Genomic DNA, 57671 nt, shown 5'->3' with positions numbered 1-57671 from the left:
CCACCGGGGAAATGAGAGCCGTATTGCAAAAGCTGCATCAGAAATAACCCTGCACCACTACTACAAAAGATCGTAGTTTTGACCTGCAAGTATATAGAATGTCCTTAAGGTCTGCCGGCAACATACGGAATATCGTCATTTATGGCATATCGCTCGCAGCATTGCTATTGCTGCTTAGCTGGCTGCAGTGGCGACTGCTGATAATAGACCATGCCACCGATATATACATAGGGGCTATCGCACTGCTCTTTACCGGGCTGGGCATATGGCTGGCATTGAAAATAATGCGCCCCAAGAAAGAAACAGTAATAATAGAAAAGGAAATATACATAACCCAGCCTGCAGCCGACCCGTCTCCCACTACCCCTTCTACTGACATTACGAATTTCACCATCAATGAGCAACAACTGCAAAAGCTAGGCATCAGTGCGCGGGAAATGGATGTATTGCAACTGATGGCCAAGGGCCTGAGCAACCAGGAAATAGCTGAACGATTGTATGTATCGCTGAATACGATAAAGACACATTCATCGAACCTCTTCCTGAAGCTGGATGTAAAGCGCCGCACCCAGGCAGTGGACCAGGCTCGCAAACTGGGGCTTATACCCTGAAAGAACTCGCCCATAAGTATGAAAACGCACAAAAGTGAGGCAAAATCACCCTTTGGTATGAACGGATGACCGGTATGGCGCCACATTTTTGTGCCATGAAACCAAAAAACCAACAAATGAAAAAGATCGTAATTACGGCCGGGCTTATTTCCGGTGTCATTGCTTCCACCATTATGGGTATCAGCATGTCTATGTGCGCATCCGACCCCGGCTATGAGGGAAGCATGCTGATAGGCTATGCATCTATGGTGCTGGCCTTCTCCCTCATTTTTGTGGCTGTAAAGAACTACCGCGACAAACAGAACGGAGGTGTGGTGTCGTTCGGGAAGGCATTATCTATAGGGTTGCTCATAGCCTTTATAGCGTCTACCATGTATGTGCTCACATGGGCCATAATGTACAATTACTTCCTGCCCGACTTTATGGATAAATACACCCACCATATGGTAGAGCGGGCACAGCAAAGCGGCGACCAGAAGAAGATAGCCGAGACCATGGCGCAGATACAGGAATGGAAGGACGGCTATAAGAACCCGGTCTATTTTACGCTGATAACGTATGCCGAGATATTTCCCGTAGGGCTGATAGTATCGCTGATAGCGGCTGCCATACTGAGGAAGAACGATAAGAGCGGGAAACTAAGAACTGCCTGATAGCTATACATACGAAAGATGGCTGCACTCTTGCGGGTGCAGCCATCTTTCATGTTATGTTGTTCATTACAGTTGCTTCAGTGCTTCTTCTATTTTGGTCTGCATTTCGGCATAGTTCAGGTCATGTTTCTGGAAGGTCTTGCCGGTAACCACTTCGTACAGCTCTATGTACCTTTCCGATATGCGGCCTACCACTTCTTCGGTCATTTCGGGTACCTGCTGGCCTTCTTTGCCCTGGAAGCCATTCTCCATAAGCCACTCACGAACGAATTCCTTTGAAAGCTGCTTCTGGGCTTCGCCTTTGCGCTGACGCTCATCGTAACCTTCCAGGTAGAAGTAACGTGAGGAGTCAGGCGTATGTATCTCGTCTATGAGGTATATGGTATCGCCTATTTTACCAAATTCGTACTTGGTATCCACCAGCATCAGTCCGCGCTCGCGGGCTATTTCCTTACCCCGCTCAAAAAGGGCAAGGGTGTATTTTTCCAGTTGCTCGTATTCTTCTTTCGATACCAGGCCGCTGCTTATTATCTCCTCTCGGGATATGTCTTCATCGTGTCCTACATGAGCCTTGGTGGTAGGGGTTATGATGGGTTTTTCAAAAAGGTCATTCTCCTTCATGCCCTCTGGCAGGGGAACACCGCACAGCTCGCGCTTGCCGCTCTTATAGGTGCGCCATGCATGGCCGGTAAGGTTGCCGCGCACTACCATCTCTACAGGGTACGTTTCGCATTTATAACCTATGGTAGTGTTGGGAAGCGGGGTATTTATCATCCAGTTGGGCACTATATCGCGGGTAGCATCCAGGAATTGTGCCGCTATCTGGTTGAGTACCTGGCCCTTGTAGGGTATAGGGCGGGGAAGCACCACATCGAAAGCCGATATGCGGTCGCTCACCACCATTACCATGTACTTGTCATCGATAGTGTATACGTCCCTTACTTTTCCTTTGTAAAAATTGGTCTGACCAGGTAACTGCATAATGATGTGTTTTTATCGTTTCTGATTAAAAAGGAGTGCAAAGATAGGAGAAACAGGTCGCAAAAAAGTAACAGGTCGGGAATGGGGTAATTAATATATATAAGACAATAAGATCAAACGAACGTATGTAAAATGCTCTTGCCTGAGGAGATCCCTTAGCGCATTAAGATGAATATATTATCTGACCTGTATATGTACATGGTCATCGTGCCGTACTGCACGGCAGCTATGAAATCTGACCTTACTGCTGGAAAGACCAAGACGGCTCTTTAAATGAGGCTCAATGAATATCTTATCTATAGCCTTGTGCAACACTAATAATGATACAAGCCCCTTTGTTCTTTGTGCGTTGAAAGCGAAGTTCGCCTTTGCACCCTGTGGCACTATATATCTGAGTATGCTATATTGTCTATATCCTTTTGCATAGCACCCTTCCGCAGTATTCACCTCGCCCGGTAAGGGTTCTTCGCATATACCATACCCTATAAAAGATGGTACATCATTGGTGGGCGTACCTGTACTACCATGGTCATAGCAAAAGGAAAGGTCCAGCTTTTTGCCATCATTATGGCTGAGATGCGGCAATAGCGGAAAACCATTGAAGAAAGGGAAATTCGCATCGAGGTAATTAATATTGGTACCGGGATATTTTGCCGCCATCTTATCGCCCACCTCATATACCGCACTACGAAGCTGCGGGCGTACATAATTGCGATTCAGCAGGCAGGTCCAGATGGTGACCGGCCTTATATGGTGAGACGTGAACATAGGCATCCGGACCCGTCCATACAATGCTGCCAAGGCAGGTACTACAGTGCATATGGCGATACAATAAAGTGCTATAAATGATACTACCTTCACTACCCAGTGCGGCACTTCCCAAGATACTGACCGTACGAAACGACCCGATACGAAAATACTGAGCAGGTACACTACCCCACCCACCTGTGTAAGTATGGTAAGAACAATGAACAGCAACGATCGTCCTAACAGGCGTACCATCTATGCAAAACTATTCAATAAACATGCAATGATACATGCAGAACAATTATTCACAATTCTTTTTGCATGCATACGCATATCAAAATGTTGTGGTTCGAGTAAGTTGATATAATTTCGCGGTATGGGAAAAAAGAGGTCGGGATCATCCAAATTGCTGCTGGGGCTGGTCATAGCTATCATTGGCGCAGGGGCATTCTTTTTCTTCGAGGTCTTTGGGCCCAATACCGGCTCTTTTACCAAGGACGAATACCTGTACGTACGCACCGGCGCCACCTATGAGCAAGTGGTGGGATCGCTACAGGGTAGCGGCATGATACGCGATATGAACGGTTTTCGCTTTGTGGCCACGGCACTAAAACTGCCGGAACATATACATCCCGGCCGCTACCGCATAAAAAAGGGCATGAGCAACTATAATATAGTGCGCATGCTGCGGGCAGGCAAGCAGGAACCTGTGCGACTGGTGGTGAACAAGCTGCGCACCAAGAACGACCTGATAAGGCTGATAGCGACCAACCTGGAGGCGGACTCCTTTCGCCTGCGTGAGCTGCTGCGTGACCCCGCCTTTGCGGCCGAACTGGGCGCTGATACCGGTACAGTGATGGGCGTGATAATGCAGGACACCTACGAATTCTACTGGAACACGCAGGCCGAGAACGTGATACGCAAGATACACAAGAACCATACCCGCTACTGGACGCCCACCCGTAAGCAGAAGGCCAAGACACAAGGCATAACACCTATGCAGGCGATAGTGATAGCATCGATAGTGGAGGAAGAGACCAACCTGAGCACCGACAAACCGAACATAGCCAGCGTATACCTGAACAGGATAAGGAAGGGCATGAAACTACAGGCCGACCCTACAGTGAAATTCGCGATAGGCGATTTTGCGATAAAGCGGGTGAACAGCGCTATGCTGCTGTACGATTCGCCCTATAACACCTATATGTATGAGGGCCTGCCGCCTGGACCGATATGTACACCATCTACAGCCAGCATAAATGCAGTGCTGGATGCGCCGCATGGCACCTATCTATACTTCTGCGCCAAGGACGACCTGCGTGGCGGAACGGCATTTGCCAGCACCTTTGAAGAGCAGATACGCAATGCCAATGCCTACCGCAGGGCGCTGGACAACAGGGGCATTCACTAGAACGGATAGGCGGGCAAAGACGTGAGCCATTGTATATCGGCCACATCGGCGGCATCGGCACAAAAAGCCTGAGGGCCATTGGTAAGCAGCCAATACCTGCTCCTTACTACATTCTGATAGGCCAGCAACTGGTGCAGTGTGGCCTGGGTAATGGGCACATCGGGCCGCTTGCATTCTACCAGCATCCAGGGCGTATGGTCGCGGCCATATACTATTATATCGAACCGGCGGTCCATCCCTGCCACATCTATCATTTTCTCTACCGATACCAGAGATGCAGGGTAACCCATTTTATCGATAAGTACCCGCAGCACATATTGTCGCAAATGCTCCTCGGGCGTAAGGACGAACCAGCTTTTGCGCACAGGGTCGAAGACCATGGGCCTGCCACCATCGTGCCGCAGCTTTAGCTCTATACCAGTGATATCGAGGATGATCATTGCGGGTCAAATGTACGCTGAAAACACAATGGCGCATTTCAAATTGTCGCATATTGGCCTCTCCCCTCCCTCTCCTTCGGAGAGGGAGGGCGATGTCCGCGCGGTCGCGCGGGTATTGTTGCAACGAATGTTATACAACAATTTAAGATCCACCCACTATTCCTCCGCTTCCTGCGGAGGGAAGTATTTGGCGGCCTTGGTGGTGTATTCCTCTGCACGACCCATATCGCGGGTCTGCTGGGCTATCTGTATGCCCAGCTTATATGCCTGGTCGTTGTATGGGTCGGCAGCTATGGCATTGTCTATCTCGGTGAATGCTGCATTGGCATTGCCGGTGACAGCATAGGTATATGCCAGGAAGAAATGGCTATAGCTTTTGCTATACGGCTGCAGGCGCTTGTAGAGCGCGATAGCGCTGTCCACCTTCTGCTGCTTCAGGAAGATGCCGCCCATTTCCTGGTTCACATTGATATCGGCCGGGTTCTTTGCCAGTACCTTGTAACCGGCATAGAGTGCGGAGTCGGTCTTGCCCTCGGCCTCGTACAGGCGCAGCAGTTCTGCCCATGCCATATCGTTGCCGGGATATTCTTTTACCGCCTGCAGGAACATCTCCTTGGCCTCGGTATATTTTTTCTCCTTCATCAGGTTGAACCCTGCAAGATCTTTTTTGGTCTTGCGCTTCAGCACCGCAGCTATAGGCACACCATCTACCCTTACTATGTGTATGGTCTCTTCGGGGGGCCAGTTGCCACTGTTGAGTACGGCAGCATCTATGAAGCGGGAGAAACCTATGTAGTAATCCCAGTCCTTGGTATAGCGTACATTGTAACCGGCATATATGACAAGGGGGTTGAAAGCGTCCTTGAAATCAGGGTGGCTTTTGGCGAACTCCATGTATGCCTCATTACGCTCGAAGTGAGCATAACGCTCGTATACATCCTGGTACTTCGAGGGCAGGTTCTTCCTGTTCTCCTGGTAAAGGGCCGCCAGCATAGGGTAAGTGGTGCTGGTACCTATGATGACCTTCTTGTCGCCTATATGCTCGTTCTTTACCAGCCATTCGGTGGCCTCTTTTATACCCAGCATATAGTAATCGGTCTCGTAGCGGCCGTACATGCCCTTGAGGCCACCTGCTATCTCGTTGTAGTAGAGGGACTCGTAAGTATGGTTCGCAGCCATGAACCTGGCAGGCAGCGCTATACCACCTGCCAGCAGGGCTATACCTGCATATTTCAGGCCTTTATTGGCCGATGAGGTGAGGGCGTTCCAGCCCATAGCAGCTATGACCACAATGGGTGGATACACGAACAGGAAGTGACGCCAGCCATCGTAGAGCGACGACTTTTTGTATATGGCATAGGCCACAGGGAAAACTATGGTGAAGAGCAGGAAGAGCGAGAACACGAACTTCTGCCTATCGGTCTTGTAGAGCTTTGCCATTACTACTATACCTATACCGCTACCTATGAGGGCCACCAGCGGTGCGGTATATAGTATATAGCGGGGTATATAGTACCATGGCACCTGGTTGCTGAGGATCTTGCTGCCATCATAGAGCATGCCTATGTTCACAAAGAAATTGGACATGATCTTCAGGGCCTCAAGTGGCTTTTCTATGATACCGAGGTGAGAATAGGGCCAGAACAGCACCGCTATCAGGTAACCGGCAGCGGCCACTATGGCGAACTGCTTGATGACCTTGCCGGAGAACACGGTCTTCAATTGTTTGGAGTAAACACCATAGCACAGCAGGAACAGCAACAGGTAGGCGATAAGCAGGAAACCACCTATACGCACACCCATGGCCCAGCCTATGCCGGCTATGAGGCCCAGTGTGTGCCTGGCCATAGGCCGGGGCAACGAGCGCAGGTAGGATAGTATGAAATAGATACCTGCGGTATAACCTACGGAAAAAGGTATATCCTTGGGGTTGGCGAAGTTGTGGCCGAACCAGCTAGGAGAGAACACCAGCAGCAGCATGGCCAGTATACCTGCATTCCAGCCGGCAAAGAAGCGGGCCAGCTTGCCGGCGTATATGATACCGATAGAACCTACCACAGCATTGATGAAGTGCATGGTGGTGTAGTGGTCCCATGGGTGAAAGACATTGAATACAAAGGCGGTGATGAAGTCGAAGATACCACCGTAGTACTGTATGCCCGTGGTGGCGGTCTGCGCCTCGGTATCGCCGTGAAAGAAGTAATTGTAGATGGCGTTGCCGTAGTCGAAATGCCAGTGCTCATCGCCCGTTACCGCATACTGAAAGCTCATGAGCGGCATGAGTATGACCAGCAGCAGGGCCAGGATATTGAACACTGCCCTACCCCTGATGCGTGCCTTTTGTTCGGCCGTGGCCTCGGAAGGCATACGAAGCGGGAGGCGGAAAGTATTATACAACCATGTGCGCAGCGATATGGTGAGCACACCGAAGAACATCTTTATGGAATCCTTTACAACATTCACCTTGCTGTCGGGCATGTTCACCCAGGTGACAGGCATTTCCACTATGCGTATATCATTCAGATCGGCCTGGTAAAGGAGCTCTACATCGTGCGCCCAGCCGGTGCTCTGCATATTGCCGAAAAGGAATTTGGCTACATCGCGCGGGTAGAGCTTGAAGCCACACTGGGTATCGGACAGGCGGAGGCTGGTGAACATCTGTACCACACCATTGAAAATGCCACCTATGAAACGGCGGCTCTGCAGCGCCTGCACATTGCCCTCCTCGTGCTTACGCGAACCTATGTATACTACCCTGCTACCATCGAAGAGGCCTCTTTCGCGTTTTTCCCATGCCAGCAGGTCGGTGGGCCTGGTAGACATATCGGCATCCAGCGTCAGTATGTATTCGCCCTTTGCCAGGGCTACACCATGCTTCAGCGCAGCGCCCTTGCCACCGTTGGCAGGCATGCGCTCTATAGTGATCCTGCTTTTCAGGGCAGCATGCTCGCCATCCAGCGCAGTGGTTATCTTCTGCACGGTATCGTCCTTGCTGCCATCGTCCACCACTATCACCTCGTAGTCGCCCTGCCATTTCTCGTTCAGCTCGGCAAGGCCCTGCAGCATGATGCCCACCCGGGCAGACTCGTTGTAGCATGGTATCACAAGCGACAGCAGGAAGTCCCTCTTACCGGGACCGGCATTGTTCGTTCGCTGCATTGGCTGATCTTTCTTCATCGCTTATGTATCATTTTTCGAGGTTCCCGACATATACCCAGTCGCCCTGAATGTTCTCGCATGTATTATCGGCAATATCTATCTCCTTCTGCAGGTAAGCTGCTATGGGGTAGAAATTGAGGTGGAGGTCCATAGTAAAATAATAATACCGCTGGCATGGGGTCACTATTATGAGCTGCTTCTTTGCCACACGTTTCAGCTCGTTGATGGCATCGGGGAGCTGGCGCAGGTGCTCTATGGTATGCGAGCAGGTGACCACATCGAATTCCTTATCGACAAAGGGCAGCTTGTATATGGTGCCTTTCTTATATGCTGCCTTTTTCAGTGTAGGTACACTATCGTAAAGGTCGCAGCCGGTAGTGGCCAGTTGGGTATGCTCGCCTATATAATTGAGCAGGAAACCACGGCCACAGCCTACATCCAGCAGGTTACGGGCATCTTTATCTATTAGCTCTACCAGCCGCTTTATGCTGGGCATGTTCATATCGGTAGGGCGGTCGTATGCCAGGCAGTCCAGGTTGCGATATATCTCTGAGAACTGCTCCTCGGTAAGTGTATATGCTATATCTTTGAAATCCATATACAGGCGCACGTTCTTGCCCTTGAACCATATATGAAAGAAGGGATACATGAACCACCTGCTATCTCTTATGGCAGGCGGCAGCCAGTTGTCCATCACATACCGGATGGCATTGGTTATAGAACGGTTCATTGGGTGCGCTGTATGATAAAAGCCTACCGCAACTGCAAGAGCAGGCGGACAGGCAGGTTTCAAAAGTAATTAAAGTTGCTAAATTTACAGCCGCATATAAAACAGATAGTAATTAATGGACCTGAGAGAACTAGAGAACGGCGTGAACCCTGACAACCACTGGTATTACCAGAGCAAGATACAGCCGCTGATAGCCTATACGCGCAAAGTACTGCAAAAGGTCCCCTCCCTTACTATAATAGATGTAGGCTCGGGCTCGGGCTTCTTTGCCATAAACCTGGAAAAGGCATTTGGCGACAAGATAAAGAAGGTATGCCTGGTAGATATAAACTATACCCCCGAGGAGATAGCCGCAACCAAGGGCAAGAAAATAGAGAAAATGCTATATATACCCGAGCGCATAGAGAATAGCCTGGTGGTGATGATGGATGTGCTGGAACACCTGGAGGACGACCTGAAGATGCTACAGGATATAAAAGCCAATAGTGTACCGGCATCGAACCATTTCTTCATCACGGTACCTGCCTTCTACTCGCTGTGGAGCAATCATGACGTATCGCTGGGGCACTACCGCCGCTACAAGATAGATACCCTGAACAAGGTACTGAACGAGGCGAAGTACAACATAAAGAATACCTACTACCTATACGGCAGCCTGTTCCCTATGATATGGACCTTCCGCAAGCTGGATAACCTGCGCAAGAACAAGGATACCAGCAAGTCCAACATGCAGAGCTTCAGCCCGGTGGTGAACAAGATACTTTACAGCATATCATCTCTGGACATGAAGGTGGCATCGATGAACAAGATGTTCGGGGTGACGTGCCTGGCAGAGGGCATGATATAGCATAAATGCATATCACAACAAACACATATATCCATCTTATAAAAACATACCCCAATGCTAAAAAGCCTTATTACTGCCGCCTGTTGCTTCATTATGGTGCAGGCCAGCGCACAGATAGACACAGTGGCTACAAAGGCGGCCCACCCTGATGTATTTCAGTATGTAGAGAAAATGCCCAAAGCCCCATTCAACATAGGCGAATACCTGGGAGAGAACATAAAATACCCGAAAAAGGCACGGAAGGAGAACATAGCAGGGCGGGTGATAGTACGCTTCATAGTGACCGAAACGGGCGAGATAGACAGTGCGCGTATAATAAAAGGCATAGGTGGTGGCTGCGATGAGGAAGCCCTGCGCGTAGTAGAAGAAATGCCCAAATGGTCGCCGGGGACCCAGAATGGTGTAGCGGTAAAGGTATACTTCAACCTTCCTATCATGTTCATACTGGAGGACTAGGGCGCATAGCTATGTGCTATGACGGCCTCCGGTCGTGCTTCTTGAAGGCCTGGTTCTTCTCGGCTTCGTCTATAGAGTGCGTGGCACCTATATCAGAGCTCTCCTCGGCAAGATCGCTCAGCTTTATGTAGAACTTCTTCAGAACCCTTAGCTCCTCTTCCGTCAGGTCCTCTATATCTATTACACGGTTGCTGGCGCCTTTTGTGGCGGCTATCAGCTCGTTCAGCTTCAGCTGCATGGCCATAGAATCTTTGTTCTGGGCCTGCTGTATGACGAACACCATAAGGAAAGTGACGATAGTGGTGCCGGTATTGATGACAAGCTGCCAGGTATCGGAGAAATGAAATATAGGCCCGGTGATGGCCCATACCGCTATGACCAATAATGCTATGATAAATGCAGCGGGTGTGCCGGTAAGGCGGGTAATATGACCTGAGAACCTGTCGAACTTCTCCCTGATCTGCGATCTTCTTTTCCTCTTCATAATAGGACCTTGTTTTTAGACAATAAATTTAGCACTTGTTGCGCACACTGCAGCCCGGGTGAGCCGCAACTAAAATGTCATTGCTTTTGTTAATCCCATCAAAAGCTAATGTGAATGCACTATCTATTCTGGTTCAGCAATATTTATGATAGTATTTTCGCAATATTGCATTTACTGACCTTTTAAATATAACTTCCCGCTGCATGTGGCATGCGGCATGTGCGGGAAGGCGTGGAGATGAAAGATACGACAGACACAAGAGACAGGCGGTATGCGCTTTTGATAGACTCGGACGATCTGATACTGGTAATAGGGGCTGACGGCAAACGGAACTATGTGAACAAGGCCTTTGCCGACCTGTGGCAAACGAAAGCAGAGAACCTGATGGGCCAGACCTTCACGGCCGGTCTGCCTGAGGATAAAGCCCACCGTTATATGCAGCAAATGGCATCGCTGACGACCGAAAAACCCTCTGTATCGCTCACGATACGATCGGGCATAGACGGCCACCGCGAATGGGTAAGCTGGAAAGCTACCGGGATATTTGACGATAGCGGCACACTGCTGGAAGTGATGGTAGTAGGCAGGAACGTGAACGAGGCCATAGAGACGAAACAGGAAAAAGAGACACTGCAGAACACGCTGAACGCCTTTAAGACGGCCATAAACTCGTCCATGATCTGCACCATAACGGATGAGAAAGGGATAATAACCTATGCCAACCGCAACTTTTGCGAGATATCGCAATATTCGCTGCGCGAGATACATGGCAGAACACACAACATCGTCAACTCGGGACATCATCCACGGTCGTTTTTCACCGAAATGTGGCAGACCATATGCAGCGGCAAGATGTGGACGGGCGAAATAAAGAACAGGGCGAAGGACGGGTCGTACTACTGGGTGAACACTGTGATAATACCTATAAAGAACAACCGCCAGAAGATATCGGGCTTCCTGTCGCTGCGTATAGTGATAAACAAGCAGAAGGAAATGGAGGAAGAGCGCAAGATATACCAGCGGTCGCTGGAGGAAATGCTCTTCATGGTATCGCACGAGATACGCAGGCCTATAGCCACCAGCCAGGGGCTGTTGTACCTGATGCGCGACGATGTACCCACCACTACAGAAGAATGCCAGGAAATGGTAGGCTACCTGATAAGCACCATAGAGGAGCTGAACGACTACTCTTACAAGTTGAACGAATACCTGGAAAAGAACATAATAAGAGAACCGATAGTAGTATAGGCCATAAAGACACTAGGCTACCAGCTTGTCTATAGCTGCGGCAAGTCTGCGGTCGCGGTCGGTGATGGTATTACCGGCATCATGCGAGCATAGCCATATCTCTACGGTGTTCCAGGTATTTGTCCAGGTGGGGTGATGGTCGGCCTTTTCGGCAAGCATCGCCACGCGTGTCATAAAAGCGAACGCCTCGCTGAAATCGGCGAACCGGAATTTCCGGTATAGCTTATTGTCGGTCTCCTGCCACATAGTGATGGTCATTTGTTCTAAAGGTAGGTATAAATAAGGATGTTCGTAATGACCATATCCTTCCTTATCTTGTAGCCATAAAAACAAGCATATACATGAGCACACAATTGGGCATAGGTTCGCGCGTGGAGCATCAGCACTTTGGCAGGGGCGTAGTGGTAGATGTGGCACAGGAGTTCTACATAATATGGTTCAAGTCGCAGCAGGGCACCAAGAGCATCAGTAAGGACTATGAGCTGAAAATAACAGAGGCCACAGAAGGCGGAGGCACCACCGGCGAAGGCGTGACCATAGCCGATATAGAACAGGCGCTGAACAATATACTGGACCAACGCCTGCACGACACACAAATGGTGCCCATAGCCCAGAAATGGAAACGCGGCAACATGATACTGAAGCCAGGAGATACCACCCAGCAGCCTAAAGAGATACCGATAGACACCTTCTTCCACAAGATAATAATGGTGCGTGACCGCCTGCGCGTGATGGAGCAGAAGATAAATGCCCATAAGGGCATGGACGATGCCGATAAGATAGAGCTGCAGCAATACATAACGGCCATATACGGATCGCTGACGACCTTCAATGTGCTGTTCAAGGAAACGCACCACCAGTTCAAAGGCTCTGGCGGGAAGGAATAATGAGGGCGGGGTATAAATAGGGGTAAATATGCCGCTGTGTACCTGCACTTTCGTCCCGGTCGCTTACATTTCGTTCTACCACTCATTACCAGCAAAAAATGAAACGTACCACTCTTTCTATAGCCATATGCCTGGCGGCAATGACCGGATATGGGCAAACACAGGACTCGATAATGTTCCGCCGCATATCGGACGAGATACTGCTGCACGGCACCTGCTACGAGAACCTGCGCGTACTGTGTAAGACCGTAGGCCATAGGCTCAGTGGCACACCCGCCGCAGCAAAAGCTGTGACATGGGGCGAGAAGGCCATGAAAGAGGCCGGCGCCGATAAGGTATGGCTGCAAAAGGTGAACGTACCCTACTGGTACAGGGGAAAGGAAAGCCTGGAACTGCGCCTGAACGGCAGCTATAAAAAAGTGCCTGCGCTATCGCTGGGGAACAGTGAGGGTACAGGCGGCAAGCCTATGGAGGCACAGGTGGTGATGGTGGGTAGCTTTGACGAATACAAAGCCCTGCCGGAAAAAGATGTAAAGGGCAAGATAGTTTTCTTCAACTACCGCTTCCGGCAGGACTTTGTCAATAGCTTTGACGGGTATGGCGATGCCGTGGCCTATAGGTGGAACAGCCCCAATGTGGCCGCAAAGCGTGGGGCTGCGGGTGTCATCATCCGGTCTATGTCCACAGGCATGGACGATCATCCGCATACCGGCAGCATGCACTATGAGGACTCCCTGGCAGTGAAACTACCTGAGATGGCCATAGGCAATGAGACGGCCGATGCGCTGGAAGCGGCGTGTAAAAAAGGAGCCGTGAGCGCCCGAATGACATCGGAATGCCACATGATGAAGGATATGGTACCCTCATTCAACGTGATAGGCGAGATAAAGGGAACGGAGCAACCGGAACGTATAATAACCGTAGGTGGCCACCTGGACTCGTGGGATGTAGGTGAGGGAGCGCACGACGACGGAGCCGGATGCGTGCAATCGATAGAGGTGATAAGGGCGCTAAAGGCCATAGGCTACAGGCCACGCTATACCATACGCGCAGTACTCTTTATGAACGAAGAGAACGGTAATAAGGGCGGCCATGCCTATGCCGACTCGGCAGTGGCACGCAAAGAGCAGCATGTGGTGGCCTTCGAGAGCGATGCCGGTGGCTTTTCGCCCCGTGGCATAGGGCTGGAAATGAGCGAGGCAAAAAAGAACCATATACGGCAATACAAGCATCTCTTCCTGCCCTACAATGTGTACGACTTCGACCATGAGGAGGGCGGAGTGGATATAAGCCCGCTATACCACAAACACAAGGTGCCTATGGCTGGCCTTATGCCCGACTCGCAGCGATACTTTGATGTGCACCACACACCGAACGATGTATTTGAACAGGTGAACCACCGCGAGCTGAAACTGGGCGCTGCGGTGATGGCACAGTTCGTATACCTGGTGTGCGAGCATGGACTGGAATAGCTATTATCGCCCCGAAGACCATCAGTGATCGCTTTAGAGGTATGTTAAATTAAGTCGCAAAGGCTTTTACACCAGCGCGTATGGGTTATCTTTAAGAAAACCACACGCATTTGCCTATACAGCTACATACCCATACCGTTATCATTCTGCTGAGCAGTACCGTGATACTCAGCTACCTGTTCAATATGCTGAGCCGTAAGACACAGATACCCTCTGTACTGCTGCTCATAGCCACCGGGCTAGGTGTGCAACTATTGCTGAACCACTATGGCTATACGGCCATCAATGTGCAGAAACTGGTAAAGATACTGGGCGCGGTAGGCATCATCATGATAGTGCTGGAAGCGGCTATGGACCTATCGGTGAACCGGGAGAAGCTGCCTCTTATCCGCAATTCCTTCCTGTCGGCACTGGGCATATTCGCATTATCGGCACTAGGCATAGGCAGCCTGATAGCGTGGAGCCTGGACAGGTCCCTACATCAGTCGCTGATATATGCTATACCCATGAGCATCATCAGCAGCGCTATAGTGATACCCAGTACCAGCCACCTGCAGGAGGCTAAGAAAGAATTCATCATTTATGAATCATCATTCTCCGACATCATAGGCATACTGGTATTCGACTATATGCTGATGGAGAACGTACTGAGCTGGCGATCGTTCGGGATATTCGCCGGCAACCTGGTACTGGCGCTCATCATCTCCATACTGGCATCGCTGCTGCTGCTATACATACTTATGAAGATCACCGTTACCCTGCGGTTCTTCCTTATGTTCGCTATACTGGCCCTTGTGTACAGCGCTGGCGAAATGATACATATACCATCGCTGCTTATAGTACTGGTCTTCGGGCTGGTGCTGAACAATAGCAAACAGGTATTACGCGGCCCTTTCGCCAGATATGCCTCACCTGAGCGCATGAACGAGATACTGCACCTGATGCGGTCGATAACCGCCGAGACATCATTCCTGCTGCGCACCTTTTTCTTCATCCTGTTCGGCTATACGATAGATATAGCATCGGTAGCCACGGCCGATGTGGCCCTAATAGGATCGCTGATAGTGGCGGTGTTGTTCGTGAGCCGCTTCCTTTACCTGCGCTTTATACTGAAGGCCAACCTACTGCCCGAGCTATTCCTGATGCCGCGCGGCCTGGTGACCATACTGCTGTTCTACAGCATACCTGCATCAAGGGTGATGGACAACTTCAACCCGGGCATACTGCTGTTCGTGGTGATACTGACAAGCCTGCTGATGATGCTGGGCCTGATGTTCTTTCACCAGCGCGAAGATGATATACTTTGAACGAGACCTACAGATCGAGCCTGTAATAGAAGATAGGCAGGAACCCTAGCTGGTATTGTGTGTAGAAGGGATATGCCACGCCCTGTGCCGCAAGATCGCTGCTGTAAGTGAGCGATAGTATGTTCTTCGTATTGGCAACATTCACCAGGTCTACGGCTATCTCGTGTGTGAGGCGCTTTGCATTGATGCGGATGCCCAGCTTGAGGTCCACACGGTAGTAGGGCGCGAACCTGAGCGAATTGCGCTGGCTGTCTACCACTACTATATCGCCCAGGGCATTGGATGCAGCCACATCTACCGGCGAGTATAGCTTACCGCCTATAGTGGTAGCCTTGGCGCCGGTAGTGAGGGTGCTGTATTTGCCTATCTTCTTCTCATACCCTAACAGCAGATTCACGGCATACTGTGTATTGTAATCGGTATTGCGGTACACGCCATCGTTGCCAGCGGCCTTGGAGTCGAAGGCAGAGCCGGTGAGCAGCAAATAGAAACCCTTGCTGAATGTTTTTTCAAGCGTTGCCTCTATGCCATAGTTGTAGCCCGTGCCTGTGTTCTGCATAGTATCGGGGAAATTGCGGGAGAAGGTAGAGCCCTGGTTAAGACCCGAGTAGCTGGAACCTATGCGCCTTTCTATGGGAACATTGTAGAGGTACTGGCCATAGGCCTCTGTGCGTAGGCGCAGGTGAGGACCGAGTATACGCTCGTACCCGGCTACAAAGTGATGGCTACGGGTGAAGTCCACATTATAGTTCTGCATGATACCGGGCGGGTCTTGCGGCAAATGGGCAAAATACTGGTAGAGCGGCTGCACCTGGCTATGGAGGCCATAACCTGCGGTAACGATATCTTTACCACTTGCGGCCCAGCGCATACCGGCGCGTGGCTCCAGGGCTTTAGAGCCATTGTGCGTAAGGTATTGTGCATGCAGCCCACCTGTGAGGGTCATCACCTCGCTGGGGCGTAGCTTGTACTGTATGTATGCCTGTACGAGGTCGGTGCCGCCCTTATAGTTCTCGCGCAGCTGCCAGTCCTGGCGCGATGTGGGGTATTGCCTGCTACTATCAAGGAAGCTGACCGAATAATATTTGTTCACAATACCGTACTTCAGTGTCTGGCGAGGCGATATCTTTTTGTTGATGTACCAATGCGCTACAGTAGAGGCGACATTGAAATCGTAACCTAGCACATCTTTCATAGAATCTACAGCGAAAGAGGCATTCCTGAACACCTTGGTATGCAGCGCCCATACATTGCTTGCCGACTGTGCTATGGTGAACTTCATGTAGTTCTTATCATTGAGCGTAATGCCATAGGTGCCGCCCACTACCCCACTGCCTGCCTTGAAATACTGGTCCCTGTCCGATTCGCCATACAACTGTGGCTCGGGCTCGGTGAGGGTACTTACGATGAGGTCGATGCGACTGAGGCCACCCAGGCCAAAGAAGGAGAGATCGCCTTTTTTGCCCATGGGGAAGTTGAGCTTGAAGCTGGCATCCTGGTACTGCGGTATAGATGTGGTACCCACCTTTATGCCCAGCCCCTGGAATATCTGTAATGTACTGTACCTATAGTTGACCAGGAAGGAAGAACCGGCCTTACGCGATATAGGTCCCTCGGCAAGGGCCTCTGTGCCCAGCAGGCCCAACTGGCCTGTGAACTCGTACTTCTTGTTGTTGCCATTGCGCAGGCGTACATCGAACACACCGGCCACGGCATCGCCATACTCGGCAGGAAAGGCACCCATAAAAAGGTCACTGTTGGCCAGCAGCTTGCTATTCAGCATACTTACGGGACCGCCTGTAGTACCGGGAATATTGAAGTGGTTGGGATTAGGGATGTCCACACCTTCCATACGCCATAACACGCCCTGCGGGCTGTTGCCGCGTATGACAATATCGTTGCGCGAGTCGTCGCCGCCCTGGGCGCCTGCAAAATTGGAGGACATGCGAGCAGGGTCGGAACGGCTGCCTGCATAGCGCTCGGTCTCCTGCACATCGAAGGTACGGGTACTGGCAAGCGCCATATCATTGATATGCTCGCGCTTGCGGGTCACCACTACGTCGTTCATCTTTACTACGCGCTCTTCCATTTCCAGGGGCAATATCACTTCCTTGGCCGATGTTACCAACACATCACGCAGAGTACGACCCTCATAGCCCATATACGAGAGGGTTATGTCGTGCTTGCCTACTGGTATGCTGTCTAGGCTGAACTCGCCCCTGTCGTTAGTGGCAGTGCCGGGCGCAGGCGCCATATCAGACACCATCACGGTAACACCTATGAGCACGGCCTTCGTTTCCTTATCTACCACAGTGCCGCGTATACGTTGGAACCGCTGGGCAGTGGAGAGAAGGGGGAAAAGGAGAAGGAGGAGGAAGAGTAAGGGCCTTTGCATACTACAATGAACTTTAGCTTGTAAGATAAGAACAGATCTTAATAAACCATCTAACCCTTATATGCATCTAACAAGGTACATGAAAAGAGGTCGTCTCTGATGAGACGACCTCTTGCTGTGGCAATACCACTATAACTCACATTAACAGCTTACCTGCGAGGGTGACCATGTCCACGGCCGTTGCCATGGCGATGACCATGCTGGCGCCAGCCACCGGGAGACCAGTAATAACCGCGGGCCGAATGGCGCCAACGGCCGGGCCTGTAATAGTAACCTGTTCTGGCAGGAGCCCAGTAACCACCACGCCATTCGTAGCGGTCGCTGTAGGGATTCCAGTCCTCCTCTATCCACACATAACCCGGGCCGGGAGATGCAGGACGTGTATATACAGGTATGGTAGGCCTTACTTCCACATATATCTGTGCCGGTGCGGCAGCGCTACATGCCAGTACTATGGCGGCAGTAGCTAATATCCCTTTTATAGTTCTCATAGTTAAAGGTTTTTAAGTTATGAAATGGTGTGTGTTATGTTGAAATATCTCTACACATTGTGTACAGCTATTTTACCTCCATATAGACATCGGGTAGTGGACCTATTATAACGGTCCTGGCAGGTGACCGTGGTATGACCTCATCTGAATTGTCATTGATGTCTATATATACACGGTTCAGTATGGCACGGTTCATGGCATCGGCCTGGTATAGCTCTGAGCTGGCAAGCAGGTTTTTGGCCGTCATATCGCCCGCTGCATACTGAATGACATCGGCCAGCGGGGCTACCAGTGTAAGGGTATAAGGAGTTACCTTCTTCCCTTCTTCGCGGCTATCGCTGCAGCCATAGTAGATACTTAGCCCTACATACTTTATATCTGTATCGCGGAATTCGCTGAATGCATTCAGGGATGGCAGCAGGCAGTTGAGCAGGGCAGTGCGTATGATGCCTTTTTCGGTCTTCATACCCAGGTCATATGTCTCGCCACTCTTTACTGCGCCTATATGCAGGGCAAGACCATCATTGTGCATGGCATATGTATAGGGTGCATCGGCATAGAGAAACGCCGTAGCCACAGTGGTCTTGTTGGTAGTGGTAAGGTAGAACGACCTGAGCGGTGTATAATTCTTGGTAAGCAGCACATCGGCACGGGTGCGTGGTCCCTGTGCAGAATCGAGGTACCGCTGAATATCTTTGATGATGGTATTCACATCGCGCTCGTGAGCATTATTGCCCATATTGGCAGTAAGAAGGTCCACATTGGCCTGTGTACGCAGAATGACATCATTCATGGCAGGCAGTGATGTATTGACCGGGGTCTCAGTTACCTGCTTTGCTGGTTTTGCGTTGGTGGGCTTCTTCTTGGTCTGGGCACTAAGCGGAAGATAACCTATGAGGGCGAGTGCAATTACAATGAGCTTTTTCATGGCGATCGTTTTTGGTGAACGAAAACAGGTATCTCTGTTATTGCTACATCAAAATTACGACCACACTATGCGGAGGCGGTAAAAAGTGGGATTTATATAAAATATGTCACAAGGACAAAACAGACCATACAAGACATTGAATATCAGCGCACAAAAGGAACATCTCATGCAAAATATAAATGTCTTCTTAACACAAGTTTGGCATTACATGTACCAACATCATCTATGTTTCTTCTGTCATTTGCTTGTACATATCGGGCGACCGCAGTATCTCCATAAGCCTGTCGGGGTAACGGCATTCGGTGAAACCATATTTGCGATATAGGTCGTGAGCGTAAATAGTAGATAACATTGTACGTCTCAGGTATTTTACCCAATCCATACCGAAGAGCAGATCGAGCATTTGCTTACTGATACCCTCTCCCCTATGCGCCTCTACCACATATACATCGGCCAGGTAGCCGAAAGTGGCATAGTCTGTTACCAGGCGGGCAAAGGCTATCTGCTCGGTACCCTTCATAGCGCCTATACAATATGAATTCTCGAAAAGTGTCCTGACCGTATCGTATGGTATCTCTTTGCTCCAGTATGCCTCTTCTGACAGCCATTTATGAATGTCGGCGAGGTTCATGAGGCTTTTATCGGTTGTGATGATATAGTCTTTATACGAGGTGGTGATGTGTTGCATAGATGCGGTATAGCGGGTATATAAATTTAGTAAGATCGGTATTAAGAAGCAACCTCTTTAATATCAAAAGGCCCGGAAGATCCGGGCCTTTTGATATATAGTTCATAACTGTTCATTACTTGCTAATTGTAATGTGCAGTACACTGCTCTTATCGCCGGCAGATATGCGCAGCAGATACATGCCATTGGACAGTGAATTATCGAGTATTACCTGATGGTCGATAGCACCGCGTGTGGCCTTGAGGCTACCATGGTATACCACCTGGCCCAGCATATTGGTCACTTCGGCCTGTACGGTCTCTGTGGCGAGCGTACCCAGCGTACCCCTGATGGTGAACGTACCATTGTTGGGGTTTGGCAGGATGCGCACATCCATATCTACCGTAGCTACAGGAGCTACACTTACACTGCTCATATTTACCACCAGTGTAGCGAATGTGAACTTATCGCCGCATGGATCGGTCGTCATCACCCTGCATGATACGGTATCCTTATCCTTCAGCAGGTTGGCGATGAACGAGAGTGTAGTAGCGCCGCTCACTTCCTTGCCATTGATGAGCCACTGTACTTCGGGGCTTGTACCTGCACCTGACAGTACAGCAGTGAAGGTAACAGGCTGACCCTCTACTATAGTAGTAGCATCGGTAGTGATCTGTACAACGGGGTTCAGCGGATCGACAACATTTGTCGTCAGCTCATTGCTGGCAGCAGTGTTAGCAGTGCGGCATACAGCATTGCTGGTCATAGTGCAGCTTACCACATCGCCATCGTTAGGCGCTACAGTATATACAGCACCTGTGCTCTGCAGCACACCATTGCGCATCCACGAGTATACAGGGGCATCGCCGCCATTCATGCCGGCAGCAGTGAATGTAACACTTGTGCCGCGGCAAACCTCGCCGCTGTGATCGGCAGTGATGCTTACAGATGGTGTCACATTGGCATTCACCGTCATGGTCATTGATGCAGAGGCCGTAGCAGGCATTGCACATGCAGCGCTGCTGGTGAGCTGTACGCTCACTATGTCGCCATTGGCAGGTGCATATGTATATGCCGTAGCGCCTACACCTACAGGAGAACCGTTCACCATCCACTGGTAAGCAGCAGATGTACCACCATTTACACCAGTAGCAGTATAGGTCACTTCAGAACCTGCACACACAGCGCCTGCAGCGCTACCCGACAGCGATACCGATGGTACCGATACCGGAGTGATGCTGATGCTGGCAGTACCGCTCATAGCGCGTGTACAAGATGCAATGCTTGTAGCCATTACAGAGTAGCTGCCCTCAGCCACCTGCTCGCCAAATGTGATGGCCGAGCCGTTGCCTGTAACAGGAGCACCTATTGCAGTGCTACCCATGTAGAGCTGGTAGGCGACACCTGTCTGCGATGAGGCCATACCTATGGCAACACCTGTACCACCTGCGCAGTAGCTGCCACCACCTGTCATTGTCTGTGCAACAGGCAGTGCATTCACCGATACTGTAGCTGTGCCGCTCATAGCGCTGGCACAACCTGTAGTGGTGTTAACAGCCGATACCGAGTAAACACCGGCCACACTATATGTACCGAAGCTGAGCGGGCCATTGACACCTGTTACAGATGCCAGGGCCGTAGCACCCCTGTAGAGACGGTAAGAAACGCCGCTTGCAGAGTTGGCAAGACCGATGGTAACGCCTGTACCACCTGCGCAGAAGCTGCCACCACCTGTTACGGTAACTGCATCGGGCAGTGTATTGATGGATATAGTAGCCGCACCACTCATAACACGAGCGCATGATGTGAGGGTGTTCATGGCCATTACAGTATAAGTACCGGCACCTGTATGAGTACCGAGGCTTATAGCAGAACCATTACCTGCTACAGGTACCCCTATCGCAGTACCATCTTTATAGAGCTGGTAATTGACACTAAGCTGTGAGTTGCTGAGACCTACCTGTACACCATTGCCACCGGTGCAGTAGCTACCACCACCCGTTACATTGTAAGCGGCAGGCAGTTGGTTCACTACTACTATAGCGGTTCCGCTCATGGTGCGGGTACAGCCGGTAGCGGTGTTCACTGCTACTACGTTGTATGTACCGCTTACCGAGTGTGAGCCGAAGGTAACAGGCGAACCTGTACCCGGAACCGTAGCAACGGTAGTACTACCCTGCCTCAGTATATAATTGATACCGGCCTGTGATGAAGTGAGGCCGATAGCCACACCTGCACCACCTTCGCACAATGTACCACCACCTGCAACAGAGTATGAAGCAGGCAGCGGGTTGATGCTGATAGTTGCGCTACCCGTCATATCGCGCATGCAGCCTGTAGTATTGTTGATGGCCTTAACAGTGTATGTACCGGCAACGGTCTGTGCACCGAAACTGATGCTGCCTGTACCTGTGCCTGTTACCGAGCCTACCTGTGCAGTACCATTATACAGCAGGTAAGTAACACCGGCCTGAGAACCACCCAGTGTCACCGTTACACCGGCACCACCTGCGCAGTAGCTACCCGCAGCAGATGCTACGGCATAGGCAGCAGGCAGGGCATCTACGGTCACCGAAGCGGCGCCCGTCATGGTCCTGGTGCAGCTAGTAGCGGCATTCTGTGCTACTACTGTGTAGTTGCCGGCGCCGGTCTGCAGACCGAATGATATGGCACTGTTAGTACCGGCCACAGTGGCTATGGCATCAGCACCACGATACAGGATGTAGTTCACATCTATATCGGAGCCATCTGTACCTATAACAACACCTGTACCACCATTGCAGTAGCTACCGCCACCTGTTACGCTATGCATAGCAGGCAGGGCATTTACATTTATCGCTACGCTGTTGCTCATTGTATTAGTGCAACCGGCAGTGCTGGTAGCCTTCACGGTATAGATACCTGCTGTGGTCCTCGCACCGAGGTCGAGAACGGAACCTGTACCGGCCACTGCAGTACCAGAGGCTACGCTACCTACATACAACTGGTAGCTTACACCCGTCTGCGAACCGCTGAGGCCTACATGAGCACCGGCAGTACCATCGCAATATGCGCCACCACCGGTCACGGTCTGTGCCATTGGCAGAGCAGTGATACTTACAGTAGCGCTGCCTGTCATATTCTTGCTGCAACCTGTGGCAGCGTTCATGGCAACGGCTGTGTAAGCACCGGCCTCTGTCTGGCGACCGAAGCTGAGTGTGCTACCTGTACCGGCCACTGCAGAGCCTGTCATATTACCATCGCGGTAAAGCTGGTAGTTGACACCTGGCTGCGAGCCGGAAAGTGTTACATAAACACCCTCGCTGCCGGCGCAGTAGCTACCACCACCGCTTACGGTCTGTACCACAGGCAGTGTATTCACTACTATCACTGATGTACCGTTCATGGCCGATGCACAACCTGTGGTAGTGTTCGTAGCCAGTACCGAGTAAGTACCCGCTGTGGCGAACGTACCGAAGTTGATAGCATTGCCTGTACCGGCTACAGCACCACCTACAGTGGCCGCACCATTGTACAACCTGTAAGAGACACCTGTCTGCGAACCGGCCATACCAACTGCTACACCTGCATCGCCTATGCATATGTTGCCGCCACCTGTCATGGTCTGTGCTACAGGTGTAGCGTTCACTACTATAGTTGCGCTACCGCTCATGTTGGCTATGCAGCCTGTGAGCGTATTGGTAGCCTTAACAGTGTAAGAACCTGCAGTGGTCCTGCTGCCGAAGTTGATAGCAGTACCTGTACCTGCCACCGCTGTGCCCGATGCAGTAGCACCGTTATACAACTGGTAGCTGATACCTGTCTGCGAATTGCTGAGTGATATATTCACACCTGTACCACCTGCACAGTAGCTGCCGCCACCGCTTACAGTGTATACAGTGGGCAGTGTATTTACATTCACCGAAACAGTGCCTGTCATACCGGTAGCGCAAGAAGTATTGACATCGGTAGCGCGAACAGAGTATGTACCTGCCGCAGCCAGTGTGCCGAAGTCTATACTAGCACCTGTACCTGCAACAGCAGTCCCTACGGTAGCAGTACCATTATACAACTGGTAGCTGATGCCTGACTGTGAACCACTGAGACCTACAGCAGAACCGGCACCACCTGAGCAATAGTTGCCGCCACCTGTTACAGCAAAGGCAACAGGCACAGCGTTGATGCTGATGGTGGACGTACCCGCCATAGCCGTTGCACAGCCTGCGCTTGTGCTTGCTACTACACTGTATGTGCCTGCGGCTGTCTTGAGGCCGAAGCTGAGCGAGCTGCCTGTACCTGCCACGGCAGTACCTACGGTGGCAGCGCCATTGTACAGTTGGTAGTTAACACCTGTCTGCGAACCGCTGATACCTACAGCCACACCATTGCCACCGGCGCAGTATGAGCCACCGCCTGTCATAGCCTGAGCTATCGGTGTAGCGTTCACTACTATAGCAGGTGTACCTGTCATAGCTTTTGTACAACCTGTGCCTACATTGGTAGCCAGTACTGAATAAGTACCTGCGGCCGTCTGCAGGCCGAACGACATGCCGGTACCTGTACCGGGCATTGCTATACCTACCGATGTAGCGCCATTATATAATTGGTAGTCCACGCCTGTCTGTGAACCACCCATGTTTATTGTAACACCATTGCCACCTGAGCAGTATGCACCGCCACCGGTCACTGTCTGTGCAACAGGGAGCGAATTGACAGATACGACAACTGAACCATTCATATTGGCAGCGCAACCTGTAGTAGCGTTCGTAGCCGCTACTGAGTAAGTACCCGCCGCGGTCTTCAGACCGAAGTTGAGGGCACCACCTGTACCTGCTACCAGGCCACCCGATGCAACAGAACCGAAGTACAACTGGTAGTTGACACCTACCTGAGAACCGCTGGCACCTATGGTAACACCATTGCCACCGGCGCAATATGCACCGCCGCCGGTAACTGTGAACACCGTAGGCTGGCTATTAATATTAACTGTAGCAGTGGCGTTCATTGCTTTGGTGCAACCGGTACCGGTATTGGTAGCCAGTACGCTGTATGTACCTGCTGCAGTTTGTGTACCGAAGCTGATGACACCACCTGTACCTGTTACCGCAGTACCTACTGCAGTAGCGCCATTATACAACTGGTAAGATATACTGTTGCCGGAACCGCTGAGCGATATATTGACACCTGTACCACCGGCACAGTAGCTGCCACCGCCGGTAACTGTGAACGAACCGGGCAACGAGTTGATGTTGATGGTAGTGGTACCGCTCATATCGGCAGCGCAACCCGTGGTGGGGTTAACGGCCGCTACACTGTATGTACCGGCCGCTGTCTTGAGGCCGAAGCTGATAGCCGAGCCCGTACCCGCAACAGGTGAGCCGCTGGTAACCGATCCATTGTACAGTTGATACAGCACACCGCTCTGAGAATTTTCAAGGCCGATAGCCACACCATTGCCGCCGGCACAGTAGCTACCGCCACCGCTAACATTGTATACCGATGGCAGTGCATTGACGCTGATGGTAACAGCACCGCTCATATCGGCAGCACAACCTGTAGCAGCATTTGCAGCAGATACGCTGTAGGTACCTGCTATGGCCTGCAGGCCAAGATCGAGGGCACCGCCTGTACCTGCTACGGCAGAGCCTATGGCAGAGCCATTCCTGTAAAGCTGGTAGTTGACACCGGCCTCGGTAAGTGCAAGACCTACATGTAGCCCTGTGCCACCTGCGCAGTAGCTACCACCACCTGTTACCACCTGGGCAGCAGGCATAGCATTGATGCTTACTATAGCAGCGCCGCTCATATTATTGCTGCAACCTGTAGTAGGATTAGAAGCCGATACCGAGTAGCTGCCGGCCACTGTCTGCAAGCCGAAGCTGATAGCAGAACCCGTACCCGAAGCATTGCCAACGGCCGTAGCACCACGGTAAAGGGTATAGGTAACACCGGTATTAGAACCGCCGAGACCTACTGCAACACCTGCACCACCTGCGCAGTAGCTACCGCCACCTGTCATTGTATAAGCAGTGGGCAGTGCATTCACGGTCACCATAGCGGTACCCGTCATACCTGACGCGCAACCTGTGGTAGTGATGGTACCGCGTACAGAATATGTACCGGCCGCTGTCATATTGCCGAAGCTGATGGCAGTACCTGTACCGGCCACAGATGTACCGGTAGCAGTGCTGCCATTGTATAACTGATAAGAAACACCGGACTGGCTGCTATTGAGCCCTACTACTACACCTGTTCCTCCGGAGCAGTAGCTACCGCCGCCGCTCACGGTCTGTGCTACGGGCAGTGCGTTCACTATCACTGTAGCAGCGCCGCTCATGGCAGCAGTACAGCCGGTAGTAGTATTGGTAGCCAGTACCGTATAGGTACCTGCAGTACCTTGGGTACCAAAGCTGAGCGCAGAACCATTACCTGCCACAGAAGTGCCGGTAACCGTAGCCCCACGGTACAGCTGGTAGCTGATACCACTCTCAGAGCTGGCAAGACCTACTGTCACACCTGCACCACCGGTACAGTAGCTACCGCCACCGGTCACTGCCTGTGTAACAGGCAGTGGCGTAGTACCTATAGTAGCGCTGCCGTTCATGGCGCGTGTACAACCGGTGAAGATATTGGTAGCGAGTATAGTGTATGTACCTGTAGCTGTCTGCAAGCCCATATCGGCTGTAAGGCCTGAACCCGCAAGCGGCGAACCTACCGCTGTAGCGCCATTGTACAACTGGTAGTTAACACCTATGGTAGTGCTGCTGATACCTATGTTCACACCATTGCCGCCTATGCAGTAAGTACCACCGCCTGTAACATTGAACACTGTAGGCAGAGAATTGATGGTAACTGTAGAAGTACCTGTCATTGTTTTGGTGCAACCTGTAGACGCATTGGTAGCCAGTACGGTATAGCTGCCTGCCGCGCTCTGTATACCAAAGCTGATAGCCGAGCCTGTACCGCTAACCACCGAACCTACTGTAGCCGCGCCATTGTAGAGCTGGTAGTTGACACCCGACTGCGAACCTGCAAGACCTACTGCAACGCCTGAACCGCCCTGGCAATAAGAACCGCCGCCGGTCATAGCGTATGTAACAGGCAGATCGTTGATAACAACTGTTGCAGAGCCTGTCATGTTATTGGTGCAGCTAGTGCTATAGTTAGTAGCGCGAACAGTGTATGTACCTGCTACATCCACATTGCCAAAGCTGATAGCAGAACCTGTACCTGCCACAGCCGAGCCGAACGTAGTAGAGCCGCTGTAAAGCTGGTACAGCACACCAGACTGTGAGCTACCCAGGCCTATTGCAACACCTGCACCACCGATGCAGAAGCTACCACCACCGGTAACCGACTGTACGGCAGGGAGTGCATTCACGGTAACACCGGCCGCGCCTGTCATGTTGCTAGAGCAACCTGTAGTAGCGTTCACAGCGTTAACAGTATATGTACCGGCAACTGTCTGTGTGCCGAAACTGATAGCAGAACCTGTACCACCTACAGTGGTGGCGAGCGTAGCGCCCCTGTACATATTGTAGTTGACACCAGACTGCGAACCGTTAAGGCCAACACTGACACCTGTAGCACCATTACAGAAGGCGCCGCCACCTGTTACTGTATACACAGTAGGCAGCGGGTTAACGATGATATTGGCGCCGCCCGACATAGCCTTTGTACAGCTAGTACCGGTATTCATAGCGCTCACCGTATAAGTACCTGCGCTGGTGAAGGTGCCGAAGTTGAGGGCGCTGCCCGTACCATTCAGGGTGATACCTGTGTAGGTAGCGCCATTGTAAAGGCTGTAGGCCACATTGCTCTCAGAGCCTGAGAGACCTATATTATAACCGCTGGCACCGGCACACAATGTACCACCACCGGTAACACTGTATACGGTAGGTGCAGGGTTTGAAGTAACATTGACATTGCCCGACATGTTGCGGGTGCAACCTGTAGTGGCATTAGTAGCGAACACAGTATAAGTACCTGTCACTGTCTGGTTGCCGAAGCTGATAGCTGCCCCAGTACCACCTACCGGCATACCGGTAGATGTGCTGCCTCTGTACAACTGGTAGTTGACACCAGACTCAGAGCCGGAGAGACCTACAGACACACCGCCGGCATCAGAGCAGAAGCTGCCGCCGCCGGTAACTGTCTGCACAACAGGAAGCGGATCTGCTACCACACTTATTGTGCCGCTCATGGCATTGGTACAGCCTGTTACTGCATCTGTAGCAAGTACAGAGTATGTGCCGGCCGTCTGCAGACCGAAGTCGAGGCTTGCGTTGGCGCCTGCAAATGGGCTGCCTACTGTGGCCGCACCATTATATAATTGATAGTTGACACCTGAATTAGCGAACAGCAGGCCTACATTCCTACCTGTACCACCGGCACAGTAGTTGCCACCGCCTGTCATTGTCTGTGCAGTTGGCAGCGGATCTACAACAACTGTAGAGCTACCTGTCATGCCTGCTGTACAGCTATTGCTAGCCGTAGCCAGTACGGTATATGTACCGGCAACGGTCTGGCTGCCGAACGAGATGGCAGTACCTGTACCCGGCTCTAAGCTGCCTATTGCGGTAGCTCCACGATACAGTTGGTAATTAACACCTATGGTAGAACCTGCGAGGCCTACCGCTACCCCACTGCCGCCTGCGCAGTAGTGGCCACCGCCATTCACTGCGAAAGCAGATGGCGAAGAGTTGATACCCACAGTAGCGCTGCCGCTCATGGTAGCTGTGCAGGAAGAGCCTGCATCGGTAGCTATGATGCTGTATGTGCCGGGCACTGTCTGCGGATCCATAGATATAGCGGCACCTGTACCGGCTACTATACTGCCTACAGGAGTAGACCCCATATAGAGGCGGTAATTGATACCTACGTCAGAACCGTCGAGACCGATAACAGAACCTGTACCGCCTGAGCAATAGTTACCACCGCCGGTAACGATATGCGTAGCTGGCACAGGGCTGGTAGCTACTGTAGCGCTACCGCTCATATCGCTGCTGCAACCTGTAGATGCGTTAGTAGCAAGTACGGTATAAGTACCTGTAGTTGTTTTGAGGCCAAAAGGCAGCGAGGTGCCTGTACCTGCAACAGGTGAGCCGTCAGTGGCCGAGCCTACATAGAGCTGGTAATTGATACCAACTACAGAATTGCTGAGACCTACATTGACACCTGTACCAGTGGCGCAGTATGTACCACCACCTGTAACATTGAATGCAACAGGCAGAGAATTGATAGTAATGGTAGCGCTACCGCTCATAGCCCTGGTACACATATTAGATGGGTCGGTAGCCAGTACCGAATATGTACCCGATGCAGTGAACACACCGAAGCTGATGGGGTTACCATCACCTATAACTACACCGCCTACGGTGGCCGCACCGTTATACAACTGGTACTGTATACCATTCTGCGATGAGAACAGGCCCACAGGCTGGCCGCTGCCACCTGCGCAGTAGCCACCTCCACCGGTCACTGTTTGTGCTACAGGTGCGGGGTTCACATATATAGTAGCACTGCCGGCCATGGCCTTGGTACATGTAGTAGCTGTATTGGTAGCCAGCACGCTGTATGTGCCACCTGCCGTATATGGGCCGAAGGTGAGCGCAAGCGACGAACCTGCCTGGGCGCTGCCAACAGCAGTAGCGCCATTGTAAAGCTGGTAGCTGATGCCGGTATTAGAGCCATCGAGGTATATGTAAACACCACCACCGTTCTCGCATATGGTACCACCACCTGTCACTGTATGAGTAGCAGGCAGCGGATCGGCGATAACGGTAACAGAACCGCTCATGTTGCGCTCACAACCCGTAGCTGTGTTGGTAGCACGAACAGTATATGTACCGGCTGGCAACAGACCGAAGTCCAGGCCAGAGCTTGCACCCGGCATGGTATCTACTGCTGTAGAGCCGTTGTAAAGTATGTAGTCGACACCCAGGTCGCTATTTACCATGCCTACATGCACTCCTGTACCACCGGTACAGTAATGACCACCACCATTCATAGCATATACAACAGGCAGTGTATTGATAGATATAGTAGCGCTACCGCTCATAGGGTTCACACAAGAAGTAGATGTATTGGTAGCACGAACGGTATATGTACCTGTTGCAGTGAGTGTACCAAAACTGATGGCAGCACCTGTACCTGCCACGGCAGAGCCTGTAGCCGTGCTACCATTATACAATTGATAGTTGACACCGGAAGTAGAACCCGACAGGCCTACAGACTGACCGACGCCACCTGTACAATATGCGCCGCCACCTGTAACAGAGAATACTGCAGGCAGCGCATCGATGGCCACTGCAGGTGTACCATTCATGGTGTTCACACAACCGGTAGTGGTATTAGTAGCAAGTACAGAATATGTACCGGCAACTGTCTGCAGGCCGAAGTCCGCACCGGAGTTGGCACCGGCTACAGGGCTGCCTACTGTGGTAGCGCCACGGTATAGCTGGTAATTGATGCCTACTACAGAGAAATCGAGTGTTATATGTACACCGGTACCATCTGCACAGTAATGACCACCTCCACCAACAGTGTATGCATTAGGCAGCGGATTGATAGAAACATTGACGCTGCTATTCATGGTCCTGGAGCAGGTAGCGCCGGGATTGGCGATAACCGTATAGTTGCCCGGCGTAGTGAATGTACCGAAGTTGAACGCACCGGCAGTAGTAAGTGATACTATACCACCTACGGTAGAGCCATCGCGATAAAGCTGGTAGCCTACACCCACATCACCATTAGACAGGCCAACAGGCACGCCTATACCGCCGGCACAATAGCCGCCGCCACCCGTTACACTATATGTAGTAGGCACAGGACCTACCGACACAACAGTAACATCGTTCATGTCATTGGTGCAAGATGTGGTCATATCCGTGGCCATAATAGAATATGTGCCTGCGGCTGTGACAAGGCCAAAGTTCAGTGCGCTGCCTGTTCCGGTCCTGGGTGCCAGTACTGCCGAAGAACCATTGTAAAGCTGGTAGCTGATACCGGGGTCGGAACCATCAAGGCCTATTTCAACACCTGTACCGCCCGAGCAGTAGAAACCACCACCTGTGATGGTGTATGGCGTTGGCAACGCATTTACCGTAACGGCCGTTGACGATACAGGGTCGCTGGTACAGCCTGTACCTGTATAAGTAACAGTGGCGCTATACACACCCGATGCGCTGGAAGCAGTAGTAGTGTATACCTGTGCCTGTGTAGTGGTAGTGCTGCTGTAACCGGCAGGGCCGCTCCAGTTGTAAGAGATAAGAGAACCCGAACCTGCAGCACCATTTGCATTGAAAGACAGAACACCGCCAACACAAAGGCTGGATGGTGTTGCGGTCATGTTCACCAATGTAGGCAGGTTGTGTACGGCAACACTAGCGCTTTGTACCGCCGGGCTGGTACAGCCGGTACCGGGATATGTTACAGTGAGGCTATAGTTACCACTCTGAGCCGTTGTTGTGGCCAGGAAAGAAGCGCTACTACCTGATGTAGTTGTATTATAGCCGTTAGGTCCGCTCCAGTTGTATGATGTGAGCACGCCCGTACCGGCAGCAGTACCTGCATTGAGCGTCACCGTTGTACCAACGCAGAGGTCGGTAGTGTTCGGTGTTATAGAGGCTACACTTGGCACCGTGTTAACAGTGGCCGAAGTAGTGTAGACAACAGTACAGCCCGAACCTGTTCCGTTGTTCACGGCAACAGAATAAGTACCCGAGGCCGCAGTAGTAGAGGACGGAACGCTGGCCGATGCTGTAGCAGCATTGGTTATAGCCACAGGGCCGGTCCAGGAATAACCTGTAACATCGGCAGCGCCATTGGCAGACAGGTTCAGCGTGATGCCCTCACAAACAGGGCCATCGTTCGAAGCGCTTGTCAATGACGGGGCGGGGTTCACGGTAACAGATGTAGTATAGACATCCGAAGGAGCACAACCCGGCTTGCCGCTGCCATCGCTTACCATCAGAGAATACACATGTGTACCTGTAGACGGTGTTGCGGTGGGGTTCTGAGCAGTAGTGGTCGCCAATGCCGAACCACTCCATAAATATGTATTCGCACCACCGGCCGGCATTGCGTTCAGGGTCACAGTACCGCCATTACACAGTACGCCGCTGTTAACTGGTGCAGCTATCGGCTTGTCGTTCACGGTAACGGTAGTAGTATATATATCTGCAGGTGCACAGCCATCATCGCCGCTACCGTCGCTTACTGTAAGCGAGTAAGTAGTTGTGGTAGTGGGGTTGGCGGTCGGGTTCTCATCCGATGCAGATGATATCGGCGAGCCACTCCATGCAAATACGGTAGCGCCACCCGATGGGGCCGCTGTAAGCTGGGCAGTACCACCATTACATATATAACCGTTATTGGTAGGGGTAGCTACCGGTTTCGGCTTCACTGTCACAGATGTGGTATACACATCCGATGGCGCACAACCGGGCTGTGTACTACCATCGCTCACTGTGAGCGAGTAGATAGCTGTGGTAGTAGGTGTAGCTGTAGGATCTTGTGCGGAAGAAGAAGAAAGTGACGAACCGCTCCAGTTGAATGTGTTAGCACCACCAGCAGGAGCAGCAGTAAGCTGAACTGTACCGCCGGCACATATAGGACCATCGTTAACAGGTGCTGCGATAGGTTTGTCATTTACTGTTACCGATACGGTATAGATATCGGCAGGCGCGCAACCCGACTTACCACTACCATCTGTAACTGTAAGCGAGTATACGCCTGTAACAGTAGGTGTAGCTGTAACAGCAGCAAGCGTGGTAGTTACCAGGTCGGCGCCAGACCATGCATAAGTTGCAGCACCATCCGCACCATTGGCAGTAAGGGTCACTGTACCGCCAACGCATATATAACCGTTCTGAGATGGTGCGGCTGTTGGTATGGCGTTCACGGTAACCGTAGTAGTATAAATATCAGCAGGGGCGCAACCGTCATCACCGCTGCCATCGCTCACGGTGAGTGAGTAAGTAGTTGTAGCTACAGGGTTGGCAGTGGGGTTCTCGTCTGATGCCGAGGATATTGGCGAACCACTCCATGCGAACACAGTGGCACCACCCGATGGGTTGGCTGTGAGCTGGGCAGTACCACCTATACATATATGACCATCATTGGAAGGCGCTGCAGATGGCTTGGCCCTTACGGTCACAGATGTGGTATATACATCCGAAGGCGTACAACCCGGCTGAGTGCTACCATCGCTCACCGAGAGCGAATAAGTAGCTGTAGCAGTAGGTGTGGCCGTAGGATCCTGGGCAGCAGAAGAAGACAATGAAGGACCGCTCCATGTGAACGTATTGGCACCACCGGCAGGCGCAGCGGTGAGCTGTACCGTGCCACCCTGGCATATAGGACCATCGTTCACCGGCACTGCGATAGGCTTATCATTCACTGTAACAGAAACGGTATAGATATCTGTAGGCGAGCAACCGGGCTTGCCGCTACCGTCTGTTACCGAGACAGAGTACACACCGGTAACGGTAGGTGTAGCTGTAGCTACAGCAAGTGTATTGTCTGCGATATCGGCACCGGTCCAGGCATAGGTAGCAGCACCGTTAGCCCCATTGGCGGTCAGGGTCACTGTACCACCAACGCATATATAGCCGTTCTGAGAAGGAGCGGCCGTTGGTTTTGCATTTACAGTAACTGTAGTAGTATATATATCAGAAGGAGTACAACCATTACCGGTAGTACCATCGCTCACGGTAAGTGAGTAGGTAGTGGTAGTAGTGGGATTGGCAGTGGGGTTCTCGTCCGAGGCTGACGATACAGGTGAGCCACTCCATGCGAACACGGTAGCACCACCTGATGGGTTGGCCGTAAGCTGGGCAGTACCACCATTACATATATAACCATTGTTGGTGGGCGCAGCTATCGGTTTCGACTTTACAGTTACCGATGTAGTATACACATCAGTAGGTGCGCAGCCTGAACGGGTAGTACCATCACTGACAACTACCGAATAAACAGAGGTAACGGTAGGTGTAGCAGTAGGCTGTTGTCCTGATGCTGACAGCAATGAAGGCCCGCTCCAGGAGAATGTATTAGCACCGGCCGAAGGAACTGCATCGAGGGTAACGGTACCACCATTACATATGGCACCATTATTAGTGGGAGCAGCTACCGGTTTATCATTCACAGTGACCGATGTAGTGTACTGTGTAGTGGGAGTACAACCGTTATCGGTGGTGCCATCGCCTACCGTAAGTGTATATATGGTAGTAGATGATGGTGTGGCCGTAGTGGTAGCCGACGTAGCAGAACCCGTAATAGAAGAGCCGGTCCATGAGTAGGTAGATGCACCATTAGCGCCATTGGCAGTGAGGTTCACCGTACCACCATTACATATATAACCATCATTAGAAGGAGCCGCCGTAGGTTTCGCACGAACGGTGACAGAAGTGGTATACACATCTGATGGCATACAACCCGGCTGCGTGGTGCCATTGGTAACCGTAAGCGAATATGTGGCAGTAGCCGTAGGCGACGCGCTTGCTACAGCGGTAGCCGCGGTATAACTGTCAGGGCCGGTCCAGCTAAATACGGTAGCGCCACCCGCAGGTGTAGCCGTGAGTGTTACTGTACCGCCGGCACATATAGGACCGTTGTTGCTTACCGTTGCAGTAGGCTTGGCATTCACAGTTACCTGTGTTGTATATACAGTAGAAGGGCTGCAACCGGGGTTACCGCTGCCATCGGTAACGGAGAGCGAGTATACTCCTGTTACCGTAGGGCTGGCAGTGGCCACTGCAGTAGCAGCAGCAAAGCCATCAGGTCCTGTCCAGCTATAGGTGCTGGCGCCGTTAGCGCCATTGGCAGTAAGCGTAGCTGTACCGCCCAGGCATATAGGTCCGTTATTGGTAGGGGCGGCTGTAGGTATAGGGTTGATGCTGACAGTAACAGCACCCTGAGTACCCCAGCAACCATCTGAGGAGCGTGCACGGAAATAATATGTACCTGTGGACGAAACGGTCTGCGGAGAGCCTCCCAGACCAGTGCTGGTACCGTTGGATGTAGTACCCTGGTAGAATATAGTACCATCGCTGCCATTGGAACCACCGATAGAAGTGCTGCCGCAGAAAGTACCGGCACCGCTAGCTGTGACCGTGGCAGGTGTAGCGAACACTGTGAAGGTGGCAATGTTGCCCGATGAAGGAGCGGCAGAGAATGTAGTAATATCCATTACCGATGTAACAGTAACGGTTGTAGCGCCTGCGGCAGACAACTGGCCTGCCGGTATAGAGAATGTACTCGTATTGCTTGCCATGGTAATAGAGGCCGTTGCGCCTGAAACAGTATTGGCCCCGCTTAGCGAATACGTTACCGTATAGGTGCCTGCCGCCAGCGTAGTGGAATTGACCGTAACGGTAGTGGCCGTGCTCCTGCAGGTATTGGCTGCTACTATGGCAAAATTGCTTACATCCACACAATTATTTATGGTCACCGTTACGCCACCTGCATTACCCCAGCAACCAGCAGCAGACCGTGCCCTGAAATAGTAGGTATTCGTACCTACTGTAGTGATGTTCGCTGTTGTGGCAGCTACAGCCGTTGAGGTACCTGTAGCGTTAGTACCCTGGTAATATATGGTACCGCTACCTCCGTTAGAGCCGGAGATGATAGTGCTTGAGCAAAAAGTACCTGCACCCGAACCCGATACGGCAGTAGGCAGCGGGTCGACAGCTACAGTAGCACTACCGCTCATGTTGGCATTACAAAGAGGGCTGCTGCTTGTAGCTACTACTGTGTAAGTACCTGCGGCCGTCTGGTTGGCGAATGTTATGGCGCTACCTGTACCTATTTTGGTATCTACGGTAGTACCCGAGCCGTTCTTCAGTGCATAGCTATACCCATTATCAGACCCATTGAGCCCTATGGATACGCCTGCACCGCCAGAGCAGAAGGACCCTCCGCCGGTAACTGTGTAGGTGTTTATCACAGGTACAGTGACAGTAACATTAGATGAGCTGGAACAACCGTTCTTTGTAGAGGTAACTGTATATATAGTGGTAGCAGACGGCTGGGTATATACACTATTGGTGGCGGTGCCCGTGTAGGCCGTTGTGGCCAAGGCATTGGTGTAAAGACCAGTGGTCGCGCTCCATATAGGCGCTACCTTTACTGTACCATATAATACGAAATCGGGCCTGTTTGTATTGGGTCCTACTGATATAGTGGTAGAGTTCGCTGCCGTCGCCGCATTGACACCGTCTTCGCGATAAACTACACAGCTATTGAATGAAGTGTTGGTGTTGTACTGTACCGCAGACGTAGGAACATCACCTGTCAGGTTGTTGCCAAAGGCAAAATCGAACACAAGATTGGAAGTACCATCCCAGGTATAGGTCGCCGTGAAAGGAATGATATTATCTCCTACTACGGGTGTATAATCGGAAGCGGACCTTACCACTGTAAATCCTGTCGTCACAAAACCGGAAAGAGATGAACCAGCTGTAGTTGTGATCCTGATCCTTAGATTGTTCAGAAGGTATGAACCACCAAGGACCGCAACGGGAGTATTGATAGCTGTAAAACTACTGCCTGCTACAAAGCCCATAGCGGTAAGCTCTGATGCCAGTACAAGGAACTGGCAACGTTGCGCACCATAATACATACTCAATGGCGCCGGATAACCGGTATTGGCATTCATATTCTGTCGCGTACCGAATGTCACAGTATCGGCCACCAGGCTATTGCCTGCTGTAAGTTGCTGCGCCGCCCCGGAAGAACACATAGATACCGATGCCGGACTTATAGAGAATGCCGTTGGTGTATTTGTCACCGACTGTGTGCGCGATGCGATGGTACAGCCATTACCTAATGTATAATTTATGGTAGTAGAACCGGCAGCGATAGGTGTGAAAACACCTGTAGATGCATTGATGGTACCTACGGCCGGTGTGCTACTGCTCCATGTACCACCGGCATTACCGGTAAGTGTCATATTGATACCTGCGCAGGAAACCGTTGGTCCGGTTATACTCGGTGTCTGAAGGATCGTAATAACAGCGCCTACAGGAGCCCCACAGCCATTGGAGTACGAAATGGCAGTGGTACCTGCCACCAGGCCTGTAACTACTCCCGAGGTGGCATCTACCGTACCCATTGTAGTATTGCTACTTGTCCATGTGCCTATACCACCTGTGTTGGCCAATGTGGTCGTAAGACCTGTACATACAGAAGCAGAACCAGTAATAGGCCCTGGCGCTCCGTTGACGGTAAATACCGCAGTTGCGGGACACAGACCGGCAATAGAATAACTGATGATAGTGGTACCGGCCGTGAGACCGGTTACGAGGCCACCTCCCGAAATGCTGGCCACACCGGGAGCGCTGCTGCTCCATGCACCGCCGCCTGTACTATTCGATAAGCTGCTGGTACCACTGATACATGCCTTTAATGTTCCATTGATAGGCGTAGATACAGTAGCATTGATGGTAACATTCGTTGTAGCTTTTCTCAGGCAACCACTTGTATAGCTTGCTGTTGCCGTATATGTTGTGGCCGATGTAGGGCTGGCATACACACTATTGGTAGCCGTACCGGTATATGCAGCGGTCATACCCGCATCGGTATAAAGGCCTGTGGTAGGTGCCCATGTGCGGTATCCTGCCAGTGGCACTACATAGGTGAGCGATATGTTGTCAACAGCGGGGGGTACTCCATCACCGCCACTACCATCGTTCTTCCATTTGAATATCAGCCTGAGTGTGCTTCCTACATATGCACCTACAGGAATGCTTGCTGTCACGAGTGTCCAGGTGGGTGTTGCCTGCCTGGCTGTGGCAAGGATCAACGTTGCTCCTGAAGTTGTATTGGTGATACTCGTAGGTGCGTTGTTGACCGGCGTCACAGAAGTAGGAGCATGATAGACCAATAACTGATCATAATTGGTATTGCCTGAAAAATCTTCTCCGCCGGTCTTATAGTAGAAAGAAAGATTGATGGAAGTGGTACCTGCCGGTATCGCTATGTCTTTCCATATTACAGGTCCGCTTGTAGATCCGATACTATATGTCCACGATGAACCATTATTGGATACATAACCACATCGTGCCCCATTGAAAACGGTGGGGGCAGCGCCACATGTCCAGTTATTCGAGCCAGGACCTGTAAGTACATTCCAGCCATTTTCTGCCAGTGTAGTACCGGTCTCAAAACCACCATCACCGGTAGCAGAAATGGCCGTGACAGTAGTAGTGGTAGCAGCTATTGCCGGTGCGCTCAGCAACTGAGGGGTCCCCCCCGCGCATACGCCCGATATGGCCGGCGTTATGGAATAAGATGCGGGTATAGGGTCTACCGTTATAGATTTCACAGTAAGACAGCCGGAAGCAGTATAGCTGATATTGACCGCACCTGCGGCAACACCTGTTACAACACCTCCGCTTACGGTGGCTATAGAACCATTGCTGGAAGCCCATGCACCTCCTGTAGGAGTGAACGTGTATGTATTGCTGACACCGATACAGGATGTATTGTCGCCTGTGATAACCGGATACGGAGTTCTGGTGATCAGTATTGGCGATGTACCAGCGCTTCCTCCGGAATTGGAGCAAATAAGTTTGAGCCTGTAATAACCGGTAGCCGTAATGGTAGCTACATACGAAGCGGTCGTTGCACCCAAGATATCGGTGTACGCTGCAACGTTATCGGGCGAATACTGCCACTGGTAATTGATACCGGATGTAACAGACTGCCCTGATACACCAAATGTGCTATTGAAATCGCCACAACCGGAGGTAACTGAGGCGCTCATGGTACCTGGGGTAGGAGTTCCGCCGCATGGCAAAGCAGCCTCGTGCGCCCCCACCACTGTTTTTACGGTACTTCTTGTAGTACCGTCTATATCTGTGGTCACACCGGTAGTGGTGTTACCGATGATGAGCGGTTCGTTCGTACCCACCAGATTGAGGCGCAGGTTGCCTGCGGCTGCATTCACAAAAGATATGGGCAGGGAAGCACCACCATAAGAAACAGAGTTGGCATCACCGGCAGAAGAGGTCTGCCAGCTGGTCGCGCCGCTGAATGCTTTCGCGCCGGTCCAATATGTATGGTTGGCTATCGGCGAACTGAACACATTGGTATTAGATGCGGTACTACCCCATCCCGAAGCATTTGAGGTTGCAACACCTATGTTATTACCTATAGTATAGTGTATACCTGTACCGCCGGTACGATAGTTGGCGAAAACGTTATTACGCAGATCTACAGGCGTGGTAAAAGCTGTAGTATTATAATTGCCGCGCTGAAAACCGGCTGTGGGCAGAGCGCCACTGGCTGCTGTACCTGATATGTATATTGAATTGAAGTAAGCTTTTATAGTAGCAGTACTATTGGCATTGTTCATGATACCGGTAAAAGCGGTATTGCTCGTCTGCGCATTACCCAGCGTTATCATGTTATTGATGATGGTAACAGCAGTAGTTGGGTTCGATGCCAGTATACCTGCCACATAAGGCGGGGCTGTAGCGGTGGTGCCTGTATTCTGGCTGCGAAGATCATATATCACATTACTGCTAATGGTACCATTGGTAGCGCCAGAGAGGCCTATACCAGTAACACCGGTATTGACGGCAGCAGTATTGGTAGCTACCAGGGCATTTACGGTATTATTGGCGATAGTGGGTGTAGTAGCAGCGGCAGACACAGAGATACCTGTTATACCGGTCAAGCCTGCAGTGGTAGTAGTATTAGCTGTAGCACTATACAGATCATGTACATTATTTCCGCTTATCACCGAGTTGGCAGAAGCGCCATTGATCAGTATTCCGAACATGATGTGAGCTCCTGTAGTGGTAGCTGCCTGGTTCAGGTTGGCAATGGTATTGCCGGTAATGGTATTGCTACCTGTTGCATTACAAAAGATGCCCGCCACCTGCGACCCGGTACCGCTGGTAGATGCCGTGGATGCATTGATGCTGTTAGCAGTGCTGTTACTGCCGATAATGTTGCCAGTAACGCTGAGAGTAGCCGAGCCGGTAAGCTGTATGCCGGTAATACCCGATGATATATTTGTAGTGGAACCTACAGCATTCATACCCCCTATCGTATTGTTGCTGATGGTCACCAATGCCGGGCTTGCGGCCCCTGACCCGATACCTACCATTGTCACTGCTGCAGAGAAAGCATTGCTCTGCACTATGGCGCCGGTGCCTGTACCTGCACCAATGACATTTCCGCCAAGAGTCCCCACATTCGCGCTACCTCCGGCCACGCTGATACCGAAAAAAGTACCTGTAGCGCTAGCGCTGGCACTGGTGAGGCTGATGGCCGTAACAGTATTGGACTGTATAGAGACAGGTATGGTATTGCTGGTGTTTACAGTGATACCAGCAAAAGAACTAGCGGCAGCGCCGGTCATTGTATAGATACCTGTGCCTGTGCCCGACGAATAACCGATGATGTTGTTCGTTATTGTGAACGGAAGCGTATTCGAGGTGTTGTTCACCAATATCGCCCTGTGAGCATTAGTGGTCCCGTATGAACGGGTAGCCGTTTGGTAGAACCTGTTGCCCGTTATGGTCCAGCCATCACTGCTACTGGCAATATTGATACCATTGGTAGCAGCGCTGGAACTGAAATAATCTGCAATTCTATTGTTCGATATAGTGTTGTTCTTATTGTTGTAGCATACTGCTGTTATGGTGGTATTGCCCGCGGAATATATATTGTTCACGTTCCACGCTGTTCCTGCGGCATTGCCAAGAATGGTACAATTATCTATTGTATTGTTGTTGTTGCCTTCTACTGTATTAGTGCTTGCGAATAATATACACCCACTTGTTGTAGAAGTATTTCCACCTCTTATCGTTGAATATTTTACCGTATTATTGACAGCGCCGTTCACGAACTGTATAGCAGTTCCTGTACTTGTGTTCTGTATCGTTAACGAGCTAGTGGTGCCTGTTGAGTTCTGACGTCCGTCTATCGTGACATACCTTGCACCATTCATGCTTATCAGTGGAGCGCTGGTACCCCCCATTGTTACCGTAGCCCCGGAAGCTGGCCTTATGGTAAGGATATTGCTGGAACTCGCACCCCTTATATTCCCAATGGTCACAGTGCTGGCGTCTCCTGTATAAGTAGATAGTAATTCAAGGTTCACAGCTCCATTCATACCATTGCTGTTCAATGCGGTGATCGCTGCTCCAAGGTTCGCATAGTTGCCGCCGCTACCTACAGTATATGATCCGGTCATAGTAGGCGCGGCACCGGCTGTAGCATTAAGGGCTATATTATCTATAGCTGCCGGTATGGGCTGACCGAACGAGTTATCGTTCTGCCAGGTAAATATCAATCGTATCGTTCGGCCTGCAAGATTGGTAGGGAGCGCTACGTTGTATGAGTTGAATGCACTGCCATGAGCAGCGGTGAATGTAGCCTGTACATAAACACCCGCTATGCCGTTCAGCGTTGTACCGCCTGAGGCAGCAGTAACACCATCCGATGCGGGGCTACCTGCCACAGGTGTCACACATTCCGGATTCGCTACATACACGATAAGCCTATCGTAGCTTGCCTCTCCCCTACCCCTTAGCAGGAACGAAAGATTCAGGGCGGTGATGTTATTGGGGATAGTTATATCGCGGTAGAAATGCACAACTGAAGCGGCGTCGACATTATATGTATACGCTGTACCGTTGGTAGAGATATAAGCACCATTGCCCGAAGATGAAACAACGGTACCTAGATACCAGTCATTCACACCGCTATTCACCACGGTCCATCCATTGGCCGCAAAAGTGGACCCGCTTTCAAAGCTCCCATTGGCACTGGGTATCAATGCCTGGGCTCCTGCAACTGCACTTATGCAACATGCCAATAACGCTAGATATAACTTCCTCATAAAAATGAATTACGTTCGAATAAATTAGAAACGATCTCTATGGCCTGTTCGCAAATGAGTACACCATGTCTTATGTTCACAAAGACATGGGACTCGTCTTGCTGTTAACAAAACAAACCATAAAAGAACCCTAAAAATAAGGAAATGGTTAGAATTTTAACATATACACCTCGATAATTTTGAAAACAAAAAAACATATAACATATTTAAATTCAGGGATAATACAATTAACAAAATGAAGATGTATTTATTATTTCTTACTGCATGAGACATAAATTAATACCGGATAAATGTATGCACATACTATTTCAGCATATTTTTACAGAACAAAACACACCGGTATATGCTACTATCGTCTACATTATCTTTTATGGAACAGCTGGCACAGAACAACAACAAGTCCTGGTTCGACACGCACAAGAACGAATACCTGGCCGCAAAGGACGACTATGAGGCCCTGGTAACAGAGGTGCTGGCAGGCATGGCCACCTTAGACCCTGCTTTTAAAGATGTAGACCCTAAAAAAAGCATAATGCGTATATACCGCGATGTACGTTTCTCGAAAGATAAGTCGCCATACAAGACCAACCTAGGGGCTGGCTTCGGTATGGGAGGTGGTAAGAACACCGGCGCGGGCTACTACCTGCACATAGAACCGGGAAAGAGCTTTGCCGGTGGCGGCCTGTGGCAGCCGGAAGGCCCGGCGCTAAAAGCCATACGCCAGGAAATAGATTACAACTTTGAAGAGTTCGGGAAAATAGTGAACGACAAAAAGTTCAAAAAAATGTTCGCGCAGATAGATGGAGATAAGCTGGTAAAGGCTCCCCAGGGCTATAGCGACGACAACCCGGCAATAGAATACCTGCGACTGAAGAGTTTCACGGTAGGCGCCCCCCTACCCGATGCCGACCTGACCAAAAAAGGCGCGGCAAAAAAAATAGTAGATGCCTTTGCTACCATGAAGCCTTTCGTAGACTTTCTGAACAAGGGGGTCGTCTGAACAAGGTGCATCCTGTAATTCCTTTCATCTTATCATCGTGTTCAAGACCTTGATATGTTGTGAATAACCCAGGAAGCGCCTTTTCTTTTGTCTTTTTACTTTTGACTTTTTAATTCAGTACCCTTACCTTTGCGCAAAATTTCACAAACCATAATTTTAATATAACTGATACTTATGTCAAACGTAGGTAAGATCAAACAGATCATCGGACCGGTAGTAGACGTTTATTTTGGTGGCAACAGCAAGCTGCCAGAGATATTCAACGCTCTTGAGCTAACTCGTGAGAACGGTGACAAGCTGGTACTGGAAGTACAGCAACACCTTGGAGAGGACAGCGTGCGCGCAGTAGCTATGGACGGTACCGAAGGCCTCGTTCGCGGTACAGAAGTAAGGGACACAGGCAAGGCGATAGCAATGCCTATAGGCGAGCAGATAAATGGTCGCCTGTTCAACGTGACCGGTGATGCTATCGACGGTCTGGCTGCTCCTGATAAGACAGGTGGCCGCCCGATACACGCAAAACCACCAAAATTCGAAGACCTGAGCACTGCCTCTGAGATCCTGTTCACAGGTATCAAGGTGATAGACCTGATAGAACCATATGCAAAAGGTGGTAAGATTGGTCTGTTCGGTGGTGCCGGTGTGGGTAAGACCGTACTGATACAGGAACTCATCAACAATATCGCAAAAGCATACGCAGGTCTGTCGGTGTTCGCCGGTGTGGGCGAGCGTACCCGCGAAGGTAATGACCTGATGCGCGAAATGATCGAGGCCGGCATCGTGAAATACGGTGAGAAATTCATGCACAGCATGGAGGCCGGTGGCTGGGACCTGAGCGCCGTAGATATGAACGAGCTGAAGGACAGCAAGGCTACCTTCGTGTTCGGCCAGATGAACGAACCCCCCGGATCGCGTGCCCGTGTTGCCCTTTCGGGTCTTACACTTGCCGAATACTTCCGCGATGGCGATGGTACAGGCAAAGGAAAGGACATCCTGTTCTTCGTAGACAACATCTTCCGTTTCACACAGGCAGGTTCTGAGGTGTCGGCCCTGCTGGGTCGTATGCCATCGGCGGTGGGTTACCAGCCTACACTGGCCACAGAAATGGGTCTGATGCAGGAGCGTATCACCTCTACCAAGAATGGTTCTATCACCTCGGTACAGGCGGTATATGTACCAGCGGATGACCTTACCGATCCGGCCCCGGCTACTACCTTCGCTCACCTTGATGCGACGACCGTACTGGACCGTAAGATAGCTGACCTTGGTATATACCCTGCGGTGAACCCACTGGAATCTACATCGCGTATCCTGACACCTGCCATAGTAGGTGATGCCCACTACAACTGCGCCAACCGCGTGAAGCTGATACTGCAGCGCTACAAGGAACTGCAGGACATCATCGCCATCCTGGGTATGGATGAACTGAGCGAAGAGGACAAGATGACCGTGGCCCGCGCCCGTAAGGTACAGCGTTTCCTTTCTCAGCCATTCCATGTGGCAGAGGCCTTTACCGGTCTGAAAGGCGTACTGGTACCTATCGAAGAGACCATCCGCGGCTTCAACATGATCATGGACGGCGAAGTGGACGAGTATCCTGAAGCGGCCTTCAACCTGGTAGGTAATATAGACGACGCTATAGCCAAGGGCAAGAAGCTGATGGAGCAGGCAAAGAACTAATTAGCTGATGTGATAATTAGCTGATCGGCTAATTGTAGAACGCAGGTAGTTATTTAATACTATATCAGCTAATTAGCTGATCATCAAATTAGCTAATCAACACGAAAATGAACTTAGAGATATTAACACCAGAGCATAAGGTATACAGCGGTAAGGTATATGGTATACAGCTGCCCGGCACCAATGGTTCTTTCGAGATACTAGAGAAGCATGCTCCGCTCATTGCATCACTGGGCAAGGGCCGCATGAAAGTGCTGAAGGACAAGAGCATGAACAATACCGAGACCTACGATATATCGGCAGGTTTCGTAGAGGTGCTGAACGATAATGTGAGCGTACTGATAGAAGATGCCACTGCTATAGACTAAGTGAACTGAACAAGGTCTGTAAAACGAATAACGGCTGTCTCCACAAGAGGCAGCCGTTATTGTTTATGACTTTGCGTTCTTTCTCTATCAGAAGCAGTATTTGCCCTCTTCTATAAGCTTTGCCGCTATCCTGCGCCGGGCATCCTTTGTATTGAAATTTCCCGCTTTGGTGAAACGTTTCATACCCAGCAGCATCATACGTTGTGTATCGCCGGTAGCAAAGGCATTGATGGCATTGCGGCCTGCTACATTGATACGGTCGGCAGCATCGTAAATGAATGTGCGCGCTATATCTGCAGCAAGTTCGGCATTGGCATGGCCGCTATTGGTCATCTTCATAGCACGCAGCAGTGTGCTTTCGGCCTGGAAGGTATCTATCGCCATATCAGCAATGTTCATCAGTATCTCCTGCTCATGTTCCAGTTGCATCATAAGCTGCTGCGCCGCTGCGCCGGCACACATCAGTATGCCTTTCTTGAAGTTGGCTATGGTCTTCTGTTCTATAGCAAAAGGCGCATCATCTTCGCCGAAGTCTGGGATGCTCATCAGCTCCTGCTGCACGGCCATGGCGGGCTTCATCAGGTCTATGCGGCCCTTCATGGCACGCTTCAGGTACATATCCAGCGTCAGCAGCCTGTTTATCTCATTGGTACCCTCGAAGATGCGATTGATGCGGCTATCGCGGTATGCGCGAGAAATATTGTATTCGTCAGAAAAACCATTGCCACCGTGTATCTGCACACCCTCATCTACCACATAGTCTAGCGCTTCAGAGCCCAGCACTTTCAGCATGGCGCATTCTATGGCATACTCTTCGGCCGCACCCAATAGCGCATCGGGTCTGCCGGCCTGTTCCAGCTCATGTTCCTTATCATCTATCCAGCTGGCGGTACGGTATAGCGCCGTATCGGCCGCGAACACGCGTATGGCCATCTCGGCCAGCTTGTGCTGTATGGCGCCGAACGAGGCTATAGGCACCTTGAACTGCTCACGGGTCTTAGCATATTGTATGGCCACACCCGTAGCGCGTTTGGCGCCACCAAGCGCTGCAGCGCACAGCTTCAGCCTGCCAATGTTCAGTATATTGAAGGCTATGATGTGCCCCTTCCCTATCTCCCCCAGTACATTTTCTTTGGGCACTATACAGTTCTCGAAGAACAATTGCCGCGTACTGCTGCCTTTGATACCCATCTTGTGCTCTTCCTCGCCAAAAGATAAGCCGGGCGTACCGCGCTCTACTATGAAGGCAGTGAACTTGTCGCCACCCTCTTTGGCAAAAACAGTGAACACATCGGCAAAACCACCGTTGGTGATCCATATCTTCTGCCCGGTGATGGCATATCCTTTACCATCGGGCGTTAGCCTGGCTGTGGTACTGGCCGCAAGCGCATCAGAGCCCGAATTGGGTTCGGTAAGTGCGTAGGCGCCCTTCATTTCGCCCGTTGCCAGCTTGGGAATGTACTTCTGCTTCTGCTCTTCTGTACCGAAGTAAAGTATGGGCAGAGAGCCTATACCATTGTGCGCGGCCATGGCCACCGCGAACGAGTGGCCGCTACCCAGGCATTCATTCACCAGTGTAGCGGTAACGAAATCCTTGCCAAGGCCACCATACTTCTCAGGGAAGGCAGCGCCCAGCAGGCCCAGTTCGCCTGCCTTATCTAGCAGGCGGGGCATGATGTTATCTTTCTGCTGATCGATCTCTATCAAATGTGGCAGCACCTCTTTTTCAAGGAACTCTTCGCACATCTGTATGATCATGTGATGCTCTTCGGTAAAGTCTTCCGGCGTGTATGTGCTCTCTGGTACAGATGGCTGAATAAGGAACGAACCACCTGCTATAGCTGCTAATGTCTCCATACAGATATGTTTTGTATAAAGCTACTCAAAAAAGCACAAAAAGGAATGTTATATCATAGTACGGCCGTACATGAGAATATTCAGCAAATGAGACCATCTATCGCAGTAGATCGAGCACGGTATTGATGCGGTAGCCTTTGTGCGGGCGCATGGCCACCCCTATCCTGGCGTAGCTGCCCAGCAATATATTGCGATGGCCCAGGGAGGGCACATCTTCATCTACCAGCAGTGTCACCACTACCCCTACCGGCTCTTCCACACCATAGCTACAGCATTCACCATTGAACTTGCGCACATCCCTGCAGCGCTGCGTCTGGCGGTCGTGCCCTGTATAGCCGTTCTTGCCCGATGTGGTAGCATGGCATTCGGCACTGGTAAAACACTGCTGGTCGGGCTGGAGGATAGAGAGCGGTTCCTGGTTGCGCATCTGCTTCATGAGCGACAGGTAGTACTTAGCAGATGTCATGTCTATATCATTGCGCTCGCTATAGGGGCGTACTACGGTCTTTGCGAACAAGGCAGGCTCGGTACGCGCCATGTTCAGTATCCATACCAGTTCCTTCTCATCGGCAGAAAGGTACTTGGTATTGGCAGCCGTATTGCAGGCATTGAATTTGGGGTCTTTCCACTCATCGCTATAGGCAGCAAGCGGGTTCACCGCTTTGCCCTGGGCAGATACACACAGGGGAAGTACAAGCAGAACGAACATCAGGCACCATACCTGCCTTATAAGGACCTTCATAGTAGGAAGCTATTGTGAGAATGCAATAAGGGGTATATATTTCATTCTGCGCGTGTTTCTAGTCTAGCTTCAATACTGCAAGGAAGGCCTCCTGCGGCACATCTACACTGCCTATCTGACGCATGCGCTTCTTACCTTCTTTCTGCTTTTCCAGCAGCTTGCGCTTACGGCTTATGTCGCCGCCATAACACTTGGCGGTCACGTCTTTGCGCATAGCGCTTATGGTCTCACGCGCTACTATCTTGGCGCCTATGGCTGCCTGTATGGCTATTACGAACTGCTGGCGTGGCAGCAGCTCCTTCAGCTTTGTACACAGCTTGCGGCCAAAATCCTCGGCGCGACCGCGATGTATGAGCGCACTCAAGGCATCTACCTGTTCGCCATTCAGCAGTATGTCCATTTTCACTATGTCGCTCTCACGATAGTCGAGCGGGTTGTAGTCGAATGATGCGTAACCGCGCGTGCAAGACTTGAGCTTATCATAAAAATCGAACACGATCTCGGCCAGCGGCATTTCGAATATGAGCTCTACGCGCGTAGGAGTAAGATAATGCTGGTTGATAAGCAGGCCACGCTTTCCCAGGCACAGGCTCATGATGTTACCTATATACTCTGGCAGGGTAATGATCTGCGCACGGATGAACGGCTCCTCTATCCTGTCTACATGGTTGGGAGAGGGCATTTCGCTGGGGTTGTTCACCGTTATCATCTTGTTCTTATCGCGCGTGGTGTAGGCGCGGAAGCCCACGTTGGGCACGGTGGTGATAACTGTCTGGTTGAACTCGCGTTCCAGGCGTTCCTGTATGATCTCCATGTGCAGCATGCCCAGGAAACCGCAACGGAAACCGAAGCCCAGCGCCTGTGATGTCTCCGGCTCAAAGGTGAGCGAGGCATCATTGAGCTGTAGCTTTTCCATACAGTCGCGCAGGTCTTCAAAGTCATCGGTGCTTACGGGGTATATACCTGCGAACACCATTGGCTTCACTTCCTGGAAGCCCTTTACACTTTCCTGCGTAGGGTTGGATACACTTGTTATGGTATCGCCCACCTTTACTTCTTTCGCATTCTTGATACCGGTGATGATGTAGCCCACATCGCCTGCCTTTACTTCGTTCTTGGGTGTAAGGGCCAGCTTCATGATACCTACTTCATCGGCATTATACTCGGCATCGGTATGTACGAAGAGCACTTTCTCGTTCTTCTTTATAGTACCGTTGAACACACGGAAGTAGGCAATGATACCACGGAAAGAGTTGAACACACTATCGAATATCACCGCCTGCAGTGGCGCCTCGGGGTCGCCCTTGGGAGCAGGTATACGCTCTATTACCGCGGTCATTATCTCTTCTATACCTATACCGCTTTTGCCACTGGCCAGTACTATATCGGCCGGGTCGCAGCCTATCAGGTCCACTATCTGGTCGGTCACCTCGGGTATCATGGCGCCGTCCATGTCTATCTTGTTGATAACGGGTATTATCTCAAGGTCGTTATCGAGGGCCAGGTACAGGTTGCTGATGGTCTGCGCCTGTATACCCTGGCTGGCATCTACCAGCAGCAGGGCGCCTTCGCAGGCGGCCAGCGCGCGGCTCACCTCATAGCTGAAGTCGACGTGGCCGGGAGTATCTATGAGGTTCAGCGTATACTTTTCGCCCTTATACTCATAGTCCATCTGTATAGCATGGCTCTTGATGGTGATACCCTTCTCACGTTCCAGGTCCATATCATCGAGCACCTGGGCCTGCATTTCGCGGGAAGAGATGGTCTTGGTATGTTCCAGCAGGCGATCGGCCAGCGTGCTTTTACCGTGGTCTATATGAGCTATGATGCAAAAATTCCGTATGTTCTTCATATTATTCTTTCCCACCACGCGAACAGGCGCACTTTAGGGCGTGCAAAGGTACGGATTAAGTTTGAACCTTGGCCAATAGGATAAGAGATGACCATGATATGATATCTCGGGAAAATGTCCGCTAAGCTAAAAACGCCCATGCTTATATATTATCCGCAGGTCTTGTTCACCGGGTGGGATGCATGCATCGATCGCATCTAACAAACGCGCCACCTTCTTGTCGTAATAGCCATTTACCTGCCACTTACCCGATCTTTTGGCACATGCCATTTCCACAGACATTTGCCGTTCCTCATCGCACGGCCTTTCTTTCAGGCCAGGCGGCCTGGCCGTGACGAGCCCACCACTGACATACTTCTCTACCAATGAGCGAAGCCTTTTGCGCTCTGCAGGTGTCAGTATATGCTCCAGAAGCACCTCGGGCCTGTAGTTCTCGTCATTCATATCGCCATGCTCCGAATAGTAGGTGATGGTAAGCGCGCTATCATCTGCAAAATATCGGTAAGTATGGTAGCAGCCATGGTCTACCCCATTATCGTTTATCTCTATATAAAAACGCCCGCCTGCCTGTCCCAGTACCGGAGAACAGGCGACAAAGAACAACCCACCGGCAATAATGATGGTCTTTGACAGGGTATCATTCACTAAAAAAAGGGACGTTGCAATAACGTCCCTCAATGATGTCAACATATTTTAGAAGTATTTATTACTTATTCCACTTCTCTTCTCTTGCACGGCGCCTCATCTCTTTGCGGCTGCCGCGTTCTTCGCTCCTGCGGCTATGGCGTTCGCCATCTCCGGCATCGCGAGAGTGAGTATGGGTTTCCTCACGCTCTTCTGCCACAGGGCGGGCATCGCGGTCGTGCGTGCGCCTGCCTTCTGTGGGGCGGCTTTCCTCCTGTTCGCCACGCGCAGCGGGCCTGTCATTACCGCGGCCTTCGTCTTCGCGCATGGCTTGCGGTTCGTGCTCGTGCCTCTGGCCGGCAACGCCCTCATCGTCCTTGTGCTTGCGGCTCTTGCGACCCTCGGGATATTTCACATCATCCATGGCACGGTATCTGTCGGCGTCCTTACCTGTATAATACTTGCGTTTGTACATCTTCTCAGAAGAGCGTTCTTCTTTTTCGGACTGTGCCAGAACGGGCTGCGCCGACACCACAAAAAGTGCAGCAGCAACGAATGCAGGGAATGATATTTTGATGTTCATGATGATAAAAGTAAGAAAAAAAATGAATGATCAGAGCGCTCATGGCCTCAGATACAAGTCGAAATAGTCTGTTACCTTCTGCATAAGGTGTACGCGGTCCTTGCCACGCACATTGTGCTGGTGGCCGGGATATACGAAGTAATCGACCTGCACACCTTCGTCCACACATTTCTTCAGGAAGTTGAGGCTGTGCTGCCATACCACCACATCATCGTCGGTACCATGTATGAGCATGAACTTGCCATCCAGGTCCTTCACCTTAGTGAGCAGGTTGGCATTGGCATAACCTTTGGGGTTATCGTCCGGTACATCCATGTAGCGCTCGGTATACATCACCTCATACATGCTCCAGTCCATCACCGGGCCACCGGCCACCGCACACTTGAACACACCGGGACGACGCAGCATGAGGGATGTGGTCATAAAGCCGCCATAGCTCCAGCCGTGTACGCCCATACGTTTAGCGTCTACATAGGGCAATGAGCGCAAGTAGTCCACACCGCGTAACTGGTCGGCTATCTCTACATCGCCCAGGTGGCGGAAGGTGGCCTGCTCGAATTTAAGACCACGGTTCCAGCTACCACGGCCATCCATAGTGAATACTATATAGCCGCGCTGTGCCATATACTCATACCACAGGTTGCCGCTGGCGGGGAAACTGTTGTGCAGCAACTGCACATTGGGGCCGTTGTACAGGTATACTATAACGGGATATTTCTTTTTGGGGTCGAAACCAGTGGGCAGTATCAGCTTGCCATACAGGGGCGTTACACCATCGGCGGCCGTAATGGTCACCTCTTTTACCTGTGGCCTGTCATAGGCGGTGAGGGTGTTCTCGGCCCTTAACACTTCGTGGGCAAAGGGCTTGTTCACACCATATACTACCGTATTACGGGGCACATCGGCATTGCTGTATACATCCAGTATATACCCACCGTCGGCGCTTACGTTCACATTGTGCATACCGGGCTCCTTGTCTATACGCTGCAGGCGGGCATCCTGTAGGCCTAGGGTGTACACATGTTTCTCCATAGGCGACTCTTTGGAGGTAGTGATGATGGCCTTGCTGCCATCGGCGGTGATGGCGGCCAGCTCGTTCACCACCCAGCGGCCGCCGGTGAGTTTGCGCAGCAGCTTGCCATCGGTATTGTAGAGGTAGAGGTGATTGTAGCCATCGCGCTCGCTATGCCATATGAACTGGTCATCGTGGCCGGGAACGAAGGTGAGGGGGTGTGTAGGGTGTACATATTTCGCGTCGGTCTCTTCGAAGAGGGTCTTTACCTTATCGCCGGTAGCAGCATCGTATTTATTGAGCCACAGGTGGTTCTGTTCACGGTTCAGGATGGCTACGAATATGTAGCGTTCATCGGGGCTCCAGGTAACGGCCGTAAGGTAATGGTCGGCATTCTTTGTGCCGGTGTTCAGGGTCACCGTGCTACGGGTGGTCACATTGTATACGCGCAGGGTCACCTCGTGCGACACACCACCGGCCATGGGATATTTTATGATGTCGGCGGTAGCGGGTGTAGTACCCCAGCGCACAATGGGATAGTCCTTTACCATTGTCTGGTCCATGCGGTAGTAGGCCAGGTAGTTGCCCGCGGGCGAGAAGAATATACCCCTGTCTATACCGAACTCATCGCGGTGCACGGCCTTGCCGCTGATGATGTTCCTGTCCTGCTCATCGGTGACGGGCAGCTTGGTGCGGGTGCTGCGCTCCTGTACATATAAGTTGTTATCTATGGTATAGGCTATGTTGCGGCTTTTGTCTACCGTTATGTTCTCGGCCTTGGCGGGTAGCTCGGCGGCATGTGTCCAGGTCCAGGTATCGTCTTCCAGCACACCCATTACCACATCGGTACCATTCACGAAGTAGGCCCTGTTCTCTTCCAGCCAGCGCAGTGTGGGCGTACCGCTCACCCTTACCGGGTATTTGCCGAAAGGCACCGTATATATATGCTTGCCTGCCGAACGGCTGTAGTCGGTCACCTTCCAGCCGTCCTTGTCGCTCTGCCAGAGGCAGCCGGTGGCAGGTTGCCACGATGCGTTCTTAATACCCTTTGGCGCCAACGTGGTGGCCATGCCATTGGTGGCCTCGGCTATGGTGAAGTTCTTCTTTTTTTGCTGGGCAAAAGAAGAGAGCGAAAAAAGCATCAGCGCGAATGCCGCACTGCGCGAAGGACGAGGAAGGTACATATTGCCTGTCTTTTTTTGATGTGGCAACAAACATAATAAAAAAGTGCCCTTCTAGGTGCTTTGGGCAGAAGTGAGAAAGCACTTCATGTCTTGAGCGGGTCTCCTTGCCGGGCCTGTGCGTTAGCAGGGACCCGCTTACTTTGGTAGGGCTGTAAAGGTCGGTCCTTATACCCCCGGTCTGGAGACCGGCCCATCTGCGTGAGGCACGAGAGCGCTACGCTAACTCCGCGCCAGGGGGGATAAGGTGAATCGGGCACTATTCCCACAAAATATTTTGCAATGGTAATGCGTGCATAGGCTATTGTTTACGACCTTCGTAACGGGAGTATAAACTCTGAAAAATGCTGCAGAAGTTAGTTATAAGGAACTACGCCATAATAGATAAGCTGACGATGGAACCCGGCAGGGGCCTGAACACCATAACGGGCGAGACGGGTGCGGGTAAGAGTATAATACTGGGTGCGCTGTCGCTGATACTGGGCGAACGGGCCGACACATCGGTACTGATAAACAAGGAGGAACGATCGATAGTGGAGGGCTACTTCGATGTGGCGGGCAATGAGACCTTTCGCATGGCGCTGGAAAAGGCCGACCTGGACCATGAGCCGCAATGCATCATAAGGCGGGAGATAGCGGCATCAGGGAAATCGAGGGCATTCGTGAACGATACGCCGGTGAACCTGCAGACACTGAACGAGCTGACATCGCTGCTGGTAGACCTGCAGCAGCAGTTCGGCCACCTGGCGCTGGAGGAAGATGGTTTCCAGGTAGAGACACTAGATGCGGTGGCAGGCACGCTGGAGCTATCGGCCAGGTATGCCGGGACCTATGCCCGCTGGAAGAACATAAGCCGCCAACTGGCCGAAAAAAAGGCCACACAAGCCCGCCAGAAACAGGAGGCCGACTACAAACAGTACCTGCTGGATGAGCTGGCACAGGCGGCCTTTGCCCCCGATGAGATAGAACATGCCGAACTGCAACTAAAACAGATGACCCATGCAGAGCGTATACTGAATGTGCTACAGACCGCACAGTATGCACTGACCGAGGGTGAGCAGCCGCTGGTGAACGAGCTGCGGCGGCTATCGCAGCAGATGCAGGGTATAACAGATGTATTTGCCGATGTGGCCCCGCTACAGGAGCGTACGGCATCGGTATGGGCAGAACTGAAGGATATAGCTGCCGAACTGGAGATACTACAGGGAAAGGTGGCGCTGGACACAGCGGCCATGGAGGAACTGCAAGGGCGCATAGACCTGGGCAACAAGCTACTGAAGAAACATGCCCTGCGCACCACTACCGAACTGATAGTACTGCAACAGCAGCTAGAGGATGAACTGGGCGCTACGGCGGCCCTGGACGGCAGCATAGTGCAACTGGAGGCAGAGACCGAGGCCCTGTATAAGGAGGTGGCAGCCATGGCCGCAGAACTATCGGCCGGGCGTACGGCGGCCATACCTGCATTTACGGCGCGCATAAACGAGCTGCTGGCACTGGTGGGCATGCCCAATGCCCGTTTTGATGTGCGTATATCGCCCACCCAACCGGGTATGTATGGCACGGACAAAGTAGAGTTTCTGCTGGATGCCAATAAGAGCGGGAATATGCAACTGCTGCACAAGGCGGCATCGGGCGGGGAAATGAGCCGCATCATGCTGTGCATCAAATCGATGGTAGCCAGCGCACTGCATTTGCCTACGCTTATATTCGATGAGGTGGATACAGGTATATCGGGCGAGGCGGCCCGGCAGGTAGGTGTGCTGCTGCGCGACCTGTCGCAATACCACCAGGTGATATGCATAACTCATCAGCCACAAGTAGCGGCGCGCGGCACACAGCATTACTATGTATACAAAGATGCCGGAGAGAACGGCAGGATAGCCACCCGCATAAAGCTACTGGTAGAAGAGGAGCGTGTACTGGCCATAGCCCGCATGATAGGCGGCGAACAGCCCACGGGATCGGCCATAAGCAATGCCCGGGAACTGATGGCGGACGGCGCATAAGGCGCTGCCCTACCCTACCCTACTCCCACCTGGTCTACTTTTTGCTTATGGGGCTAACGGAGAATGACAGCCATTTGTTATTGCCGCCGGTCTTGTAAAAGAGGGTATTCTTTGCCTTCTGCGATATCTCGGCAGGTATGGGATAGCGGCCACCTGTCAGGGGTGTTATCATCAGGGTATCGCCCTTGCGCACCTGGTCTATCATCATCTCTTCGGTAGTATAGGTGGTCACCTTTTTCTTTACCACCCTGTGCGCTTTTTCTATGTTGCAGGTAAGCCAGCCATTCTGTCCGCGCCAGAACATGGTCTCGGGATATGTATCATAATTCCATACAATGACGATGAATGTGCCCTGCATCGGCGGATTGCTCTGCTCGGCATCGGGGATGGACCTTGTATATGCCGAGAGCAGCTTTACAGGGGTCTTTTTCTTCTTTATGCCGGCAATGGCCGAAGTGGCCATAAGCAGCATCACAAAAAGCACAGATAAGCGCGATATCATCTTCATGGGTGTAAAAGTAATCAAAAACGGGCGTGTATGCGAAGTCCGGGAAATGAGGGGCAACATAAGGTACTGATACTCCTGTCGTTACATCATTGCGGCAAGAGATGTTCCCTGATGAGGGCATCGTACTTCTTCTTAGTTCTTTTATATTCTTTATGCCCGGCAGGCACGGCGGGACCTATGTCGTAGCTCCATACCTGCAACCACGCGCCGGAAGTATCTGCATGCAGGTAACAGTTGATATTGTGTATGCTGTCGCTGCCATACCCGAACCCGCGTATGCGCAGAAAGTGCGGCACTTCCCTTACATGGCGCCTGAGCGGTGCGGGCGATAATGCAGATGTATCGTAATAGAACCAGCCTGTGGACACAGAATCGTCGTAGCAAGTAAGCCCTGCTGCCTGCAGCCGTGTGCGTAGCTGTGCAGGGGTGTATGCTGCCTGCTTCAGTAAAGCTATATCTGTATGTACCTGAGCCTTTGGCCTGGGCAGCCTGCGAAAAGCTATACTATCGCTGCAGAATACCAGTGCTGCCGCAACTGCAACGGCGCCTGTGGCAGGATACCGCCATTTACGGTCTGCAATGCCGCAATACCTGTAAGACAGCGGAAGTGCGGCCAATGCCAGCAGATCGGTAAGATCTGCCACACGGCTAAAGGGCAAATGCATGGCATGAAGCATATGTATGAAGCCATCGGAAAGGGTGCTCTTCCAGAAAGTAAACAAGATGGCCGTGAACCAGTAGACCTGCAGCCTGGCGCGGGGGAAAAAGTGCCACAGGAAGACAGGGAAGATGTAGAGGCCCACCACATCGGACAGCTTGCCGGTGAACCAGTTGTGGAACTGCCATTTCAGCCAAAGGTCGTTGAGCAGGAGCAATGCGAGCCCTGCCAGGAATTGCGGATCATTGATGAGGCTTTTCCTGTTCATTTTTTAGGCGATGTACAAAATACGTTCACGAAATGTGTTCTTACCAGCCTGTCGTACCTGCGGCGCAGCAGGCGGTATTCCTTATTTTGTCTGCGGTATTCCTTGCGCGACATGGCCTGCTGCGTTGCAGTGGCGGGTTCTACGAAACCATAAAATGCGTACCCATAGCGACGTGGCAGAAAGGGCTCTACACGGCGTATACCGTTCGCATCGCTGAAGGAGATATCGAGCAGGGGTATAGTGTCTTTGCCATTGGTGATGCCCTGTATGCGCCAGTAATACTGAATGGCAATGTGCTCGTCCTTTGTATGGGCAAGGGCCAACGAGGAAGTATCGTAATAGTAGTTGCCGTAGCTGATATGGGCGCGCGTACAGCGCAGGCCGGCAGCACGGACCGATGCTATGAACTGATCTTCGGTCATATTCACCTTATACCCCCTTACCCTGGGCAAGGTCATCACCTTTATGGCACGACCGGTACTGTCGTAGGCATATGCCTTTTGCAGGCACATGACCGCTACGATGCAAAGCAGAGATATAGCAGCCCGCATCATCATTGGCCGGTATGTGTAGTGATCCACCATGTATTGCCGTGTGGGTCTTTTACTCCACCAGAGCGGCCATAGGGATGATCGGCAGGGGGCATTATGGAGGTAGCGCCCATGGCCAGCGCGCGCTGGTACGCGGCATCGGCATCGGGCACATATACGAACATACCTGCGGTATCGGGCGGGTATTGGTCAGTAGCCTCGGCCAGCATGATGGTACTGCCGCCTATGGTCATTTCGCCATGCATAACGGTGTGGCCATCGTCACGCAGGTGTTTCATCTTCTCTGTAGCGCCCAATACCTCTGCCATAAAGCGCATAGCGCCTGCGGCATCCTTTACTATGAGGTATGGCATTACATGGTTGTAGTGAGCGGGAATGTCAGTGGTGTTCATGGCGATGCGTTTTGGTCAAATATCGGTGAAAGAAAGCAAATGAGCACCATTTACGGCCATCAGTAAAAAGTGGCGGGGGCAGAGAACACATTCCAGTATGGGCGTACAGGGCGTACCTGCTGGCCGGGCCTGTGCAGGTACTGGTGGCCTGCGGTGTCCAGCATGGGTATATGGCAGTTCTTCTGCGGACGCAGGCGGCGCGGCAGAAATATCATATCGTGTATCAGGCGGTTCTGCACAAGGTTGCGCACCTGCTCTGCATCTATGCCCGCATTTGCCTGTATGTTCTGCCCCGCATCCAGCGGCGTTCTGAACTGCGCACTGAGCAGGCCATGGGAGTATGAAGTATATGCGCCACCAGCGGTGTCCATGTAGCACGGGTGCGGAAAGTCTTTATCGCCGGCTACTTTGTTCGTGCCCATCTGCCCCGTCCACATGGTGCAGTTGAGGGCCAGCAGGTATTTATTCATGTACCTGTACTGCAGCAGGAAAGCCCCTGTACGGAACCTATCGAGGGTGGAACAGGCAAAGATGTCGTTCTCTGAAATGATGCTGATATCCCTGAAGCGGAACGATACGGTGCCCGTCCATTGCGAGGTGCCTATACGGTTCAGGTATAGGTTCTGGGCATAAC

Annotated in this window: 37 protein-coding genes (2 of these 37 cut by a window edge); 14 read left to right on the top strand and 23 right to left on the bottom strand. The window is 51.5% G+C overall.

Translation table 11 applies throughout. The features are described from left to right. The 3 genes from ABD843_RS01245 to ABD843_RS01235 all read left to right on the top strand — a co-directional run. Positions 1–47, top strand: partial view of an Hpt domain-containing protein gene (locus tag ABD843_RS01245; RefSeq protein WP_345077295.1) — the final stretch only. 328 nt of this gene lie to the left of the window's left edge; only the last 47 of its 375 coding nucleotides appear in the window; its start codon lies off the left edge, out of view; it ends in the stop codon at positions 45–47. 51 nt (positions 48–98) lie between these two features. After that, positions 99–611 (top strand): response regulator transcription factor, encoded by a 513-nt coding sequence (locus ABD843_RS01240; RefSeq protein ID WP_345077293.1) that lies wholly within the window; start codon positions 99–101, stop codon positions 609–611. A gap of 116 nt (positions 612–727) precedes the next feature. Continuing rightward, positions 728–1264 carry a DUF4199 domain-containing protein gene (locus ABD843_RS01235; protein WP_345077290.1) on the top strand — a complete coding sequence of 179 codons (537 nt, stop codon included), beginning with the start codon at positions 728–730 and terminating at the stop codon, positions 1262–1264. Between the two features lie 66 nt (positions 1265–1330). On the opposite strand, the gene ABD843_RS01230 is transcribed toward ABD843_RS01235, so the two are convergent. Then, positions 1331–2245, bottom strand: a complete 915-nt coding sequence (locus tag ABD843_RS01230; protein ID WP_345077287.1) for a phosphoribosylaminoimidazolesuccinocarboxamide synthase — start codon at positions 2243–2245, stop codon at positions 1331–1333. Between the two features lie 177 nt (positions 2246–2422). Further along, entirely contained in the window at positions 2423–3247 is an 825-nt protein-coding gene (locus ABD843_RS01225) for a hypothetical protein (RefSeq protein WP_345077285.1), read from the bottom strand. A gap of 121 nt (positions 3248–3368) precedes the next feature. Between ABD843_RS01225 and mltG the strand changes: the two genes are divergently transcribed. Then, entirely contained in the window at positions 3369–4403 is a 1035-nt protein-coding gene (mltG, locus tag ABD843_RS01220; protein WP_345077282.1) for an endolytic transglycosylase MltG, read from the top strand. On the opposite strand, the gene ABD843_RS01215 is transcribed toward mltG, so the two are convergent. The 3 genes from ABD843_RS01215 to ABD843_RS01205 form a co-directional block, all read right to left on the bottom strand. After that, positions 4400–4843: a type I restriction enzyme HsdR N-terminal domain-containing protein gene (locus ABD843_RS01215; protein WP_345077279.1), complete on the bottom strand. Its 444-nt coding sequence runs from the start codon at positions 4841–4843 to the stop codon at positions 4400–4402. The two genes, mltG and ABD843_RS01215, sit on opposite strands and share 4 nt — an antisense overlap. Before the next feature lie 156 nt (positions 4844–4999). Then, positions 5000–8020: a glycosyltransferase gene (locus tag ABD843_RS01210; RefSeq protein ID WP_345077277.1), complete on the bottom strand. Its 3021-nt coding sequence runs from the start codon at positions 8018–8020 to the stop codon at positions 5000–5002. 10 nt (positions 8021–8030) lie between these two features. Then, entirely contained in the window at positions 8031–8732 is a 702-nt protein-coding gene (locus tag ABD843_RS01205) for a class I SAM-dependent methyltransferase (protein WP_345077274.1), read from the bottom strand. 115 nt (positions 8733–8847) lie between these two features. Here ABD843_RS01205 and ABD843_RS01200 point away from each other — a divergent pair, with 115 nt between their 5' ends. Together ABD843_RS01200 and ABD843_RS01195 are read left to right on the top strand one after the other, a co-directional pair. Next, the gene (locus ABD843_RS01200) at positions 8848–9579 is read left to right on the top strand and encodes a class I SAM-dependent methyltransferase (RefSeq protein WP_345077272.1); all 732 of its coding nucleotides are present in this window, start codon (positions 8848–8850) and stop codon (positions 9577–9579) included. Positions 9580–9633: 54 nt separating this feature from the next. Beyond that, complete coding sequence (locus tag ABD843_RS01195) at positions 9634–10035, top strand: energy transducer TonB (protein ID WP_345077269.1); 402 nt, start codon at positions 9634–9636, stop codon at positions 10033–10035. A gap of 16 nt (positions 10036–10051) precedes the next feature. Here ABD843_RS01195 and ABD843_RS01190 read toward each other — a convergent pair whose 3' ends face one another. Then, positions 10052–10519 carry a low affinity iron permease family protein gene (locus ABD843_RS01190; protein ID WP_345077266.1) on the bottom strand — a complete coding sequence of 156 codons (468 nt, stop codon included), beginning with the start codon at positions 10517–10519 and terminating at the stop codon, positions 10052–10054. A 237-nt stretch (positions 10520–10756) separates the two neighbouring features. Between ABD843_RS01190 and ABD843_RS01185 the strand changes: the two genes are divergently transcribed. Then, positions 10757–11767: a PAS domain S-box protein gene (locus tag ABD843_RS01185; protein WP_345077264.1), complete on the top strand. Its 1011-nt coding sequence runs from the start codon at positions 10757–10759 to the stop codon at positions 11765–11767. 12 nt (positions 11768–11779) lie between these two features. Here the strand turns inward: ABD843_RS01185 and ABD843_RS01180 are convergent, their stop codons facing one another. Further along, a complete protein-coding gene (locus ABD843_RS01180; RefSeq protein ID WP_345077262.1) occupies positions 11780–12025 on the bottom strand; it encodes a 4a-hydroxytetrahydrobiopterin dehydratase in 246 nt (81 codons plus the stop codon). 83 nt (positions 12026–12108) lie between these two features. Between ABD843_RS01180 and ABD843_RS01175 the strand changes: the two genes are divergently transcribed. The 3 genes from ABD843_RS01175 to ABD843_RS01165 all read left to right on the top strand — a co-directional run bounded on the left by ABD843_RS01175 (position 12109) and on the right by ABD843_RS01165 (position 15433). Continuing rightward, a complete protein-coding gene (locus ABD843_RS01175) occupies positions 12109–12654 on the top strand; it encodes a hypothetical protein (protein WP_345077260.1) in 546 nt (181 codons plus the stop codon). A 98-nt stretch (positions 12655–12752) separates the two neighbouring features. Next, complete coding sequence (locus tag ABD843_RS01170) at positions 12753–14126, top strand: M28 family peptidase (protein ID WP_345077257.1); 1374 nt, start codon at positions 12753–12755, stop codon at positions 14124–14126. A 110-nt stretch (positions 14127–14236) separates the two neighbouring features. Continuing rightward, entirely contained in the window at positions 14237–15433 is a 1197-nt protein-coding gene (locus ABD843_RS01165) for a cation:proton antiporter domain-containing protein (protein WP_345077254.1), read from the top strand. A 7-nt stretch (positions 15434–15440) separates the two neighbouring features. On the opposite strand, the gene ABD843_RS01160 is transcribed toward ABD843_RS01165, so the two are convergent. From ABD843_RS01160 to ABD843_RS01140, 5 genes are all read right to left on the bottom strand, one after another. Next, positions 15441–17828 (bottom strand): TonB-dependent receptor, encoded by a 2388-nt coding sequence (locus ABD843_RS01160; protein WP_345077251.1) that lies wholly within the window; start codon positions 17826–17828, stop codon positions 15441–15443. Between the two features lie 149 nt (positions 17829–17977). Then, positions 17978–18319, bottom strand: coding sequence for a hypothetical protein (locus ABD843_RS01155; protein WP_345077248.1), 342 nt, complete (start codon positions 18317–18319; stop codon positions 17978–17980). Positions 18320–18386: 67 nt separating this feature from the next. Beyond that, positions 18387–19247 (bottom strand): hypothetical protein, encoded by an 861-nt coding sequence (locus tag ABD843_RS01150; protein WP_345077245.1) that lies wholly within the window; start codon positions 19245–19247, stop codon positions 18387–18389. A gap of 223 nt (positions 19248–19470) precedes the next feature. After that, positions 19471–19935, bottom strand: a complete 465-nt coding sequence (locus ABD843_RS01145) for a GNAT family N-acetyltransferase (RefSeq protein WP_345077242.1) — start codon at positions 19933–19935, stop codon at positions 19471–19473. A 115-nt stretch (positions 19936–20050) separates the two neighbouring features. After that, a complete protein-coding gene (locus ABD843_RS01140; protein WP_345077239.1) occupies positions 20051–41728 on the bottom strand; it encodes a T9SS type A sorting domain-containing protein in 21678 nt (7225 codons plus the stop codon). 367 nt (positions 41729–42095) lie between these two features. Here ABD843_RS01140 and ABD843_RS01135 point away from each other — a divergent pair, with 367 nt between their 5' ends. The 3 genes from ABD843_RS01135 (at position 42096) to atpC (ending at position 44800) form a co-directional block, all read left to right on the top strand. Then, positions 42096–42752: a DUF2461 domain-containing protein gene (locus ABD843_RS01135; RefSeq protein WP_345077236.1), complete on the top strand. Its 657-nt coding sequence runs from the start codon at positions 42096–42098 to the stop codon at positions 42750–42752. Between the two features lie 174 nt (positions 42753–42926). Beyond that, the gene (gene atpD, locus ABD843_RS01130) at positions 42927–44432 is read left to right on the top strand and encodes a F0F1 ATP synthase subunit beta (RefSeq protein ID WP_345077233.1); all 1506 of its coding nucleotides are present in this window, start codon (positions 42927–42929) and stop codon (positions 44430–44432) included. Between the two features lie 107 nt (positions 44433–44539). After that, entirely contained in the window at positions 44540–44800 is a 261-nt protein-coding gene (gene atpC, locus ABD843_RS01125; RefSeq protein WP_345077230.1) for an ATP synthase F1 subunit epsilon, read from the top strand. A gap of 87 nt (positions 44801–44887) precedes the next feature. Here atpC and ABD843_RS01120 read toward each other — a convergent pair whose 3' ends face one another. The 6 genes from ABD843_RS01120 to ABD843_RS01095 form a co-directional block, all read right to left on the bottom strand. Further along, the gene (locus tag ABD843_RS01120) at positions 44888–46657 is read right to left on the bottom strand and encodes an acyl-CoA dehydrogenase family protein (protein ID WP_345077228.1); all 1770 of its coding nucleotides are present in this window, start codon (positions 46655–46657) and stop codon (positions 44888–44890) included. Positions 46658–46754: 97 nt separating this feature from the next. Further along, entirely contained in the window at positions 46755–47399 is a 645-nt protein-coding gene (locus tag ABD843_RS01115; RefSeq protein ID WP_345077225.1) for a hypothetical protein, read from the bottom strand. A 58-nt stretch (positions 47400–47457) separates the two neighbouring features. Next, positions 47458–49251 (bottom strand): translation elongation factor 4, encoded by a 1794-nt coding sequence (gene lepA, locus ABD843_RS01110; protein WP_345077222.1) that lies wholly within the window; start codon positions 49249–49251, stop codon positions 47458–47460. A 126-nt stretch (positions 49252–49377) separates the two neighbouring features. Next, the gene (locus ABD843_RS01105; protein WP_345077219.1) at positions 49378–49896 is read right to left on the bottom strand and encodes a hypothetical protein; all 519 of its coding nucleotides are present in this window, start codon (positions 49894–49896) and stop codon (positions 49378–49380) included. A 61-nt stretch (positions 49897–49957) separates the two neighbouring features. Further along, complete coding sequence (locus tag ABD843_RS01100; RefSeq protein WP_345077216.1) at positions 49958–50458, bottom strand: hypothetical protein; 501 nt, start codon at positions 50456–50458, stop codon at positions 49958–49960. Between the two features lie 39 nt (positions 50459–50497). Then, positions 50498–52654 (bottom strand): S9 family peptidase, encoded by a 2157-nt coding sequence (locus tag ABD843_RS01095; protein ID WP_345077213.1) that lies wholly within the window; start codon positions 52652–52654, stop codon positions 50498–50500. Between the two features lie 341 nt (positions 52655–52995). Between ABD843_RS01095 and recN the strand changes: the two genes are divergently transcribed. Beyond that, positions 52996–54660, top strand: coding sequence for a DNA repair protein RecN (recN, locus tag ABD843_RS01090; RefSeq protein WP_345077210.1), 1665 nt, complete (start codon positions 52996–52998; stop codon positions 54658–54660). Between the two features lie 34 nt (positions 54661–54694). Here the strand turns inward: recN and ABD843_RS01085 are convergent, their stop codons facing one another. From ABD843_RS01085 to ABD843_RS01065, 5 genes are all read right to left on the bottom strand, one after another. Further along, positions 54695–55162 carry a hypothetical protein gene (locus tag ABD843_RS01085; RefSeq protein ID WP_345077207.1) on the bottom strand — a complete coding sequence of 156 codons (468 nt, stop codon included), beginning with the start codon at positions 55160–55162 and terminating at the stop codon, positions 54695–54697. Between the two features lie 92 nt (positions 55163–55254). Continuing rightward, positions 55255–56094 carry a hypothetical protein gene (locus ABD843_RS01080; RefSeq protein WP_345077204.1) on the bottom strand — a complete coding sequence of 280 codons (840 nt, stop codon included), beginning with the start codon at positions 56092–56094 and terminating at the stop codon, positions 55255–55257. Then, a complete protein-coding gene (locus ABD843_RS01075) occupies positions 56091–56651 on the bottom strand; it encodes a hypothetical protein (protein WP_345077201.1) in 561 nt (186 codons plus the stop codon). Before ABD843_RS01075 ends, ABD843_RS01080 begins: the two co-directional genes overlap by 4 nt. Beyond that, complete coding sequence (locus tag ABD843_RS01070) at positions 56648–57037, bottom strand: VOC family protein (RefSeq protein WP_345077198.1); 390 nt, start codon at positions 57035–57037, stop codon at positions 56648–56650. The genes ABD843_RS01075 and ABD843_RS01070 overlap by 4 nt, the downstream gene beginning before the upstream one ends. Before the next feature lie 59 nt (positions 57038–57096). Next, on the bottom strand, positions 57097–57671 hold the 3' portion of the coding sequence (locus ABD843_RS01065) for a polymorphic toxin type 23 domain-containing protein (protein WP_345077195.1). It continues 319 nt past the right edge of the window; the window shows 575 of its 894 coding nt (coding positions 320–894); the start codon falls outside the window, past its right edge — the gene reads right to left on this strand; the stop codon is at positions 57097–57099.

It is taken from the genome of Nemorincola caseinilytica, assembly GCF_039540515.1.
Taxonomy (GTDB): Bacteria; Bacteroidota; Bacteroidia; order Chitinophagales; family Chitinophagaceae; genus Nemorincola; species Nemorincola caseinilytica.
The sequence above is the reverse complement of the archived record's forward strand: the minus strand, read 5'-3'. Positions and strand labels throughout refer to the sequence as shown.

What these genes read in the sequence shown, in the direction of transcription:
- ABD843_RS01205 (WP_345077274.1), bottom strand. Translation starts at nt 8,732, where the DNA reads ATGAACCGTTCTATAACCAATGCCATCCGGTATGTGATGGACAACTGG.
- ABD843_RS01150 (WP_345077245.1), bottom strand. Translation starts at nt 19,247, where the DNA reads ATGAAAAAGCTCATTGTAATTGCACTCGCCCTCATAGGTTATCTTCCG.
- ABD843_RS01135 (WP_345077236.1), top strand. Translation starts at nt 42,096, where the DNA reads ATGCTACTATCGTCTACATTATCTTTTATGGAACAGCTGGCACAGAAC.
- ABD843_RS01185 (WP_345077264.1), top strand. Translation starts at nt 10,757, where the DNA reads ATGAAAGATACGACAGACACAAGAGACAGGCGGTATGCGCTTTTGATA.
- ABD843_RS01215 (WP_345077279.1), bottom strand. Translation starts at nt 4,843, where the DNA reads ATGATCATCCTCGATATCACTGGTATAGAGCTAAAGCTGCGGCACGAT.
- ABD843_RS01210 (WP_345077277.1), bottom strand. Translation starts at nt 8,020, where the DNA reads ATGAAGAAAGATCAGCCAATGCAGCGAACGAACAATGCCGGTCCCGGT.
- ABD843_RS01160 (WP_345077251.1), bottom strand. Translation starts at nt 17,828, where the DNA reads ATGCAAAGGCCCTTACTCTTCCTCCTCCTTCTCCTTTTCCCCCTTCTC.
- ABD843_RS01155 (WP_345077248.1), bottom strand. Translation starts at nt 18,319, where the DNA reads ATGAGAACTATAAAAGGGATATTAGCTACTGCCGCCATAGTACTGGCA.
- ABD843_RS01100 (WP_345077216.1), bottom strand. Translation starts at nt 50,458, where the DNA reads ATGAACATCAAAATATCATTCCCTGCATTCGTTGCTGCTGCACTTTTT.
- atpC (WP_345077230.1), top strand. Translation starts at nt 44,540, where the DNA reads ATGAACTTAGAGATATTAACACCAGAGCATAAGGTATACAGCGGTAAG.
- ABD843_RS01070 (WP_345077198.1), bottom strand. Translation starts at nt 57,037, where the DNA reads ATGAACACCACTGACATTCCCGCTCACTACAACCATGTAATGCCATAC.
- ABD843_RS01170 (WP_345077257.1), top strand. Translation starts at nt 12,753, where the DNA reads ATGAAACGTACCACTCTTTCTATAGCCATATGCCTGGCGGCAATGACC.
- ABD843_RS01240 (WP_345077293.1), top strand. Translation starts at nt 99, where the DNA reads ATGTCCTTAAGGTCTGCCGGCAACATACGGAATATCGTCATTTATGGC.
- atpD (WP_345077233.1), top strand. Translation starts at nt 42,927, where the DNA reads ATGTCAAACGTAGGTAAGATCAAACAGATCATCGGACCGGTAGTAGAC.
- ABD843_RS01075 (WP_345077201.1), bottom strand. Translation starts at nt 56,651, where the DNA reads ATGATGATGCGGGCTGCTATATCTCTGCTTTGCATCGTAGCGGTCATG.
- ABD843_RS01190 (WP_345077266.1), bottom strand. Translation starts at nt 10,519, where the DNA reads ATGAAGAGGAAAAGAAGATCGCAGATCAGGGAGAAGTTCGACAGGTTC.
- ABD843_RS01085 (WP_345077207.1), bottom strand. Translation starts at nt 55,162, where the DNA reads ATGATATCGCGCTTATCTGTGCTTTTTGTGATGCTGCTTATGGCCACT.
- ABD843_RS01230 (WP_345077287.1), bottom strand. Translation starts at nt 2,245, where the DNA reads ATGCAGTTACCTGGTCAGACCAATTTTTACAAAGGAAAAGTAAGGGAC.
- ABD843_RS01200 (WP_345077272.1), top strand. Translation starts at nt 8,848, where the DNA reads ATGGACCTGAGAGAACTAGAGAACGGCGTGAACCCTGACAACCACTGG.
- mltG (WP_345077282.1), top strand. Translation starts at nt 3,369, where the DNA reads ATGGGAAAAAAGAGGTCGGGATCATCCAAATTGCTGCTGGGGCTGGTC.
- ABD843_RS01120 (WP_345077228.1), bottom strand. Translation starts at nt 46,657, where the DNA reads ATGGAGACATTAGCAGCTATAGCAGGTGGTTCGTTCCTTATTCAGCCA.
- ABD843_RS01180 (WP_345077262.1), bottom strand. Translation starts at nt 12,025, where the DNA reads ATGACCATCACTATGTGGCAGGAGACCGACAATAAGCTATACCGGAAA.
- ABD843_RS01225 (WP_345077285.1), bottom strand. Translation starts at nt 3,247, where the DNA reads ATGGTACGCCTGTTAGGACGATCGTTGCTGTTCATTGTTCTTACCATA.
- ABD843_RS01235 (WP_345077290.1), top strand. Translation starts at nt 728, where the DNA reads ATGAAAAAGATCGTAATTACGGCCGGGCTTATTTCCGGTGTCATTGCT.
- ABD843_RS01195 (WP_345077269.1), top strand. Translation starts at nt 9,634, where the DNA reads ATGCTAAAAAGCCTTATTACTGCCGCCTGTTGCTTCATTATGGTGCAG.
- ABD843_RS01115 (WP_345077225.1), bottom strand. Translation starts at nt 47,399, where the DNA reads ATGAAGGTCCTTATAAGGCAGGTATGGTGCCTGATGTTCGTTCTGCTT.
- ABD843_RS01080 (WP_345077204.1), bottom strand. Translation starts at nt 56,094, where the DNA reads ATGAACAGGAAAAGCCTCATCAATGATCCGCAATTCCTGGCAGGGCTC.
- ABD843_RS01095 (WP_345077213.1), bottom strand. Translation starts at nt 52,654, where the DNA reads ATGTACCTTCCTCGTCCTTCGCGCAGTGCGGCATTCGCGCTGATGCTT.
- lepA (WP_345077222.1), bottom strand. Translation starts at nt 49,251, where the DNA reads ATGAAGAACATACGGAATTTTTGCATCATAGCTCATATAGACCACGGT.
- ABD843_RS01145 (WP_345077242.1), bottom strand. Translation starts at nt 19,935, where the DNA reads ATGCAACACATCACCACCTCGTATAAAGACTATATCATCACAACCGAT.
- ABD843_RS01175 (WP_345077260.1), top strand. Translation starts at nt 12,109, where the DNA reads ATGAGCACACAATTGGGCATAGGTTCGCGCGTGGAGCATCAGCACTTT.
- recN (WP_345077210.1), top strand. Translation starts at nt 52,996, where the DNA reads ATGCTGCAGAAGTTAGTTATAAGGAACTACGCCATAATAGATAAGCTG.